42 protein-coding genes (1 of these 42 running past the window's edge) are annotated in these 57,671 nt (G+C 52.2%); 21 read left to right on the forward strand and 21 right to left on the reverse strand.

Translation table 11 applies throughout. The annotated features are described in order from the left end of the window. Positions 1-856 precede the first annotated feature (856 nt). The 4 genes from CFLAV_RS32340 (at position 857) to CFLAV_RS14600 (ending at position 6,625) form a co-directional block, all read left to right on the forward strand. Positions 857-3,775: an SEFIR domain-containing protein gene (locus CFLAV_RS32340; RefSeq protein ID WP_007415528.1), complete on the forward strand. Its 2,919-nt coding sequence runs from the start codon at positions 857-859 to the stop codon at positions 3,773-3,775. Between the two features lie 441 nt (positions 3,776-4,216). Continuing rightward, on the forward strand, positions 4,217-4,663 hold the full coding sequence (locus CFLAV_RS14590) for an SRPBCC family protein (RefSeq protein ID WP_007415530.1): 447 nt from the start codon (positions 4,217-4,219) through the stop codon (positions 4,661-4,663). 321 nt (positions 4,664-4,984) lie between these two features. Beyond that, positions 4,985-5,500, forward strand: a complete 516-nt coding sequence (locus tag CFLAV_RS14595; protein WP_150107430.1) for a hypothetical protein — start codon at positions 4,985-4,987, stop codon at positions 5,498-5,500. Between the two features lie 294 nt (positions 5,501-5,794). Beyond that, complete coding sequence (locus CFLAV_RS14600; RefSeq protein WP_160164584.1) at positions 5,795-6,625, forward strand: alpha/beta fold hydrolase; 831 nt, start codon at positions 5,795-5,797, stop codon at positions 6,623-6,625. Positions 6,626-7,081: 456 nt separating this feature from the next. Here the strand turns inward: CFLAV_RS14600 and CFLAV_RS32345 are convergent, their stop codons facing one another. Continuing rightward, a complete protein-coding gene (locus tag CFLAV_RS32345) occupies positions 7,082-7,876 on the reverse strand; it encodes a DUF1559 family PulG-like putative transporter (RefSeq protein ID WP_007415534.1) in 795 nt (264 codons plus the stop codon). Between the two features lie 607 nt (positions 7,877-8,483). Continuing rightward, positions 8,484-10,109 (reverse strand): hypothetical protein, encoded by a 1,626-nt coding sequence (locus CFLAV_RS14620; protein WP_007415535.1) that lies wholly within the window; start codon positions 10,107-10,109, stop codon positions 8,484-8,486. Between the two features lie 418 nt (positions 10,110-10,527). Between CFLAV_RS14620 and CFLAV_RS14630 the strand changes: the two genes are divergently transcribed. Then, entirely contained in the window at positions 10,528-12,087 is a 1,560-nt protein-coding gene (locus tag CFLAV_RS14630) for a serine hydrolase domain-containing protein (protein WP_007415536.1), read from the forward strand. 276 nt (positions 12,088-12,363) lie between these two features. Here the strand turns inward: CFLAV_RS14630 and CFLAV_RS14635 are convergent, their stop codons facing one another. From CFLAV_RS14635 to CFLAV_RS14645, 3 genes are all read right to left on the reverse strand, one after another. Beyond that, on the reverse strand, positions 12,364-14,787 hold the full coding sequence (locus CFLAV_RS14635; protein WP_150107432.1) for a beta propeller repeat protein: 2,424 nt from the start codon (positions 14,785-14,787) through the stop codon (positions 12,364-12,366). A 169-nt stretch (positions 14,788-14,956) separates the two neighbouring features. Next, the gene (locus CFLAV_RS14640) at positions 14,957-17,365 is read right to left on the reverse strand and encodes a D-alanyl-D-alanine carboxypeptidase (protein ID WP_007415538.1); all 2,409 of its coding nucleotides are present in this window, start codon (positions 17,363-17,365) and stop codon (positions 14,957-14,959) included. 119 nt (positions 17,366-17,484) lie between these two features. Next, entirely contained in the window at positions 17,485-18,498 is a 1,014-nt protein-coding gene (locus CFLAV_RS14645) for a PAS domain-containing response regulator (RefSeq protein ID WP_007415539.1), read from the reverse strand. Positions 18,499-18,730: 232 nt separating this feature from the next. Between CFLAV_RS14645 and CFLAV_RS14650 the strand changes: the two genes are divergently transcribed. The 7 genes from CFLAV_RS14650 to CFLAV_RS14680 all read left to right on the forward strand — a co-directional run bounded on the left by CFLAV_RS14650 (position 18,731) and on the right by CFLAV_RS14680 (position 27,216). Next, complete coding sequence (locus CFLAV_RS14650; protein ID WP_007415541.1) at positions 18,731-18,910, forward strand: zinc ribbon domain-containing protein; 180 nt, start codon at positions 18,731-18,733, stop codon at positions 18,908-18,910. A gap of 21 nt (positions 18,911-18,931) precedes the next feature. Further along, complete coding sequence (locus CFLAV_RS14655; RefSeq protein WP_007415542.1) at positions 18,932-19,249, forward strand: TMEM14 family protein; 318 nt, start codon at positions 18,932-18,934, stop codon at positions 19,247-19,249. A gap of 48 nt (positions 19,250-19,297) precedes the next feature. Then, the gene (gene hrpB, locus CFLAV_RS14660) at positions 19,298-21,868 is read left to right on the forward strand and encodes an ATP-dependent helicase HrpB (RefSeq protein ID WP_007415543.1); all 2,571 of its coding nucleotides are present in this window, start codon (positions 19,298-19,300) and stop codon (positions 21,866-21,868) included. Between the two features lie 122 nt (positions 21,869-21,990). Continuing rightward, a complete protein-coding gene (locus CFLAV_RS14665; RefSeq protein ID WP_007415544.1) occupies positions 21,991-23,598 on the forward strand; it encodes a DUF885 domain-containing protein in 1,608 nt (535 codons plus the stop codon). Between the two features lie 53 nt (positions 23,599-23,651). After that, positions 23,652-24,464, forward strand: a complete 813-nt coding sequence (locus CFLAV_RS14670) for a cysteine peptidase family C39 domain-containing protein (RefSeq protein WP_007415545.1) — start codon at positions 23,652-23,654, stop codon at positions 24,462-24,464. Positions 24,465-24,518: 54 nt separating this feature from the next. Then, positions 24,519-26,249: a M3 family oligoendopeptidase gene (locus CFLAV_RS14675; protein ID WP_007415546.1), complete on the forward strand. Its 1,731-nt coding sequence runs from the start codon at positions 24,519-24,521 to the stop codon at positions 26,247-26,249. Positions 26,250-26,301: 52 nt separating this feature from the next. Continuing rightward, the gene (locus tag CFLAV_RS14680) at positions 26,302-27,216 is read left to right on the forward strand and encodes a complex I NDUFA9 subunit family protein (protein ID WP_007415547.1); all 915 of its coding nucleotides are present in this window, start codon (positions 26,302-26,304) and stop codon (positions 27,214-27,216) included. A gap of 47 nt (positions 27,217-27,263) precedes the next feature. Here the strand turns inward: CFLAV_RS14680 and CFLAV_RS14685 are convergent, their stop codons facing one another. From CFLAV_RS14685 to ispF, 6 genes are read right to left on the reverse strand one after another with little or no spacing between them, the layout of a single operon-like run. Continuing rightward, positions 27,264-28,571: a sigma-54-dependent transcriptional regulator gene (locus CFLAV_RS14685; RefSeq protein ID WP_007415548.1), complete on the reverse strand. Its 1,308-nt coding sequence runs from the start codon at positions 28,569-28,571 to the stop codon at positions 27,264-27,266. After that, entirely contained in the window at positions 28,568-28,891 is a 324-nt protein-coding gene (locus CFLAV_RS14690) for a gamma-glutamyl-gamma-aminobutyrate hydrolase family protein (protein WP_007415549.1), read from the reverse strand. The genes CFLAV_RS14685 and CFLAV_RS14690 overlap by 4 nt, the downstream gene beginning before the upstream one ends. Next, the gene (locus CFLAV_RS14695; protein ID WP_007414217.1) at positions 28,891-30,036 is read right to left on the reverse strand and encodes an ISAs1-like element ISVer2 family transposase; all 1,146 of its coding nucleotides are present in this window, start codon (positions 30,034-30,036) and stop codon (positions 28,891-28,893) included. Before CFLAV_RS14695 ends, CFLAV_RS14690 begins: the two co-directional genes overlap by 1 nt. 6 nt (positions 30,037-30,042) lie before the next feature. Then, positions 30,043-30,606: a gamma-glutamyl-gamma-aminobutyrate hydrolase family protein gene (locus tag CFLAV_RS14700; RefSeq protein WP_007415550.1), complete on the reverse strand. Its 564-nt coding sequence runs from the start codon at positions 30,604-30,606 to the stop codon at positions 30,043-30,045. Next, a complete protein-coding gene (locus CFLAV_RS14705) occupies positions 30,572-30,850 on the reverse strand; it encodes a hypothetical protein (protein WP_007415551.1) in 279 nt (92 codons plus the stop codon). The genes CFLAV_RS14700 and CFLAV_RS14705 overlap by 35 nt, the downstream gene beginning before the upstream one ends. A 5-nt stretch (positions 30,851-30,855) precedes the next feature. Next, positions 30,856-31,335 (reverse strand): 2-C-methyl-D-erythritol 2,4-cyclodiphosphate synthase, encoded by a 480-nt coding sequence (gene ispF / locus CFLAV_RS14710; protein WP_007415552.1) that lies wholly within the window; start codon positions 31,333-31,335, stop codon positions 30,856-30,858. 136 nt (positions 31,336-31,471) lie between these two features. Between ispF and CFLAV_RS14715 the strand changes: the two genes are divergently transcribed. From CFLAV_RS14715 to CFLAV_RS14730, 4 genes are read left to right on the forward strand one after another with little or no spacing between them, the layout of a single operon-like run. Continuing rightward, positions 31,472-32,101, forward strand: coding sequence for a DUF47 domain-containing protein (locus tag CFLAV_RS14715; RefSeq protein ID WP_007415553.1), 630 nt, complete (start codon positions 31,472-31,474; stop codon positions 32,099-32,101). A 6-nt stretch (positions 32,102-32,107) separates the two neighbouring features. Continuing rightward, on the forward strand, positions 32,108-33,208 hold the full coding sequence (locus tag CFLAV_RS14720) for an inorganic phosphate transporter (protein ID WP_007415554.1): 1,101 nt from the start codon (positions 32,108-32,110) through the stop codon (positions 33,206-33,208). A 7-nt stretch (positions 33,209-33,215) separates the two neighbouring features. Beyond that, positions 33,216-33,599, forward strand: coding sequence for a hypothetical protein (locus CFLAV_RS14725; RefSeq protein WP_007415555.1), 384 nt, complete (start codon positions 33,216-33,218; stop codon positions 33,597-33,599). 49 nt (positions 33,600-33,648) lie between these two features. Then, entirely contained in the window at positions 33,649-34,242 is a 594-nt protein-coding gene (locus CFLAV_RS14730; RefSeq protein ID WP_007415556.1) for an NADPH-dependent FMN reductase, read from the forward strand. Here the strand turns inward: CFLAV_RS14730 and CFLAV_RS14735 are convergent. The 3 genes from CFLAV_RS14735 to CFLAV_RS14745 all read right to left on the reverse strand — a co-directional run bounded on the left by CFLAV_RS14735 (position 34,239) and on the right by CFLAV_RS14745 (position 39,543). Then, entirely contained in the window at positions 34,239-36,761 is a 2,523-nt protein-coding gene (locus CFLAV_RS14735) for a sensor histidine kinase, YfiR-like protein-associated (protein WP_160164585.1), read from the reverse strand. The two genes, CFLAV_RS14730 and CFLAV_RS14735, sit on opposite strands and share 4 nt — an antisense overlap. Positions 36,762-36,775: 14 nt before the next feature. Then, positions 36,776-37,363 (reverse strand): TOL_0243 family YfiR-like periplasmic protein, encoded by a 588-nt coding sequence (locus CFLAV_RS14740; RefSeq protein ID WP_007415558.1) that lies wholly within the window; start codon positions 37,361-37,363, stop codon positions 36,776-36,778. Positions 37,364-37,428: 65 nt separating this feature from the next. After that, positions 37,429-39,543 (reverse strand): TOL_0244 family TonB-dependent receptor, encoded by a 2,115-nt coding sequence (locus tag CFLAV_RS14745; RefSeq protein WP_007415559.1) that lies wholly within the window; start codon positions 39,541-39,543, stop codon positions 37,429-37,431. A gap of 363 nt (positions 39,544-39,906) precedes the next feature. Here CFLAV_RS14745 and nadA point away from each other — a divergent pair, with 363 nt between their 5' ends. Next, entirely contained in the window at positions 39,907-40,863 is a 957-nt protein-coding gene (gene nadA, locus CFLAV_RS14750) for a quinolinate synthase NadA (protein WP_040548913.1), read from the forward strand. Positions 40,864-40,873: 10 nt separating this feature from the next. Here the strand turns inward: nadA and CFLAV_RS14755 are convergent, their stop codons facing one another. The 4 genes from CFLAV_RS14755 to CFLAV_RS14770 all read right to left on the reverse strand — a co-directional run bounded on the left by CFLAV_RS14755 (position 40,874) and on the right by CFLAV_RS14770 (position 44,956). Next, positions 40,874-41,341, reverse strand: a complete 468-nt coding sequence (locus CFLAV_RS14755) for a nucleoside deaminase (protein ID WP_007415561.1) — start codon at positions 41,339-41,341, stop codon at positions 40,874-40,876. Continuing rightward, entirely contained in the window at positions 41,338-42,195 is an 858-nt protein-coding gene (locus CFLAV_RS14760) for a PIG-L deacetylase family protein (RefSeq protein ID WP_150107435.1), read from the reverse strand. The genes CFLAV_RS14755 and CFLAV_RS14760 overlap by 4 nt, the downstream gene beginning before the upstream one ends. Before the next feature lie 12 nt (positions 42,196-42,207). Further along, positions 42,208-43,611, reverse strand: coding sequence for an ROK family protein (locus CFLAV_RS14765; protein ID WP_007415563.1), 1,404 nt, complete (start codon positions 43,609-43,611; stop codon positions 42,208-42,210). Between the two features lie 295 nt (positions 43,612-43,906). After that, a complete protein-coding gene (locus CFLAV_RS14770; protein WP_150107433.1) occupies positions 43,907-44,956 on the reverse strand; it encodes a hypothetical protein in 1,050 nt (349 codons plus the stop codon). 267 nt (positions 44,957-45,223) lie between these two features. Between CFLAV_RS14770 and CFLAV_RS14775 the strand changes: the two genes are divergently transcribed. After that, a complete protein-coding gene (locus CFLAV_RS14775; protein ID WP_007415565.1) occupies positions 45,224-45,469 on the forward strand; it encodes a hypothetical protein in 246 nt (81 codons plus the stop codon). Between the two features lie 426 nt (positions 45,470-45,895). On the opposite strand, the gene CFLAV_RS14780 is transcribed toward CFLAV_RS14775, so the two are convergent. Beyond that, positions 45,896-47,209 carry a DEAD/DEAH box helicase gene (locus CFLAV_RS14780; RefSeq protein ID WP_007415566.1) on the reverse strand — a complete coding sequence of 438 codons (1,314 nt, stop codon included), beginning with the start codon at positions 47,207-47,209 and terminating at the stop codon, positions 45,896-45,898. Between the two features lie 211 nt (positions 47,210-47,420). After that, a complete protein-coding gene (locus tag CFLAV_RS32355; RefSeq protein WP_007415567.1) occupies positions 47,421-51,146 on the reverse strand; it encodes an immunoglobulin domain-containing protein in 3,726 nt (1,241 codons plus the stop codon). A gap of 209 nt (positions 51,147-51,355) precedes the next feature. On the opposite strand from CFLAV_RS32355, the gene CFLAV_RS14790 reads away from it, so the two are divergent. Further along, positions 51,356-51,694 (forward strand): hypothetical protein, encoded by a 339-nt coding sequence (locus CFLAV_RS14790; RefSeq protein WP_007415568.1) that lies wholly within the window; start codon positions 51,356-51,358, stop codon positions 51,692-51,694. Here the strand turns inward: CFLAV_RS14790 and CFLAV_RS14795 are convergent. Continuing rightward, on the reverse strand, positions 51,691-54,030 hold the full coding sequence (locus CFLAV_RS14795; RefSeq protein ID WP_050785784.1) for a heavy metal translocating P-type ATPase: 2,340 nt from the start codon (positions 54,028-54,030) through the stop codon (positions 51,691-51,693). The two genes, CFLAV_RS14790 and CFLAV_RS14795, sit on opposite strands and share 4 nt — an antisense overlap. Positions 54,031-54,276: 246 nt before the next feature. Here CFLAV_RS14795 and CFLAV_RS14800 point away from each other — a divergent pair, with 246 nt between their 5' ends. After that, positions 54,277-56,067, forward strand: coding sequence for a phosphoenolpyruvate carboxykinase (GTP) (locus CFLAV_RS14800; RefSeq protein WP_040548879.1), 1,791 nt, complete (start codon positions 54,277-54,279; stop codon positions 56,065-56,067). A gap of 758 nt (positions 56,068-56,825) precedes the next feature. Beyond that, positions 56,826-57,671, forward strand: the 5' portion of a protein-coding gene (locus tag CFLAV_RS32360; RefSeq protein WP_050785771.1) for a PAS domain S-box protein. Its footprint extends 2,325 nt past the window's final position; the window shows 846 of its 3,171 coding nt (coding positions 1-846); it begins with the start codon at positions 56,826-56,828; its stop codon lies off the right edge, out of view.

Genomic DNA, 57,671 nt, shown 5'->3' on the forward strand with positions numbered 1-57,671 from the left:
TTGTTTTGGTTGTTAGAATTAGAACTGGAACTCGATCCAAGGCCTCGAAATCCTCAGATTTCGTCTCCCACTCCTCGCAGGAATCACCCTAAATCATATTGTCGGAACCCATTTTGTCACATTAATACTCACTTTGGCAATACATATCTTGCTTTCTTTTTATATACAACCTAACTATTTTACACAAAACGCTCTAATTATTATCCAACATCATACAAACCCAACCATTCGCAAATGAGCAGGGTTCACGCATTTAATTCTCCAACTCTGGCTTTTACGCGATCATGCATCGAAAAATCGTAAATAAATCGGCCGGTTGACCCTGAATCTGCCGCCATATTAACCGTCATCATCCTCTCCGCTCAAAAATCAAACATCGTCACTCGCAAATTCCTCCCTTTCCGCAGCCCTCCGGAGCCCCAAGGGGGCGTCCCAAACCAGCCCTGGGTGGAACCTGGTGGAACCCAGGGTAACCGTTCCTCAATACATTCACATTCTGCCGACATAGTCGGCGCGAGCCCCGCGAGCATCATCCCTCCTGCACGTCACCATTCATTACCATTTCAGAAATCGAAGAAAATACTGCATCTACTCTGGGCCAATGAGCCGATAGCCTTGCCCACAAGAGAAAACTCTGATATCGCCTTACATACATGGAAACCCTGGGTGCAACGGAGCATAAATTCGACGTCTTCCTGTCTCACAGCAGCAAGGATAAACCGACAGTCCACCCACTTTTGCTTAATCGCTACGCCAGTTTTGTTATAAGAGTTTGGTTCGATGTAGAAGAATCGCTTGGCTCACTCCCCGCCATCTGGTAGTCCATAACGCGAACCATCCCAAGGACTCAAAGGGAATGACCATTAAAGCCTTTATCAGCTACAGTCACGATTCTCCCGCACACTGCCAGCGAGTGTTGGCACTCAGCACAGCACTGCGAAGAGACCACGGCATCGATGTGGAACTCGATCAATACCACAATGAGGAAATTGTGGATTGGCCTCGCTGGTGCAAAGAGCAAATGAGTCCCGAGCGTTCGGACTATGTCCTCTGTGTCTGTACTGCCGAGTATTATCGCCGCATCGAAGGTCATGAACGTCCTGAAAAAGGCAAAGGCGTTTATTGGGAAGGCAGTCTGATGGATGACGAGCTTTACGATGCCAAAGGCAACAGACGGTTTATTCCAGTCTTTTTTGATGACGAACCGGACTCAAGTGTTCCTAAAATTCTTCGCGGTTGGACACATTGCCGCCTCCGCAACTTTGCGCTGGAAGACTCCGGATTTGAGCATTTGTTTCGAATCATTACCCGCCAGCCAAGCGTTCCAAAACCACCGCTTGGCACTGTCCCTGTTCTACCACCCAAGCCTCCAGCTCAACCTCAACCCATCCCCCAGACCGCAGCACCAATTCAAATCTTTCCTACTCATCTCCGCCATGGTGCCGAGGAATTATTCGGCCGTGATGAGGAACTGAAACGTTTAGATGACACTTGGAACAATCCAAAAATCAACGTGGCCACTTTCGTCGCATTCGGCGGAGTGGGAAAAACCTCGCTTATCTTTGAATGGATGAACCGGCTCATTTCCGATGCCGGTCGCGGAGCAAAGCGTATTTTCGATTGGTCATTTTACAGCCAGGGAACACGAGAACAAGGTGTCTCCGGCGACGTATTCATTGCCAAGGCACTCGAAGCTTTTGGCGATCCCGAGATGGCTAGAAGCAACGCCTCACCTTGGGACAAAGGTGCACGACTCGCACACTTGGTAGCCCAGGAAAGAACTCTCTTGGTGCTCGACGGCTTGGAACCATTGCAATATCCGCCCGGCCCAATGGGCGGCAAGTTAAAAGACCCGGCAGTGGAGATGTTGCTCAAAGGACTGGCTCGAAATAGCCCCGGCCTCTGCATCGTCACCACTCGCGAAACAGTCACCGACCTGCTTCCCTTTCGAAGCACAACGGCCCCAGAATGGAAACTGGAACATCTCTCCAAGGATGCTGGTGACGCGTTATTGGAAAAGCTCGGCGTAAAAGGAACCACTGCGGAACGCCAACAACTCAGCTGCGATGTCAACGGCCACGCTCTTACCCTGAATATATTAGGCAACTACCTAGTGCGTGCGCACGGAGGTGACATTCGCAGACGCGCCCAGGTCAGGTTTGAGAAAGCAGATGCCAACATCCAAAACGGCCACGCTTTCAAAGCCATGGCCGCCTACGAAACATGGCTTTCGTCCGGTGGCGAAGTCGGCTTGCGCCAACTCGCAGTACTTCGTGCACTCAGTCTCTTCGACCGCCCAGCAGAAAATAGACTTTTGGAAGTGCTTCGCCAAAGGCCTGGCATTGCGCACTTGACCAAACCGCTAATCGATCTTGATGAAGAAGATTGGAATCTTACCCTTTCCTCACTCAAGGATGCTGGCCTAGTTTTTATTCAAAGCGACAAATCAACAGTCGATACCCACCCGTTAATTCGCGAATACTTCGCCGCAACAATTCGACAAAAGAATCTTGTGGGTTGGCGTGCTGCCCATCGGCTACTTTACGTGCATCTTCGCGACACAACGGAAGATAAATCGCAACCATCCGTGGAGGATCTTCAACCTCTCTATCAAGCTGTCGTTCACGGTTGCCAAGCAGGACAGGCCCGTGCAGCATGTGATGAGGTTTATGCGGCTCGGATCGCGAGAGGACGTGATCACTATAGCATGATGAAACTCGGAACAATTGGAGCTGATTTAGCAGTGGTCTCTTATTTTTTCGATAAGCTGTGGAGTCAACCTGCAGGAGATTTCACCGAAGTAGCCCAAGCTTGGTTGTACAGTCAGGCTTCTTTTCAACTTAGGGCATTGGGCCGTCTCACTGAAGCTCTTGATCCGATGCGCGCCGGCTTACAGATGCGAATAAAACAAGAGGATTGGGTGAACGCAGCGAGATGTGCCATTAACGTTAGCGAACTCGAGATGTGTTTCGGCGACATAATGGGTGCAATGAGAGATTCTAAGCAATCCGTCAACTTTGCGAATCGTAGTAAAAATTCATTTCAAATAATCCGTTCATCCACTTCATGGGCCAACGCCGTTCATCAATCTGGCAACCAAGCAACCGCCCTAACGCTCTTCAAAGAGGCCGAAGACATGCAAGCGAAGCGCCAACCTAAGTATCCACTCTTGTATTCGTTATCCAGTTTCGAATACTGCGATCTACTCCACGTTGATGCTGAAAGAGTTGCTTGGAAAATTATCACCAATGGGACACAAAAAACCACGCTCCAGCTAATTGGACGTTGCCGCGAGGTTGAGGAGAGAAGCCAAAGGATACTTACTTGGCGCGCCCCCAACGACTCACTTCTCGACATCGCTCTCGACCATCTCACTTTCGGGCGTGCCTCACTCTATCGTGCGGCTCTCGAGAATTCAGCAACTAGCAAACTGGAATCGGGATTTATCGTGCCTCACCAACACCTTTCCACTGCTGTTGACTGCCTCCGTCGTGCTGGCCAGCAACATCACCTTCCAAGCGGCCTTCTGTCCCGCTCCCTTCTGCGCTTTCTTGAAAATGATGCCGAAGGCGCGCGCGCCGATTTAGAAGAAGCCTGGGAAATCGCCGAACGCGGCCCCATGCGCCTCCACATGGCAGACATCCACCTCCATCGCGCCCGCCTCTTCCGTGACAAAACCTCTCTGATCGAAGCCCGCAAACTCATCGAACAATGCGGCTATTGGCGTCGCAAAGAAGAGTTGGAAGACGCCGAAGAAGCCGCGAAGAACTGGTAACGACACTACCACCTGGACTCCGCAACAATCCCGGATTCGGCCACACCATGATCTCTTTCGAACACGGCACTAACTACACAAGTCGAAAAACCGCATAGCGCCTGTTGATCTGCGAAAGACCTCCATTACTAAAACAACCCACGATGGGAATCACGCGACAAATCCAATCCAACCAGAAAATACCCGACGTTCTCCCCCTCTCCCCTTGCAATGGGAGAGGGCCGGGGTGAGGGAAAATGCGCCCAAACTTTCCATCGCTTTGGGAACCCCGATTACTCGACAAACGCAAACTCGACGTATCGTTCCCCATCTGCGTTCATCGGCGTCCATCTGCGGTCACGCCTCCAATTTCGAGCTTGGCTCTTATCCGTAGACGGCAATCAGAAATTGCCAGGCGTTTGTGGTTACCTCATAATAACACCATCGAGAGGAAACAAAATTATGGGAACAAACACTATCCGACTTCACCGAGTGCTCCGTGCGACTCCAGAGCGAATCTATCGGGCATTCTTGGATGCCGACGCATTGGCTAAATGGCTTCCACCTAACGGATTCACCTGCAAGGTTCACCACTTGGAAGCCAAGGTCGGTGGCTCCCACAAAATGTCGTTCACAAATTTTACCACCGGACACGGCCACTCCTTTGGCGGAACATATCTTGAACTGGTACCGCACGAACGCATTCGCTACTCGGACAAATTCGACGACGCGAACTTGCCAGGGGAAATGCAGGTGACAATCACCCTCAAAAAGGTATCCGTCGGGACTGAGCTGAACATCGTTCAAGACGGTGTGCCCGATGTCATTCCCCCTGAGGCTTGCTACCTCGGGTGGCAGGAATCACTCATCCTGCTTGCAAAACTTGTCGAGGCTGAGATTCCAGATTAGCGCGAAGTAGGACGAAAGGAATTCGGCTTGTTGTGTAGAATCAAAAGGTCGTAGGCTGAAGGCGAGGGCGAAGCCCGAATCCACTGAACCACCTATGAACTTCGCGAAGCGAAAAGAATCCACATCTCCCAACCCTCGCGCTCCAGCCACAGTCCACGCATTCCGTGGCCAGAATCCACTGAGCTTGACTCGTTCGACAAATAGGCCGCTATGATGTCACCGAGTTTATTAAGGATAGCCAAGCTCAGAACTAAGGACCTCTTAGCCCTCCTGATTTTTGGGTGCTTCCTGTGCCTTCTCGGACTGGCAGTCCTCTCAGTAATGCCGCCAAAAGGCGCTTATTTGATCGAGCAAATGGACAGCGGTATTGGAGTATTTGTTACGGGAGCATCATTGTTGTTGTCGCTACTAGGTCTCGGATTTCTGAAGTCAAAGCAGGCCGCTCATTCAGATCGGTTCGTAATCTTCTCCGGGTTCGTCGTCTCGCTTGTACCAGCAGCGTGCATACTCTGGACTTTTTTAAGTGCATGGTTTGCCCCGCTCCCTTACCACGTTTACGCAAGCGACGCAAAGCGCATCGCCGCAGGCATGACTAAGGCACAGGTTGTCCAGAAGATTGGATCGCCTAGAGGTTCGTCGGTGGGTGAGCACAAGATGCGGCTTACCTATGATTTGCAGATCGCGTGGGGAAGCTCCGGTCGGCAGTTCTTTGTGGATTTCATCGACGACAAGGTCGTCTCTGCGAAAATTGTGCGTTATGGGGGAGAAGTGGATGATGATTTTTTTGTAAGTGATGCTGTTAAAGATTTGATAAAAGGAAAGGCGCTGAACAGATGAAGCCGCTTCCAAATCGACAGTTGAAGCACTCAAAGTCGAACAAGTCGGGTGCACCGATCCTTATCCGCTAGTCACCGTAGCACCGTCACTCTGAACATGAACTTTCCAGCTTCAGTTTCTCTCCCCACCCGCACGCGGCATCAATCGCACCTATGCCTAACCATGCTCATCCCGCAACGGGTTCCAATTGGCACGAATGCACTTCCGCCCAACAACCACAAATGTAAGTCACCCCTAAACAAAATTCCCATGCGCCAATCAGTATTCAGAATTATTCTAACGGTGACATTTACTATGCTTATTTTCACCGCTGCCCTCGCTGAACCAATCACGAACCGAATCACCGTCACAGTACGTGGAACCGGCCCGGACATCGTGCTGATTCCCGGCCTCGCCTCCTCCAACGCCGTCTGGGACGCCATCGCCAAACACCTCGAAGGACGTTACCGCCTCCACATCATTCAAGTCGCAGGCTTCGCCGGTGCCCCTCCGAATGCGAACGCCCAAGGACCTGTCGTCCAGCCAACTGTCGATGCCATCAACACCTATATCAAAACCAACCAACTGACCGCCCCAAAAGTGATCAGTCATTCGCTCGGCGGATTGATGGCCTTAATGCTCGCCTCCCAACGTCCTGAAGACGCCAGCAAACTCTTGATTGTAGACTCACTTCCCTTCTTCAGCGTGTTGAACGGTGTCAACAATGTTGAGGACGCCAAGCCCCGTGCTGCTGCCATGCGCGACACCATCCTGGCCCAAACTCAAAAAGACTACGCGCAAAGCCAAACCAATGTACTGCGCTTCATGGTCAAGTCGCCGGAGGGTCTCAAGACCACTGCCGCCTGGGCTGTCGCTTCCGACAAATCCGTCGTGGCTCGCGCCTTATACGAACTCATGACCATCGACATGCGCCCCCAATTGCCTCAAATAAAGATCCCCGTAACCATTCTCTACCCTTGGGATTCCTCAACTGGCTTTCCACAAGCCATGGTGGACAACCTCTATCAAAAAAGCTTCGCCTCCCTCCCCAACAAAAAACTGATCCGCATCGACAACTCCCTACACTTCATCATGCTCGACCAACCCGACCAGTTTCTAAAACAAGTGGACGCATTCCTGAAGTAATGTTGTCGTGATTTTTTCCTAACCAGAATGTCATCAGAACCAGGAACCAACCCGCGACGTTGAACACGGTCAGGTTCATGGAAAGATGCATGCCTCCTTGTCCTGTTCCCCTCTTTGCCTGCAAAACCAACCATGCTCTCGAAACACTCCGCCGAGACTCAGGAACAAACTGCGATCTCCGAAGGTCCAGCGGACCGCAATGTTTATAGTTCCCGATCAAAAAATAAATCCGCTTCGGCCCGTGACTCCAAACAACTCAACGCATGCAATCGAAGCGGCACCGCCCGCACAATCTACATTTTCCTTATTTTGCCGACCGCCTTGCCGTCGCTGAACCGCGGGCAAATGTCCCTTGGAAATATTTCCGGCTACCCGCCACGCAATCTTGCAAACCGTCACCAGTCTCCTCAGAAAGCATGAACAATCAATCACCGCTGAAAACTGAAAACTTACCGCTCAGTTCGTCCACAACGAACAGCCACGATTAACATCACCTGTCCATCCCAATCCACCCCTGCTATCAGGATCACACCACAATAATGTTGGCGGGGATCCTGCCGTGTCGTTTTTAACCTCTTCCTGCTGGTACGTCTCAAATTTGATGAATTGCGACCGCCCATCATAACCAAGCACAATACAGCCTTTAACATGTCGGCGACTCGGCCCATTCGACTGGTCGGGTTGATTGGCACCATCGTTATACACACCCGCATCCTCGTCGTTGGGCTCCCACATCATATACGAAGCAGGCGCCATGGAACCCATTTTATGAACCGTCGGAAGCGGTGGGGTTTTATGATATCCCATGCTCGCCCCATTCATCACATAGGTGGACAACTTGTCGAGACGCGCAGCAAAAGTTGTGGTATTGGTCTTTTCAGTCGGACAGCGATAAACCCGCCAGTTCTTCCCCACATAGGCCCAAAGTAAACCGCCCTGATAAGCATTTTCCGGCGGATTCGAAAGCGCAGGTGGGTTTCCTCCCACGGGGGCATAGAGCCAGCCGGCATTCAGGCCGCCCCAGTTTGGAAACACAGCGAAATCATTATTATCCAGGGAATACATGTGGGCGGCCAGGCCAATTTGCTTTTGTTGACTCAAGCATTGGGTGCGCAAAGCCGCCATTTTGGCATTGCTCAACGCCGGCAATAAAAGGCCGGCCAGAATGGCAATGATTGCAATAACGACCAGGAGTTCAATCAAGGTAAAACCTGTGCGGTGGGTATGGAGCTTCTGCTTCTGCTTTTTCATAACATGGCTATCAATGTGTTGCTATACGACTCCACGGCACATGACACTACATGCTGGGGCGTAGCCAGTATCTGGGGTTCATGGCTATAAAGATGGATGTGTTAGTACTTCGGGTCAATAAAAATTACCGTTCTTAATCTTACAAAAGTTGATTAAAATGCCTCAGTTTCCGAACTGTGGTTTTATTTCTTAAGCACAGTGTCAAGATGCGCCCGATGTCGAATTGACTCATCCCGTTACCTCCGCTGGCATCATCGACCAACTTGGATTTCGCATCGGCCAGATGAGGTCTGCATTCTTTGGAGCGCGGCAGGATGATGCGGACAGGAAGGAAGTCTCACTCAAGAGGCAAATTGCAACGCATCCAATGTTGGCAAAAAAATTCGGGCAAATCACAAAATTTTATCTTTTCTTCTCGACGTTAAATTTGGATCTCCCGTGGACGGGTTGATTACGAGAACACTATTAATTTAAATCTCCATAATGTCAATAGATTTAGTTATGTTATTTTACGTAGCTGTGGATTAACTGTTTACATCACCGACATTCGTTGACTTCCCTCCTTATCCGCGTCCATCCGCATCCATCTGCGGTTACCTCCTCTTAATCATCTCAACCTAAAAAACTGCCTCCCCAAGGCCGCGTTATTCGTATACGGACTAACCGCCCCCGACACATCCACAAACGGGCCCGCAACATCCGACGCCGATTGCAGCGTATAAGTCCCACTCCACGAAATCACCAACTTGTCCCCTGCTTGCGTTGCAATCATCGTCGGCCGCACAAACGTCCAAACCACCTTGTTCACCGCATCCCACGTCATATAGCCCCGCGAGAAATCCTGCCTCGTACCACTGCCCGAAGTGAACTCGTTGTTCAACCAATAACCATAATTCACCGCCCCATTGTTCGTCTTAAAAAAACTCCACAACCCATGCTGATCATTCAGCTCAATCGTCCCATTTGTCGACGTCATCAACGTTGCTGTCTTATGCGAACCTCCATCGAAGTCCTGTGCGTAGCCATTAAAGAAACCGTAAACATACGCCCCATGCCCATTATCGAATGGATTCCCCAACGCAGCCTGGCCATGGCTGTAGTAATAGCTCTGGATATTTTGATTCGTTGTCCCGTTGGAATTAATCCCTTCAAACTGCTCAGAGTGCTGATAATCCACATACGACAGCTTCGGACTCCCCGAAGAATCCTTCACCCCGTAATAAATATTCCCCGCCGGATTGTCCTGCCAATAAAACCAGATCGCCATTTTCACGTAAGGAATCACCTTGATCGCGCTGAACGTGGAAATCAAATTCGTCTCCTGGATTTCCTGCGAAACACCGCTCGTATGGATGCTGTTGGTGGTCTGCCAGCCCACTTCGGTAATGAACGTCTTTTTCAGGGTGCTGGCTCCTTCATATTTGGTATAAGCCTGCCGCACCCAATCCACATATTGCCTAAACTCCAGCGACGATGCCACCCCGCCCTGATCGATATAGACATGCTCACCAACCCCATCCAACGGATACACATTGTAATTGGATTTGGCATAAGCAAAAGCTCCACCCTTCGTCGTGTTCGTCCCGGTACTATAGGTATCGTCCACGTATTGCGCCCCGGCATTGCCGTAGCTGTAAATTCCGCCAATGCTATGACCAAACACCCCGCCCGAAAATAAAGTCACATCATTGATCTGATGCGTGATATGCACCGACTCCCAGCTCCTTGCCAGCAACCAACCATAATTCGACGGATAAAGATACGTGCCGCCCACGCCAACACTCGTCGTCCAGGCATTCGGCTCATTCCACAACTCGTAATATTTCACGCGATCCCGAAAATGCAGCACGATCGGCACCACCGCATTCGTGGCATAACCTTCCACGTAAATATTATCGCCATTTGAACCCGGATTCTTCTCCGAACTGTTCGCCTCCCAATCCGTCTGACTTCCCGGCCACGAGCCTCCATCAATCAACAACAACACCTGCAACCCCGCATTCCGCGCATTGTTCACCGCGTTATCATAATAACCCAGCATCGCCGCATCCCAATTCGTGTGCCCCGGTATCAACCGCATCTCGATCCGTATCCACCCCGTCTCCCCCTGCACCATCTTCGACGCCACACCCGCCGTCAGCAAAGCAGTCCCAGTATTATCAATCGCCCACCCATTATCCGTCCCATATGGCCCCGCCCCCTTCACCGCAGAAGAAAACAGAACTGCTACCATGCAAATGAATACACAGATTTCTCGCGCAATATGTGACCGAATTTTCAAGCAGGCTTGGTGAATCAAATTGTACCCGCGTGCCACAAATGCACAAGGAACCATCTGTTTTGTGTTTAATCAGTGACTAAAACGCTCCTTTATTCGTGTGCCTTCGTGTCCATCCGTGGTTAAGTTGTTAAAACCATTGCAAACACAGGGTTTCTTGAAGGGATGGACGGCCACTGTCAGCGAAACTGTCAGTCATGGGGCGGATGGTAAAAAAATTCGCCAAAACTGGCTGGAACTTGCTGAGACTTCGCCACCACTGGCGTTCAAAAGCGCCGTGGATAGCCGGGGCGCTTCTTCAAATTCATTGAGGGATCGCCTCTTTTTATTCTTTTACTCGACATTATTCGAACGCTATGCTTTCCAGTAACACATGCAACGAGGGAAGAACGCCTGGCATTTAGTCGGTTTGAAATGGATCGCCGCTCTCGTCTCAGCTTTGGTCGTCGGCATCTCATCATCTGGTCGGGCCGATTCAAGCGATCGGTTTGCCGCAGCACTGAACGCACAGATGCCTGAGTTGTTAGAGAAATACCGCGTGCCAGGAGCCGTGATATCTTGCATCAGAAACGGCGACGTGGTTTGGACGAAGGCATTCGGGCGTGCTAATCTTTCGACGGACGGGCTTATGCGACCAGACTTGGTATTCAATCACGGTTCCAACGGAAAGGTTCTGACGGCATGGGGCATCATGCGTCTTGTTGAAGAAGGAAAAGTGGATCTGGATGCGCCGGCAAACCGTTATTTAAAACGCTGGCAGCTTCGTTCATCACAGTTCGACCCCAACGCCGTGACCATTCGCCGCCTGCTCAGCCACACCGCCGGCCTCACGGTCCACGGTTTCATGGATTACAACCAGCGCCGTCGATTGCCCAACTTGGTAGAAATGCTGGAAGGCAGGAATCAGGTTCCCATGTTCAACGGTGAAGTGAACGGCGCTGTCCTCATCAAATGGCAGCCCGGGTCGCGGGGGGAGTATTCCGGCGGCGGATTTGTGATTCTGCAAATGATCATTGAAGACGTCTCGGGTGAGTCATTCGCGTCCTTCATGCACCGCGAAGTGACCGCGCCGCTGAAGCTCGATACCCTGCAGTGGACATGGACGCCGGAGCTTGAAGTCGCTGCGCCGATGCCCTATGGAGAATTGCAGGAACCGGTCGGTTATCGACAACTCGCTTGTCAGTCGATCGGCAGTGAGGTTTGCAGTGTTGCCGATTTTGCCCGCTTCCTCGCGGCCGCCGTGCCGAGTGCCCACGCAGAACCTGTGGGACGCGGAGTTCTAACGCCGGAAAGCGTGGCGCAAATGCTGGAGATCCAAACCAATTCGGATGGTTCGGGTCTCGGTTATGGTGTGGCGTGGATCGATGGACACAAGATACTCGGGCATTCGGGAGCCAATCCAGGCTGGAACGCTCAATTCCTCCTCGACGCCACCCAGCGGGAGGGTTTTGTCATCGCCAACAATTCGGCGCTCGGCGGGCCGTTCAATGGCGCCGTGAATGCCCTTTGGTGGCGGACGATGAGGAGCCAAACCGTGACCGATCCTCCGCCTGCAAGTGGCTTCACGATTGGGCTGAACCGGTTAGTGCTAAGAATCACTCTGGTCTTCGGAACGATTCTAACCGTCATCACCGGCAGGCGGGTATATCAGGTCGCGTGCGGCAAGTTGCGTTGGAGCCGGCGTCCTTCCAAGCGATGGCTGCTGGTCACTTCCTTTTTTGCTGTGGTGACGTTGATTTGGTGGTATTTGTTCTATGCGCCGCCGTCTCTGCCATTGCCCATCAGTCCGGCAATTCCGGACATCTGGGTGTTGCCTTTGGTTAATTACTTTGCGGAGGCGCTATTGGGCTGCGTTGGCATTAGTCTTTTCTTTGCGTTTCTTCGTGGAAATAATGCCGAGTTGAAAGATGAAAAAAGGGCGATCCCTCAATGAATTTAGGGAACCGCCCCGTGCACTCGGCATAATCACCAGCTAGCAAAAACAACCATTATACGATCTTTAAAGTAGTTTTTTTTTATACTATTAACATGCACCTGTCAGTAAAAGTGTCAGTAAAAGTGTCAGTGAAAGCAGTCAAAAGTTGCCGAAAATAGTGACGAGTTAGGGCGAATTTGCATCGATTTATCAATGGTTTTCGCTATTTTATTGCAGTTCTGATTTGGATATACAGACCGTGTCCATTAGTGGTTACTTCCCTATTACCCCGCCCTACAACCCCTGACTCCGATAGAACCTCCGCCCGAACCCTCCCGCATTCGTGTCACTGAACTGCACCGCCCCATTCACTCCCACGTTGTTCGTCCCAATTGAAGTCCAGTTCGTCATGTTCGTTGACGCCCAAACCGCATACGCCGCTCCCGGCGTCCCCTGTTGCAAAACCAAACTCACACTCCCATTCAGCTTCAAACTCGAAGCATCCACTTTCAAAGTCCCAGGCAACGAACTCCCGGCCGAAACCGTGCTTGCTACCTTGATCCCATTTCCAAAACTCGTCACCCACATCTCCGAAAGCTTGTAAGGATTGAAGAAAATCCTCTCCGGCTGCCGGAATGGATAGCTCGTCACCTGGAAGAACGAAGGACTTCCCGCTGTAATATTGGTCGAACCCCAAAGCCCCTGCGTCTCCGTCGTCAAATAAAGCTCATTCGCATTCAGCGGATTGATTGTGCATGACGTCACCCGATCCAAACTGTTCAACCGCGTCCAGCTCACCCCGCGATTCGTCGTCCGATACAATCCGCCCAGCCCATTCGGTGCCCCACCCCAGCCGCTGAACACCCCCACATACCACGTGTTCTGCGTCGCATCATTCGGATCAATCACCAAATCCTTCGTCCAATAACTCATGTTGGTATGGCTGCGATCAATCCACGACGTCCCGGCATTGGTGCTGACAAACACACCCGAACTCGCGGTAAACGCCGTCGTCGTCCTGCGTCCTGAGTAAGTGCAAACCAAAATGCCATCGTTCAGCACATGCATATTAAATGGATGCCCCTCCGTCCGTGGCGGATTAGCCAGTTTGCTCCACGTCGATGCTGCCCCGTTCTGAATATTGCTCGAAACATAAATCCCACCGGCGGTGCTATGAATCACACTCGCATAAAGGCGGTTCGCATTATTCGGGTCCGTCGCCACCCAGATCACCGGATGCCCAGCATTGTACAACGTCTGCCACGTCACACCTTGATTGCTGGAGAACAGAACCAACCCCGCCCCGCCATCAATGGTCGCGTCGGTCAGATGCGTGCTTTGATACATATCATGAATTGACGACGTCCCTGCATACAACACGCCCGTTACCGGATGCTTCACGCACCGGTACATCGAATTCTGATTGTGCCCCGTATATCCAAAACCCCACGTATTCCCTCCATCCGCACTGATGATCCCTTTAATATCCGAATATCCAGCGACGATATGATTGCTATCCGACCACGTCACTCCCCAGCACGAAGTATTCTCCAGTCCAATGCTGTGATAAAACTTTCCCTTCGGCGTCACCGCATTCGTTGCGTTCTGGTCCGCCACATTCACATAAACCTGCTTCCAAAACGCACCGCCATTCGTGCTCACATGCGCGAAGCCCAAATCTGTATAAGCCACCTTGCTCGAATCATTCGGCGCCACTGCCAATCCCAACGCTCCCGCCCCATACGACCAATCCCTGTCCCCACTCGCTCCCGCCCAACCGGTAAACACATTCAGATTATTCGTAATCAATAACGAGTTTTGCCAGTTCGTCCCGCCATTGATCGTCTTGTAAAGTATCGGATAATCAATCGTGCTCTGCTGCCCCGCCACGTAAGCCGTCGAAATATCATTCTGCGCCATCGCCACAAATGCCGGATTATAGCCCGCCGGAATACCACTATTCCTCAATGTCCAGTTCCCCTGTCCCCAATCCAACGAATACGTCCCTGCATAACTAGTATACGAACTCTCAACGTACAATCCTGGAAAAACATCCGCCGAACTCCAAATCACACAAAAGAACCTTTTCGCTGTGCCCTGCTTCGCCCCGGCAAACGAAACCATCACCTGCCCTGCTGGAATGCCTCCCACACTCGACAGGGCAAAAGTATTTCCATTGTCCGTCGATACCAACAACCCCGCACTCGTCCCCACATAAATATTCGTTCCATCGAAGAAAGCTCCCGCCACATACAATCCCGCCGCCGCACTGTATTTCGATGCAAAGCTCGATCCCCCATTGGTCGACCAATACAAATTGCTATAATCCGAAACAATAATCCTATTCGTCGAACCAGAGTCCGCAAACAATGCATACGCTCCTCCCCCCGTAGGATCGCCAGCGAGCTGGTGCCACGTCGCACCACCATCCACACTCTTCGTCGGTGTTATCAGGTCGCCTGAGTAATCAACGCAATAAATTACCTTGGGATCACTCGTAAATTGCATGATCGCATTCCGACCTCCTTGTATCTGCCCAAAATCGCTCGTGATCCAACCCGCCCCAAAATTGGTCGAACGAAACACCTCGCTCATATCACAAGCCACATAAAGCTCGCCCGCGTTGAACGGATTGAAGCTCGGCGCAAACAATGCGCCTCCCCCTCCCGCACCCTTTGGACCCCATTGAGTCGGCTGCGCCGCCTGTCCTCGCGACAAAAGAAGAATTGCTAATACACATTCAAACGCCGCTAAGGAACGTAAACATCTTTTCATGGCCATGCAAAAATCCGGTCGCCTCTTGCAATCTGCAATCGACACGACACGTCCCAAAAAATGAGCAATTAAAAGGCCAAACCCTCCGATGTAAGGGGAAAATCCCGACCGTCTAATTCACCATCAAAACACGGTAAAACTTTTGTGGTGAAGCAGAAATTCCATTATCCACAATCGAACTAACCGTATTCGTCGCCACCACGTCCACTCCAATCTGCCCCCAATTAACGTCCGTCAGGCTGTTCTTGTATTGCACCCGATATTTCAAACCCGAACTGGAACTCCAACTCAAGGAAATGGAGTTGCTCACCGGGTTGAACTTGGCGCTGGCAATGTTCGGCGGTGAAATGAGCCCAAAAAATTTGAGCACATCCGACATATAAGCATCCCGCACGCTCGCGCTCGTAATCGTTTCAAAAGGAAATCCCCAATTCACCACCTTGCCGCCTCCAAGCGAACCATCATACTGCACTGCCGCCGCGCCGCCCGTTCCTCCTGAATACAAAATTGTCGCCGCGCTCCCGTTCGTGGCCAGCAAGACATCTGGATATGCGACGTTATAGGTTCCCTGCGTTCCATTGTCAAAACCACCACTGGCGTTGCCGGTAAAAATACCTGCGGCCAGCGGCACAAATGCATAGGTATTGGCATCGTCCGCGCTAAACACTGCCCTCAACTGGTTATGATAAAAGTTCCTGTCCGCTGTGGCAGCTCCACTCGTACGATCCAAATCCCACCCAACCTCTGCTCCACTCACGAACAGATTTCCCCCGGAATTCAAGTATGACGTAACCAGCGCCTGCTCTATCGCATCAAATGTCCGGTCTTGCGTCGATTCCTCTCCCAGCATCCAGATCACCGCCTGGTAATTCGTAATCGGCACCGTTCCATTGGTCACCGACATATGGTTCGCGGTGTCAAACGCCGGACCGCTGATGCTCCGACCAGCAATTGCCGAGAAACTGTGATTCGTTGCCTTGGGATTATCCGAAGGTTGGAATTGCCAACGATCATAACCGTCGACAATCAAAATCTTTGAAGGTGTCGCGCCCACCTGCGCTCCATAGACGCGGGAGAACGGACTTTCTCCATTCGTCCCCACCACCGACACCCGATAAAACCGCTTCGTCCCCGCCGCGAGCCCCGCATCGGCGTAAGTCTGAACATTCGCTGCCACATTGATCGGGGCTCCGAAAGTGACTCCATCGGCACTCGTGTAAACGCGATAGCCTGTGCGGATAAATTTTTCATTCGACCATGACAGCAGGATGGTGTTGTTGCTGCCGCTGTTCGCCGCGTAGAAGAGTTGTGGACTAAGCGCCACCCCTCGTGCCCCGAGCAAAACAACCGCATCGTCAATTGCCTGTCGCGTGTCTGCCTGATCAATCGCATTTGTATTTGCAATAAAGGAAAAAAGATACCGCCTGCCATCATATTTGTTATCAATATAACCGCTCAGAGCAATCGATATGCTCAGCGATCCTGTCTTGGCATGCACCTGCCCTGATCCATCCGTGCTGCAAAAACGACTTCCCAAAGTCCCATCCACGCACCCGATTGGCAGTGTGGAAGCATAACTGGAAAATGTGCCGAGCATATACCTCAACAATGTTACCGTCTGGCGGCCGCTGAATTTATTATTATGTGACAGACCGGAACCATCATTCATCGCGATTCCGTTTGTGCTTACCCCCGCCACATTTTTGAGCCAGGGCAAAACCTGCGCCGCCCCTGCGGCAAATGAATCGTTCCCATTGATTTTGTAACTGATATGCCTTAACAGCGCATCCGCCATCACGTTGTGACTGACCTTGAGCATCGGCGTGCACGCAACATCCATTCGCAGCGGCAGGCTGTTATAGGTGAGATCGGTGGATAAATGCGTGTACATCAAAGTTCCAGGCACGGTAAACCCGGTCTTGCCAACCGGAATGCCGGATACCGTGATACCCTGCGCCAGCAAGGCGGCCACGAAATTTGTCGCTGCGCTCGCGTTGTAAGGCTGCTGAAAAGCGGCATCGTGGTTGCTGGGATCAGTGTCAGCCAGATTATAGAAGCAAGCTCCGTAACACTGCACGTTTCCCGTCACGCTCGTTAGTCCCTGTGCCTTCAGTTGCGTGGCTATCCGATCCAGCGCGGCTCTGGGATTGCTGAAGACGCTCGTGTTCCAGGTAATGTCATGCTCACTCACCAGGTTCAAATCACCCGTAAGCACGCCGCCACTAAGGGTCCCATTCCGATAAACTCTCGTCTCAAAAGCCGCATTGGTCCCCAACAATCCCCACGCTGCTGATGAGGTATAAAGCTTGGTATTGGAAGCAGGCGCCAATCCAGTATCAGGATTCCTTTGATAGTCGGTGGTCGTCCCATCCGCGCTTTGTATGAAAACACTCCAGATATTCGTCGCTACGGCGGCACGAGCTAGAATGGCATCTATCCTGTCAGGTATGGGTTGAGCGGTGGATCTGGCGGAAAAACTGGCCAGCGTAAGAAGGACGAATAAGGTAGCAACCTTTTTCATTTCAATCAGGCCATAAAAGCTCCACAGACTTCTCCCGCTTTAGATGGTCTGAAAGGTATAACTTGGTTCCTGCCGCTCGTCACTAAAATTGCGGCCTCACAAATTCTGCCTGAGGAATCTCATCCCGCCCCGGTGTTCCCTTTGCGAATAGTATATTCGGGATAGAGTCGCTCACGACAATCCGGACAGATCCCATGGGTAAATTCAGCCTGGGTATGCTTGGAAATATAAGTCTCCACCCTTTCCCAATACCCACGATCATCGCGAATCATCTTGCATGATGCACAAATCGGCAAAAGTCCTTTCAAGGTCTTGATATTCGTCAGCGCTTCTTTCAACTCCTCAATCAACCTCAACCGCTCCTTCTCCTCCCGCTTCCGCCGGGTAATGTCCCGCTCTATCGCCGAAACCCCAACCACCTCCCCTTTTCCGTTCTTGATGGCTGAAAGCGTCAGTGAAACATCGATTATGGCCCCATCCTTTCGCAGCCGTTGGGTTTGATAACGATCGATGTGCTCCCCATTTTTGATTCGCTGATAAAATTCCTTTAATTCTTCCGGGCGCTCCGGCGGAATCAACCGGGAGACCGAATGTCCCTTTACCTCATCCGCTGTATAGCCATAAATATGCTCGGCACCTGTATTCCAACTGGTGATGATTCCTTCAAGAGTTTTCCCGATGATCGCATCTTCTGACGACTCCACGATGGCGGCCATATACGCCAGCATCTCCTCGGCTTTATGCCGTTCCTTGCGGTTTAACGCTTCACGGACTTCACGCTCAATGGCCGGCACCAGGCGAAAAAGCTTGTGTTTCAACACATAATCCTGCGCCCCCGCTTTCATCGCTTCAACCGCTGTCTCCTCCCCAATGGCTCCCGAAACAATGATCAGCGGAATATCCAGTCCCTTCTCCGAAATTAATCGCAACGCTTCAATGCTGCCAAAGCCCGGAATGACATGGTCACAAAGAACCACATCCCATTCCTGCAGGCTCAGCGCTGACCTCATCTCCACCACATTGTCAACGCGGTGAAATTGTGGCTCGAACCCTCCTCGTCTGAGCTCGAAAACCAATAACAGGGTATCGTCTTCGGAATCCTCAACGATCAATGCCCTCAACGGCTTTTTCATACGTCTTTATTCAGACAAACAATGGTAATTGTTCAATGGGCAGAATACCCTAGTCTCAATGGTCTCAAATGACAAAAAATTGTTGTCCTACAAACCGCTCGTTCAAGCCAAGCTTAATCCGGGCCATTGTTCCGGCTTCAATTTCAAAAAAATTAATCCGCCGACAAACCCGAACAATTGTTATATTTGACCAGTTGTCAGAAGTTTAATTCATTACTTAAAAAGAAAATCGATGCAAATATCCGAGTCCATTCAGTGTCCATTTTGTGGGCAGACTTTCGACCTCGTCATCGATACGAGCATCCCATCGCAACAATTCACCACGGATTGCGAAGTCTGCTGTCGGCCATTTGAAGTGGTCGTGGAATGTGAACCCGGCGAAATTCTAAGCTTGGATGTGCTGGGGAATTAAGGGAAGGTTTCCTTCGATTTTATGCAAATAACCACTCATCCTTCGAATATCGCTTATAACGTACTCTGGATTTATATCATCCTGCTTTTTGCCGGCGGCCTGGTTGGCTTCTTTAAAGCCGGCAGCAAGATGTCGCTGATTATGTCAGCTTCCTTTGCGGTGATTTTGATGCTCTGCCAGTTTGACTTGATCTTCAAAGCCAACGTCGCAGATATGGTCCTCCTGTTCCTCCTGGTCTTTTTTACCGTGCGTCTCGCCAAATCCAAAAAGTTCATGCCTAACGGTCTCATGACGGTGCTCACCTTCGCCGCCCTGATTCTCCGGCACATCCACTTTTGATTCCGTTCCAAAGCCGAACTAGGTTTGGTTACTTAGGGGTATTTAGCCGTGCACTCATCCCTGCCAATTTGGGAAATTCATTCCGCCATTGTCGATCAGCTCAGGACCGGCAACCGGCTCGTTTTGGTCGCGCCAACTGGCTCCGGCAAAACCACCCAGGTGCCACAAATGGTTCTGGACGCAGGCTTGGCCGGCGACAAGAAGATCATTGTCCTGCAACCACGGCGCGTCGCCGCCCGCACCGTCGCTGCCCGCGTCGCCTGGGAACGCAAAGGCAAACTCGGCGATGAAGTCGGCTACCAAATCCGTTTTGACGATCACACCAGCCTCGGCACCCGCATCTGCTTTGTAACTGAAGGTATTCTCCTGCGCTGGCTCCAGGAAAACCGCAACCTGCCCGACATCGGGATGATTCTTTTCGATGAATTTCACGAAAGAAATTTGCTTAGTGACGTCGCCCTTGCCTTGGTGAAGCACCTGCAGGGTACCCAACGTCCCGATTTGAAAATGGTGGTCATGTCTGCCACTTTGGATGCCGAACCGGTTGCCGACTACCTCTCAACGGACAAACAGCCCTGCCCGATTCTCATTTCTGAAGGCCAAAGCTTCCCCGTCGAAGTTCGCTACCTGATCAGCCACGACGAACGCCCCATAACTGACCAGGCTGCCGAGGCCGTCGAAGCCATCGTAAATTCCGGCGAACCGGGAGACATCCTCGTTTTCATGCCTGGTGTGGGTGAAATCCATTCGACGATCAACGCCTCTCGCTCGGTGCGCACCAATGAACGTCTTGCATTCATTCCCTTGCACGGCGAACTCCAACCGGAGGAACAAGACCTGGCGTTTGCTCCTAATCCTCTGCGTAAGGTGGTGGTCTCCACCAATGTTGCTGAGACCTCGGTAACCATTGATGGCATTCGTCACGTCGTCGATAGCGGCATAGCCCGCATCGCACGCTATGATTCTGAACGTGGCATTGGGACTCTCGGCATCGAGGAAATCAGCCGCGCCTCAGCCGATCAACGCAAAGGTCGCGCTGGTCGCACCGCCCCCGGCACTTGCCATCGGCTCTGGACTGAAAGCGGCCACCTCAATCGTCCCGAGCGCAACACGCCTGAAATTCAACGCAGCGACCTCGCCGAAGTGGTTCTGCTTCTCCATTCCTTGCACATCCGCAAGGCTGCGGCGTTCGATTGGCTCGATAAACCAGACGCCCAGGCAGTGGAGCGCGCTGAAAACCTCCTCCGCATGCTCGGAGCCCTCGATGAGTCCACCGGTGAATTAACCGATATCGGCCATCGCATGCGTCGACTTCCCATGCATCCGCGCTACTCCCGCATGCTCGTGGAAGCCGCCAAACTCGGCTCTGTCCGATCAGCAGGCTTATGCGCGGCTTTGGTGAGTGGCCGGGATCTGCTGCAACGCTTGCGGCGTGAAGACAAACATATTTCCGAAGCCCGCGAACTGTTTGAGGCCAGCCAGGAATCCGATTTCTTCACCCTGATGCGCGCCTACCAATTTGCGAAGAAGAATAATTTCGGCATCGAAACCTGTCGTCGCTACGGCATCAACGCCCAATCCGCCCGCCAGGTGGAACAGACATACGACCAGATTCTGCAGATTGCCGAACAACAGAAGCTGTTAAAACCTGATGAGCAGTCTGACGACACCGCCCTGCTCCGCTGTATTATGGCCGGGTTTATTGATCAACTGTGCATCCGTCGTGATTCAGGCTCTTTGGAGTGCGATCTGACCGAAGGCCGCCACGGCACGTTGATGCGCGAAAGTGTGGTGCAAAATGCACCGCTCTTTGTGACAGCTTCCATTCGCGAAGTCCCGTCGCGCGGCTCAGAAAACCTCACTCTGCTCGGCCTGGCCAGCGCTGTAAAACGCGAGTGGATCGAACAAATGTTTCCCCAGCACATCAAGGTCCAAGTGGAACATCTCTTCGATCGCACGCACAAGCGGGTCGCAGCGGTGAAACTGATTCGCTTTTGCGATTTGGTGATGGCGCATGAACATCAACGCGATCTCGACCCAACTGCTTCGGGCCGCAGTCTCGCCGATGCTTATCGCAAGGATTACTTCGAACTTCCCTTGTTTAATCACGAACTGAAACAGTTCATCGCGCGTGTGAACCTGGTGTGTGCCGTCCTGCCCGAACTCGAATTTCCGCCCTTCGATGAAAAAGCCATCACCGATTGCTTGAGTCGAGCCTTCGCGGGAATGTCATTGGTGAAGGAAGCTCAGGCCACCCATCTCAAGGAAGAGTTTTCAAGGCACTTGGCCAGGGAACAACTCGGTTGGCTTGATGAACTGGCTCCGCTGACCATTTCCTGGCCCGACGATCGTAAGCTCAAGTTGCAATATCCTGAGGAAGCCACCACCAAAGGCGGCGATCCAATCGCTCCCGAACTGCAGGTAAAACTGCACGAATGCTTTGCGCTGAAGGAACAGCCTCTTATCTGCGAAGGCAAACTGCCGGTCCGGCTTTGGCTCTGTGCACCGGATGGCAAACGCATCGAATCGACCTTGAATTGGCCGACGTTCAAGACCACCAGTTATCCAAAACTGAAATCGACGCTTCAGCAGAAATATCCGCGCGTAAACTGGCTTTAACGGGGAAATCGGTTTACATCGTTAGGTTTCAATCACCGTTTATCAATTTGACTTCCATCACGGGCACACCAACACGTTCGTTTTAAGTTGGCAGTAAGGGTTTCCTATGGCTACTTCTTCATATGAGCAAAGCATCGTCACAATTCGAGGGGCTTCTGGATGGATATTTTGAGAGGGTCTTGGAAGAGAACCCAACCTTTGCCGCCTACAGTGGCATTCAATCCAGCCGTGGCCGCCTGGGACGCGCCACTTTGGAGTTCGAAACCAGGCAGCAAAAGCACCGCCAAAAAGCTCTCCTCCAACTCAACACGCTCTCTCCCCGTGAATTGAGCAACGAACAACAACTGGATCGCTTGGCTCTCCGAAGCCAGTTGTTGCGTGAAACTGAAGATTTCGACCGCAAACGTCACACGCTCGATCCCAACGCGCTCGATCACGTGCTCAATCTTCTGCTCCACGAATTGCAGCGCGGAGAGGACGAGCCCAAACGTGTCGCTCAAAATCTCCGTTCCATTCTCAAACAAACCCCTCGCTTTCTCAACGAATCCGCCAGTCTGATCGACCGCCCCGAACGAGTCTGGCGCAAGATCATGGAGCAAACCGTTGCGGGTTCACATTCGCTTTTCGAAGCCGTGGCTACGTTTCTCAAACGTGTCGAACCTCAGTCCAGCGACGGCCAACAAATTAAGGATGCCCAACGGGCTTTCTCAAAATATCACAAAAAGGTGATGTCGCGTCCGTTGGCCCCGGAAAGCTCGTTCTCCGTCGGAGCCCCCATCGTCCAACGCCGCATCCGCGACCAACTCGGTCTGGATTATTCCCTCGGCGAAATCGAAGCCCTGGCTCTCTCGGAAGTAAATCGTATCGGCACCCTGCTCAAGCAGGCAGCAAGTAAATTTGGCAAAGGTAAAAGTCCGGAGCAGATTATCGAGAAAGCACGAGCCGAATGGAATCCTGGCGCAGACTTGCTCGGCTTCTACCGCAAGGAAACAAGCCGTGTCGCCAGCGCCTTCAAGTCCGCCAAAGCTGTCACCTTCCCCCAAGGTGATGAATTGCAGGTGCGCCCCGTGCCTGAGTTCATGCGTCATTTGTTTCCCACCGCCGCCTACTCTTCTCCGGGTGCTTTCGAAAGGCGGCAACGTGGTATCTTCTGGGTGAACGATCTCAGCGTCACCAAGACAACCGAAGCCGAAAAGAAGGCTGAACGCCAACAACACTTCGGTCTCAGCCTCACCTGTGCTCACGAAGCTTATCCCGGCCATCATTTGCAATTCGTCATCGCCAATCAACATCCGCGCAAATGGCGTCGCTTGTTTGCACATGCCGTCTTCTATGAGGGCTGGACCCTCTGGTGCGAGCAAATGATGGTGGATTTGAAGATTGATCGCTCTCCCTGGCTTCAAGTTCAGCAATTGCACGATGCTCTCTGGCGCTGCCATCGTATTTTGGTGGACTTGCGTTTGCAAACCGGCCGTTACACCTACGAGAAGGCAGTCGCGCACATGATGAAAAATCTGGGCTTTACCCGCGCCCGTGCCGAAGCGGATGTGAACTGGTATACTGCCTCTCCCACGGTTCCCATGAGTTATTGGCTCGGTCGTCTCGAGAACGAACGACTGCGCCAACGTCTGATGGTTGGCCGTGGCTGGAAGCTTCAAAAATTTAACGATTGGCTCATCAGCTTCGGCACCATTCCCCAAGCCTGGATTGAGAAATACGGGCTGGATTAAACCGTTGCATCATTTTTAAAACTGGCACGATCCAAGCTCAAAATGGTCTCAGTATGAGTCCATGGCTTGAATCAAGCGGTGTAGCTCTACTGGCTGCGGGAGGAGTGCTCCTTGGCGCGTGGTTTTCACGCCTAAGAAAACCCTATTGGCTGTTCGGCTACTTCATTCCAATTTCTCTGATTTTTCTATATGCCCTTGCCATCCGACACCCGGACCTCTCTTTCACGCCGCCCGTTTCGTGGATGATGCTTGGGCGAACCAAATTTGCCATGATCGGTTTTCTGGGTTCGATGGTGCTCACCACCCCTTTGCTCAAACTTCCGAATTTAAGAGACAGAATCGCAGTGAGCCTCTTGATGGTTGGTGTGGTTGCGGGAACATCCGTCTGGCCCTTTCTTGCTCCCGCATTTAACCGTGAAGAATTGGCGAGTTTAAAAACACGCATTGATTCTGACGGCATCTGTCTGCAAACCACTAGCTATACGTGCGGACCAGCCTCGGCAGTCACCGCACTGCGCAGACTCGGCATTCAAGCAGAGGAAGGACAGCTTGCCCTGCTTGCGCATACCACCTCTGCAACCGGAACACCACCTGACGTCCTGGCTTTGGAATTGGAAAAGCAATACGCCTCCTCGGGATTGATATGCAAGTATGGCAGTTTCAAAAGTATCGCGGAATTGAAAGGGTGCGACCCGGCCATTGCGGTGGTCAAATTCAACATCGTGACCGATCATTACGTCACGGTTCTGGAGGTGAATGATAGGGAAGTTGTTGTGGGCGATCCTCTCAGTGGCATGGAAAAGCTCTCATACGAGGAATTCAAAGATAAGTGGCGTTTTGTCGGAATAATCTTGAAACGAAGGTAAACCGGGACGCGAAAAAGCAGTTTTCATTCGCCGAACTTGGTCTATCTTCCCGGTATGAACTTGTTGCCATTTGAGAATTTGCCTGCTTACAAGCCGAGAAAATTCGTCCCTGCCAACGTTGACTGGAACGAATGGTCACAACTATCTCCTCTTTTCGATAAACTCGAAACCCGCGCCGCTGAAGCCAAGTCGCCTGCGGATTTGGAAAAATGGCTGCTCGATTGGAGTGAATTAAATGCCGCCATTGATGAGGAAGGTTCCCGTCGTTATATTGCCATGACGTGCCACACGGACAATCCGGATGCGGAAAAGGCCTACCTCCATTTCGTCGAAAAGATCGAACCTGAGTTGAAGCCACGACAATTTAAACTCTCACAACTTTTCATCGCTCATCCCAACCGGAAACAACTGCCCAAGGATCGCTACGAAGTCCTTGACCGCGACACCAATCTGCACGTCGAACTCTTCCGTCAGGAAAATGTGCCACTCGAAACCGAAGAAGCACGCCTTGGCCAACAATATCAAAAACTCATCGGCTCGCTCACCGTCCAGTTCAAAGGTGAAGAAAAAACGCTCACCCAGATGGGCCGTTACCTGGAGGAGACAGATCGTCCGCTGCGTCAGGAGGTATGGGAAATGGTGGCCAACCGCCGCCTTGAGGAAGCTGAAAAAATTGAGGACATCTTCGACCAACTCGTCAAGCTCCGCGAACAAATCGCCAAAAATGCCGGCTTCAAAAATTATCTTGAATACGCTTTCCGCGCTCGTGGCCGTTTCGATTACACCCCTGCCGACTGCGTGCAGTTCCATGATGCCATTGAGAAGGAAATCATGCCCGCCCTGCGCGAATTACAATCGGAGCGCAAAACTCAACTAGGCTTGAAATCGCTCCGGCCTTGGGATTTAGCGGTTGATCCGTTGAACCGCCCGCCTTTGCGACCATTCGAACAAGTCGATGGCATGGTTTCCAAAACCCAGGACATCTTCAACCAACTCGATAAAGGCCTGGCCAGCGAATTCAAGGAAATGCGCGATTTGCGCCTGCTCGACCTGGCCAATCGCAAAGGCAAGGCTCCCGGTGGCTACCAATCCACTCTTTCAGAGGCGCGACTTCCCTTTATTTTCATGAACGCCGTGGGTGTGCAACGCGATGTTGAAACGTTATTGCACGAAGCCGGTCATGCCTTTCATGCGCTCGCCACTCGTAAGGAAGATCTGCAGGCCTATCGTGGCGCGCCCATTGAGTTCTGTGAGGTCGCCTCCATGAGCATGGAGTTGTTGGGCAATGAGTTCATTGAGAACTTTTATGCTGCCCCGGAAGCAAAACGCGCCCGCAAGGATCACCTTGCTGGAATTATTAATATCTTTCCGTGGATTGCCACCGTCGATGCTTTCCAACACTGGATTTATTCGCACCCCGGCCACACCCGCCAGGAGCGTACGGCCGCTTGGCTCAAACTAATGGACCGTTTCGGTGGCGATGTGGACTGGACTGGCTACGAAAAAGCGCGCGCCAACTTGTGGCATCGCCAATTGCACATCTTTCTCCATCCATTCTACTACGTGGAATACGGCATCGCTCAACTTGGAGCGCTTCAGGTTTGGGCTAATTCGAAGCGCGAAAAAACCAAGGCTCTCGCTGACTATAAGAAAGGGCTTTCGTTGGGAGGATCACGACCGCTTCCTGAACTGTTCGCGGCGGCAGGTTGCCGTTTCGAGTTCACCCGTACCACCATGAAACCATTGGTGGAGTTGGTGCGAACCGAGCTTGCCAAATTGAACTAAACCGCTTCGTGGGATAAGGGGCGGGAGCTTATCACTCCCGTCCAGAGGTATTATGAAAGTGCTCGTAACCGGTGCGTCAGGATTCGTGGGGCAGGAAGTTTTGGAAAAGCTGCATGCCGCTGGCCACCAATCCCGTATCCTCGCCCGGCATCCCACTTCCATGCGCACCCGGACTCAAGCGTCAGAATTCGGAGCCGAAGTGCATGCTGGGGATATCCTCGACGTCGCCTCCCTGGCGCGCGGATTAAAGGGAATTGATGCCGTTATCCATCTGGTCGGCATTATCAGTGAGCTGGGCGAAAGCACATTCGAGAACATTCATATTCGTGGGGCCGAAAATGTTGTAGATGCTGCCAGGATTGCCGGCGTCCGAAGATTCGTGCACATGAGCGCGATGGGAACGCGTGCGAATGCCTCTTCCCGTTATCATAAAACCAAGTGGGCCGCTGAGGAATACGTTCGGAAAAGTGGACTGGATTACACCATCTTTCGCCCTTCGATTATTTACGGCCCGAAAGATCTCTTCGTAAACCTGTTCGCAAAAATATCCCAACTCTCGCCGATCATGCCCGTAATGGGCAACGGACAGTCCAAACTCCAACCGATTCCTGTCTCCGACGTGGCCACCTGTTTTGTCAAAGCTCTGACTGAACCCGCCTCCCTTGGGCAGACTTATGAATTGGGCGGCCGGGACGTGCTCACGCTCGAACAGGTGATCGATGAAATTCTCCTCGCAACAAACCGCAGACGTTTGAAAGTCCACATCCCGTTGTCCATCGCACGATCTCAAGCAAGCCTGCTCGAATTTGCATATCCCAGGCTCCTGGGAAAAGCTCCACCCCTGAACCATGATCAATTGATAATGCTCCAGGAAGACAATATCGGCGATTCCGAACCGGCGAACAAACTGTTCAGATTGCAGCCGATTTCCTTCCGGCAGGGAATTTCAGCTTATCTAAAAAAATAAAACCCCGCCTCTGGTGGCGGGGCTCTGAAGATTCAACAGCTAAAAATCTAGGTCTCGATGCCGTAAGCCTTGATTTTATTATAAAGCGTCTGGCGTCCAATCCCGAGGCGCTTGGCCGTCTCAAGTTTGTTGCCACCGGTTTCCTTGAGCATCTGGACAATGGTATTACGCTCCACACCTTCCAACAGCGTGTAACTCGTATCACCAGTGGATTCATTGGCTGGCGCGGTGATGGACAGGTCCGGTGCATCCACCAACTTGCCTTCACAAAGCAGAACCGCACGCTGCACTTCGTTCTGCAACTGGCGAACATTGCCCGGCCAGTCGAATGAACGCAGGCGTTCAGCCGCCTCCGGTGTGAAACCGGCGATATCACGATTTGCCTGGGCGGAAAACCGCTTCAGAAAAGCCGTGGCCAAAGGCAGAATGTCTTCGCGACGTTCGCGCAATGGCGGCAGATGAACTGAAACCGCGCTGATACGGTAAAATAAATCTTCGCGCATCTTGCCATCGCGAATCGCTTCTTCAGGTTTGCGATTGGTGGCAGCAATGATTCGACAATCCGTCTTGTAACTGGTACGACCACCCACCGGACGGACTTCTTTTTCCTGCAACACACGCAACAACTTGCTCTGCGTATCGATTGGCATTTCCGATAATTCGTCCAGCAGCAAGGTGCCGCCTTCAGCCTGACGGAACAGACCTTCGCGATCGCTATGAGCGCCGGTAAAAGCGCCCTTCACAGACCCAAACAATTCGCTTTCGATCAGTTCACGAGGCAAAGCTGCGCAATTGATTTTGATTAACGGCCCGGATGCGCGATGACTGGAGCTGTGAATCAGGTCAGCAATGACTTCCTTACCCGTTCCACTCTCACCGGTGATCAGGATGGATACATCGCTCGGCGCTACACGGCGCACAGTGCGAACGACGTTCTTCATCACGTCACATTGGAAAATTGCATTGCCGGTCGAAACCGCCTCACGCAAGGAGCGAATCTCCAGAGCCCGCTTGATCAGATTCAACAAACTTTCCGGATCAAATGGCTTTTCCTGAAAATGAAAGGCTCCGCGCTTGATCGCTTCCACCGCCACATCATAGGTCGCATGACCAGTCAGCATGATGACCTCTGATTCCGGCCATTCTTTTTTGATGAAAGGCAGCAAATCAAGGCCGGTGGCGTCCGGCAGTTTAAAATCCAACAAAACGATTTCAGGTTGCAGCCGGTTTATGGCTTCCTTCAATCCAGCACCATCTTTGACCTGGGATACCTGATAACTGCTGCGTTGAAGAATTTGAACCAACAATTCGCGGATTTCCGCATCGTCATCAATGACCAGGATATTTGCTCTCATAGTGCTTTGTCGCGATTCGTCACACAGGCCCGGGTAAAACTGTTAAAAATTTCCTGATGTTCCCGATACCGGGGGGCCAGACGTTCAGGATGAAATTGGACTGTTATCAAATATGGCAGCAAATGCGCTTCTTCCGGCTTCAGTTCCATTGCCTCCACAATCCCGTCGGCACTGGTTCCGGTAACGCGCAAAGGAGCCGCCACACGATCAACCGCTTGATGATGCGTGCTGTTAACACCCAACTTCTGCGTTCGAGTTATCTTTGCAAGCAATGAATCCCGTGTCAATCGTGCTTCATGCACTATGCAGGGCAAACGCATCAAAATGATAAAAGGCGTAGGAGGTAATCATGGTCCCAGGAAGCATTGAGTTGTTTGCCTTTGATGCCGCGTTTTTTGGTGGATTCTCGTTTTAAGAGGTTTAAAGCCAGTCGACGCAAGGTGGCGAGGTTTTCAGCGGCGTGGCCAGAGCGGGCCCGGTTGCGGTCCTCGCCGCATTGCACGTCCAGCACCCAGTGCAGGGAGTTTTCCACACTCCAGTGTCCGCGCACGGCACGAGCAAACTTTTCAACGTCCACGTTCAAGCTGCTCAAATAATAGCGCCGTTCCACCGTGGGCGCTTGCTGGCCCACCTGCCGCACGCTCTCCACCACGCCCACGCTGCGCAGTCCTGCCCATTGCTGGCGATCAGCAAGCCAGCTGACATCGCCGCTTTGCCAGTAGCGTCGTGTTTCCAGGCGTCCGTGATCTTTTTCGGTGGTTTCCTTGTAAGCCAGCGCCACGGCATTCTTTTCCACAGGCCGCTCCTGGTCGTGCCGCGCCACGGCGTCCTCCAGATAGGCTTTGATTTCCTGATGGCACTGGCCCTGGTTGCCTTTGAGCGCCAGCACGTAGTTGGCGTCGGCTTCCACAATCTCCCTGGCTATCTCCTTTTGGCACCCCATGGCATCGAGGGTGACAATGCATCCGCTCAACTCCAACACTCGCAACAGTTGCGGCACAGCGGTGATTTCATTGGTCTTGTCAGGCACCTGGATTTGGCCCAGCACCAGCGAGTTGCCCGCCGCCCAGGCGCTGACAATCACCCGCGGGGATTGTCCTTGCTCCAGCGCCCGACGCAGGGCCTTGCCATCCAACGCCACGATTTCATCAGCCACCGTCGCGCGCACCGATTGCGTCCAGCGCATGAAACAGTCCAGAAAGGCTTCCGGCTTGAGCGCCGCAAACACTCGGTTGAACGTGTCGTGTTTGGGTATCCCATGGCGCAAACGCAGAAACGTCTTGAACCATTTGCGTTTGGCTTTGCCAAAGTCCTCCATGTCGTTGAAGGTTTCCCCGCCGCACAGCAGGCAGCACAAACCAATCATCAGCACGTCCACCAGTTCGTGGTCGCACCGGCCTTTGACTCGCGGGTCCCTTATCTCTTTGAAATGTTCGATCAAGTTTTGACGGTGATGCTTTTGCATCCCATCTCATGTACGCATTGTATTTACAAAGTACATACTTTTCTTCAAAAAAATTTTGATGCGTCTGCCCTGATGCACTATGTCACTCTTCTTATCCGGCCGGCGATGCGTGATTGCTCCCGGCTTCTGGCTGGGAATGTCGACTATCAAAGTCCCGCCCAATGCCACATTCATGATCTGATGCCCACGGCAAATGCCGAGCACCGGCTTCTTCTGCCGAAAAATTTCATCGATGAGAATCAGTTCGCGCAAGTCCCGTTCCCCCGGCTCGATGGTCACAGTTTTGCGCAACTCCGGCGAGAGCCGCTTGGTGTAAAGGTTGGGATTAATATCATCACCGCCGGTCAACAAGACGCCATCAGCATGGCTGACGCATTCGGCAATGACCTCCTTCGAAGCCATATAAGGCAAAACCAGCGGAATGCCGCCCGCCTTCATGATGGCCTTCTGGTACGTTTCAGAGAGACTGATGGAAGTATCTCCAAACTCGTCTCCTTTCACCTCAGTGTTGGGTGAAATCAGAATTAATGGCTTCTTAGCCTTCAAGGTTTTCTTCGGGGAACCGTTCATGGATGAGTTTTTTAATGCGATCTTCTTCTTCAGGTCTTAATAATCTGCGATTGATACGACGGCGGACGGAGTCAAGCAGTTCCAACCAGTCCTCCACAGGCGGTTCCTCCACTGGCTGCCATTGGTCATATCGGGCCCCGCGCATAAAAAACTTCCATTTGCCACCAACATGGCGGGCATAGACCTGAATCTTCTCGCCCCCTTCGGTGGTTCGCTTCCAACTGATTTCTGCTTTTGCCGACATAATTATTATTCGGGTAAGTCAACACTCGCCACGGCCATGGCCGCCATGCCTTCTTCCCGTCCCAAAAATCCCATGTGCTCATTGGTGGTGGCTTTGATGCCAACCTTGTGAACGGTCATTTCCAGTGCCGCCCCAATATTTACCTTCATCTGGCCGATATGCGGAAATATCTTTGGCTGCTGCGCGATGAGGGTGGCATCAATGTTTATAATCCTGGCCCCGCGAAGTCGCACCTGGCGCGCCGCCTCATTCAAAAATACGTTGCTTGGTGCCCCGCGCCAACGGGGATCGGTGTTGGGGAAAAAATGCCCGATATCCACCTCGCCGATCGCTCCCAGGATGGCGTCGCATATCGCATGCATCAACACGTCCGCGTCTGAATGCCCTTCCAAACCTTTAGTATGGGGAATTTCCACTCCGCCAAGGATGAGCTTGCGGCCTTCCACCAATTGATGGACGTCATAACCTATTCCAACATGAACCATTCACAGCAATATATCGCGCTGCCTAAGGGGCACCAAGTCATTTATTGGCCCACCTCCTTATCGTATTCATAAGGATTTTGCTAATAAAATTGTGCGTGCGCTTTTCCAACGCTTATGCAACATATGGCCCGACGCTATGTTTTCGCTCCAAAAATTACTGGGTAAAGAAGATAAATTTTTTGACCTCCTGGAAGCCAGTGCTGAAGAAGCACGCACCAGCGTCCAGGCTCTGGTGAAGCTTACCAAAACCCCGGATCAAACCGCGTTGTTGTATGAATTCATTCAGTCACGGCGTAAAGAGAAGCAAATAAGCGCCGAAATTCGCGAAGCCGTTTACAATACCTTTGTCACGGCCCTGGAGCGGGAAGATATCGAAAATCTTTCCAACGCCCTCTATCGCATCCCCAAAACCGTCGAGAAATTGGGGGAACGCATCATTCTCACCCCGCAGTTTTTGAAGGATTTGGACTTCTCCAAGCAAATCGGCTTTTTGGAGCAAGCCACCGATCTCGTTCCCGCCATGGTCAAGGTCCTGCGCAAGGGCACCAATCTCGAACAACTCAAAAGCCTGAACGACAAGCTGCAATACCTCGAAGGCGAAGCGGACAAGGCCATGATGGATCACTACAAGGACCTGTTCAGTGGCAAGCACGATACCCTCAAAGTGATTGTGATGAAGGATCTCTACGAGTTATTGGAAAAGGTGGTGGATCGTTGTCGTGACGTGGGCAATATCATCTCGCACATTGTATTGAAAAACTCCTGATCCACCATGACGCTCGTTTTTACCGTCCTCGCGGTGGCGTTGATTTTTGAATACATCAATGGCTTTCACGACACGGCCAACTCCATTGCGACTGTCGTTTCCACGAAGGTTTTAACTCCCAAACAGGCAGTCGCGCTGGCTGCCTTCACCAATCTGGTGGGTGCCATGATCGGCACTGCCGTCGCGAAAACAATCACTTCCGGTCTCATTGATGCGAAGTTGATTCCCATGACTTCCAACATCATCATCTGTGCTTTGTTGGGGGCGATTTTTTGGAATCTCCTCACCTGGTGGCTTGGTCTCCCTTCCAGTTCCAGCCATGCCTTGATCGGTGGCCTTTGTGGTTCTGCATTGGCCGCCTCGCATAATAATTGGCATGTGATTATTTGGGCGCAACCGGGCAAGGAACACTGGTATCTAGGCAAGGGCGTGTGGTGGAAGGTGGTCTTTCCCATGTTCACCTCGCCAATTCTGGGTTTTGTCCTCGGCTTCATTATCATGGCGGTGCTTTACATTTCCTTGCGCAACCAGCGGCCTTCGAAAGTGAATTCATTTTTCAACAAGGCTCAGATTTTTAGTGCTGGCGCCATGGGCTTCATGCATGGCACCAATGACGCCCAGAAAACAATGGGCATCATTGCCTTGACACTCCTGGGAGCGACCAGTGCCGGTCATTTTAACAATCTTCCCGCCTGGCTCTCCTTTCTGCATACCCCTGCGCCAGCCGAAGGCAAGGATTTGGAAATTGCACTTTGGATCAAAGTTACTTGTGCGCTCGTCATGGCGGCAGGAACTGCAGCCGGGGGTTGGCGCATCATCAAAACGCTCGGCCATAAAATGGTGAAACTTCACCCGATTAATGGCTTCGCCGCCGAAGCCAGCTCAGCGACCGTCATTGCACTCGCTTCACACCTCGGCATTCCGGTTTCAACCACCCATAACATTTCAGCATCGATCATGGGTGTTGGCGCGGCCAAACGTTTTAGTGCGATCAAATGGTCTGTGGTTGAACGCATGGTGTGGGCCTGGGTGTTGACCATTCCAGTTGCAGCCGGCATTGCTTACGGTTTGGTGCGTCTGTTTCAGTTATTTGGATGGGTTTCCTGATGCTGCTATGAAGGCTCCTGCATTTAACTCAGGCAGCATTCTTACCAGCTTGATTTTGCTTTTGCTGTTTTGCCTTCAAGGTTGCTCCTCCTGCCCGATGGAGGAAACCAACTGGAATAGTCAAATAGGAAAATGCTCCTTCGATGATATGGTCGGCGATTACGGCCAGCCCTGGAGGGATCAAATTCAACCGGATGGCTCCAGAATCGCGGTCTGGCCAGCCGTCCGGGAACAGAAATGGGAATGGAGAGCACACACACATCACAAGGAACTTGAGATTGAGCCAGTTCATCTTGATAAACCCAAGGTTAATTATGATGCTTATTATCACCTGACATTCGATTCCCATGGACTGCTCAAACGATGGGAAAAGCATTATTCCTATCCCTGATTTCACACTGCACATTGCACTCGAACTGAATTTGCGCTAGCCTTGCCGCATGTCTGACACCCCTCTCAACATTCTGGCTGTCGTCGGCAGCATGAACCGCAAATCGGTCACACGTGTCGTGATGAATCACGCGGCCCAAAAGCTCGTCGACGTTGGTTGTGCCGTGGACATATTGGATTTTGAAAAGGAACCCCTGGCATTATTCAATCCGGACACAGCATATGATAGTCAGGTTTTTTCCACCCTGAAACCGCGCGTGGAAAAAGCAGATGTCATCTTGTTGGGGACGCCTGATTATCACGGCAGCATCAGCAGTGCGACCAAGAATTTCCTGGATCACTTCTGGAAGGAATTTGCCGGCAAATTATTTGTGACCATCGTAGCCTCCCACGAAAAGGGCCTCACGGTGACTGATCAACTTCGAACCGTCGCCAGGCAATGCTATGCCTGGACTTTACCGTACGGACTTTCCTTTCAGGACAACCATGATGTGAAGGATGGAGTAATTGTCAGTGATTCTTTTAAGGCTCGGTTGGAGATGATGATCCGCGACACGCGCGTTTACGGACAGCTTTTGGCAAAGCAGCGTCAAGCTGATCTGCGCGGAACAGAACCGGGTTTCCTCGCCAAACATCGCGGCTAATTTACCTGCCGTTTGGTCAGGCGCGCCAGAGTTTCACGCAGTTCGCTGGAACGGGGTGGCTTGCTCAAAATGCCATCAATGTGCGCTGGCACATCGCCATCGCTTTTCATAAACGCTCCCCATCCGGTCAGCAGGATGATGGGTGTTGCTGGAGATTCTGCTTTTAGCCGCTTGGCCACTTCCCGACCGTCCAGATAAGGCATTCCCAAATCGGTAATCACGATGTCAAACGGACGTCCTCGTTCCACCGCCTTTTGAAAGGCGTCCAGACCGGTTTGACCTCCGTCCGCGACTTGGACCCGATGTCCATCGCTTTCGAGAATTTCTTTTACCAACTCGCGCAAGAGGGGTTCATCGTCGATGCATAGAATCTGCAGCGGTGAGGAAGCCGGGCTTTCCTTGGTTGGCGAAGGATTAATCGATGCCTGTTCACGTAAGGGGAAAATCAGTCGGACAGTTGTTCCTTTTCCTACTTCGCTTTCGATTTCAATTCTGCCGTCGTGACGTTCCATAACGCCGTAAACCATGGGAAGCCCCATTCCTGTCCCACGATTTCCTTTGGTCGAAAAGAAAGGCTCCAGGCACCGGCGTTGCGTTTCTTCATTCATGCCCGACCCGGTATCCGTTACCTCCAGCACGGCATGGGTGGGAGTGTTGTCAGGACTGAAATTCTGTCCGCTTAATCGGGTTCGCAGAGTCAGCTTCCCACCCTTCGGCATGGCATCCACGGCATTTAGAATAAGATTGGTCAACGCTTCCCGCAGTTCACTTTCAATCCCAATCACCGTGGGAATCCCTTCGGCAAGGATCACATTCATCTCCACCATGATTCCCCTGCCCTGGGATATGTCCCGCCAGCGCGGACGCGTGAGATCCACGACCTGCTCAATCATGCGATTAAGATCCAGCGGGTTGAGCGGTTCGCGCTCTTCGCGCCGTCGATAGAATTCTCGTAGCCGGGCTACCAGGTGCGCAACATCTTCCCCCGCGGTTTTGATGTAATTCAGATGCTTCCTGGCACTCTGACTCAGGTTCGGCTCATAGCTCAGTAGCAGGCCTGCAAAACCCACCACTGGTGAAAGTGCGTTATTGATATCATGCGCGATGCCGCTGGCCATCTGACCCAAAGCCCGCAAACGATCCTGCTGCATTACCGCCTGCTGCGTTTGGCGCAGATCGTTGTAAGCCGTTTGCAGTTCCATGTGCAACCGTGCCTGATGAGCCGCCAGGGCTACGTGTCCACTCAACATTCTCAGGAATTCGCACTCGCCGCTGCTGAAACTGTTCACGCCACGCCGAGCTACAATCAATATGCCAAAAAGCTTCTCTTCCACCATCAGTGGAACGGCTGCTGCGGAGCGCAGACCAGCTTCCGCGAGCGCGCGGGGCAAGTCCGAGAGTATCTGCTTTGTATCCGCGAGGTAAATGGTCTTGCCATCCTTGCATTGGGAAAGACCGGTTTGCTCCAGGGTAATCGCGCTGCCTTTATGCCAATCCAGTTTTCCTGCCAGCTCAGGATCGCTCTGCTGCACGGCGCCTTGAATCAAGGTTTCGCTCTCCGGATTGAACAAATACACACTGCCCATATCCACAGTCAGATGGTCCTCCAACTGTCTTAACGCCACATGCAAAATGCTGGCGAGGTCCTGGCGTTCTGAAATGGCCTCGGTGATCTGGTGCAGCAGGCTTATCCGTGTCAACTGCTGCTGAAGCGCCTCCTGGGTCTTCCGGCGCTCCACGATTTCGGCCTGCAAATCCTTGGTTCTCTCTTCCACCCGTTTCTCCAGCTTGTCATGCGCGTGTTGCAGTGCGGCATCGCGTTCCTGAATGCCCGTCAACATTTCATTGAACACGTCTATTAATTGGCCGAGCTCATCCTGCCCCTGTTTCACCGCCCGGACTGAGTAATTTTTTTCAGCGGAAACCGCTCTGGCAGTTTCTGCAAGGTGGGAAAGTGGTGCCGACACAAGCCCGCGCAGAAAGGACGAGAGCAGGAAGGCAACGGCGGAGGAAGCAAGCATGAAAAGCAGGATGATGCCGGCGTACTTCACTTCACGATCTTGCATTTCCTGAAGGTCTGACTCCAAATACACGGTGCCAATCTTTGCGCTTCCATCGCTGATGCTTTGAAAAAGAATCAAATGGTTCTTTTCAAAACGAGCCCCGTCTGCCCCAGGTTTTTGGGGAAACAATTCCCGGGCAATATTTTTTGGATACCTTGCGAATAGTTCCTTCCCATTGTAAATACCAGCCGCCACAATATGAGGATTTGCCTTCAGGGCGCTCAGGGTATTGTCTTCGACTTCCTTTTCATACCCGGCTCCAAAACTCAATGGGATGACACTTTGGCTGCCGAGGATCGAGGCAGTCGTCTTTACATTCTGCACCATCGCCTTTTTATAGGTAATCAGCTCATAGGTGACGAAAGCCGCGGAGATCAGCAGCAGAGCCACGGTGCTGGCCGCCATGATGATCAGGGTAAGCTTCCATTTGATGGAAAGATTCCTGAGCCAAATCATAAACCTGAGTGTGTTCATGGAACAACGCCCCGATTTTTAGCCAAATTCAAGAGCTTGGAGCTGATCTTCAAGCTTAGTTTTTGCGCCTTGCTTTTATCAATATCAAAACGAACCTTTCCTTCCTCGACAATAAAATTGATCACTCCCCCGTTATGGAGGAACCAGTCGGTCTCTCCAACGGTGAGCACGCTTTGCTTTTCCAATAACCTGAGAAATTTAATCTGCCGCCCCTTTTCGAAATCCCCAAACGCCTTCTTTTCCAGGCGACAAAAAAAGATAATCTGACAATTTCCCACATCTTCCGGTGAGTTCACATGACGCTTTTCCAGATGCCTTCCGTTGATTGTCTTCCCTCGTATTGTCTGCTCCAGCGCTTCCTCAAAGCCATTCCCCGTTTCACCCACCACGCCAATGGTAATTGAATCGGCCGGGCCACGGAATGCGCTGACTGGCCATTCAACAAATTTTGCAAAGTTATACACAAAAGCTGCTTTCACTTGATACTCCGAGGGCCGCTCCTCATCGGCCCGCGCTCCCCCACTGATGATGCCAATCACCATCAGCAGGTAAAGCGTCAGTAATTTTGCTCTCTTATAATACATGGTGTCCCGCACTGCATCTGCTCCCCGCCAGGGCCGAAGCCCTTTCAATGAACCAAAATTGGACTTTAAAAGCGCACCGTGACCTTTCCATATACCCCGTGTTGAACCTCCGCTCTTGGCGTCTGGATGAAGGTTGGAGCGAACTCCGCATGTTGCGCCGACAAAAGATTCTGCCCGACGATTGCCATTTCCAGATTCTTGGTCGCGCGCCAGCCCAGGCGAACATCAAGGGCCACGTAGCTGCTGATATTTAAAGTGGGCAACTGATCCACGTACCGGAATGCACAATCCAGTGAAAGCCCGTGTGGAAAATCCATCGCTGAGGTAACTGAGAATTGCTGCTCCGGGCTTTTCCCCATGTCCCCTATCGAACTGATGTCTGTGCTCCCGGCACGTTGCTTGAGTTGCATTTCCAGAAAAGTATACGATGGCTTTAACCGCCACCAATCAGCCAATTGGATCGTGGAAGCCAGCTCAAACCCATACGTATCGCCATATAATTCGTTGGCCACAAAGGTGGGTATGAAGAAACCCGGCGGAGGAGGCGGAGGTATGACGGGTTGAGTGGGTGAAAATCCAAACTCCACACTACGCAATTGATCATAGACATTGTAGAACATAGCCAGATCAAATGAAACTCTGCTGCTGGGCTGGACCCTATAACCAAACTCGTAGGCAAGCAAATCTTCGGCAAGGAAGTGGTTGTTACCGTAAATCGTATTTACCACTCCCGGAGCAATCACACTGCTTAGCCTTACATCCTCTTCTGCTCGTGATGGGGTTCGAACGGCTCTGGAGATGGAAGCCCAGAAAGTGTGCTTCTCATGAGGAGTCCACAGCAACCTTCCGCTGGGCTGATACTCAAATCCGGTAAAATCATTGTGCTCAAGCTTGGTGCCGAGGGTAAGCCGCAAGCGTTTTTCCACCAGGGTGATTTCATCCTGCACAAACGTGCTAAACAGGTGGGTTGTTTCACTGCTGGGGAACAAGGAAACGCTCGGAGTGTTTCCAATTCGATCCATATCAAGCCGGTAGCCGGCTCCCCATACAAAATCATTCCGATCTCCCAGGGTAAAGTGGTGTTGAAGGTCGAGATCAAAGGTGTCCCGACTCTCTCTGAATATCGCGGTGTCCCGCTCGGTGCGATCGTAATAGGTCTGGATCTTCAGATCAGACGAATCTGAGAATTGGTGTGACCATCGGCCCAGAAGATTTCCTCCGCTCACTCTCTCCTCGTCTTGAACCAGACTGCTGTAAGTAGGCGGGTTGAAAGGATTGAAGGTTCCAAACTCCTGATCGAGCCAGCCTTCGTAGATGTCCCCTTGCACGGTAAGCAGGTTGCCCGTCTTTTCCCATTTGTCCCAATCCATCCGAAACCCGCCCCGTCCCATCTGCCAGGAATCTGGAATATCCGAGCCATTCGGCCGAACTGATTCATCCCGGTCGAAATACTTTCCATACACTCGCAGATATAGGTCTTCGCCCACCTTATCCCCGTAACGAAAGCCGCCAAAAGCATGTTCATACGTTCCTCCACCACCGGTGATCAATACACCCTGGGTATCCTTCGCGCTCTTCGTGATGATGTTAATGACGCCATTGACGGCGTTGGCGCCCCAAAGCGTCCCGCCGGGACCACGAACTACTTCGATGCGGTCGATATCCTCCAGTATCGTATCCTGCACGTCCCAAAAAACGCCCGAGAAAAGCGGAGTATAGACACTGCGACCGTCCTGCAGCACCAGCAGTTTGTTTGCAAAAACGTCGTTAAATCCACGCGCGCTGATGGCCCATTGCTGGGAATCCACCTGCGCCACATCCAAACCCGGAACCAGTCGCAAAACCTCAGGAATACTCGTCGCACCCGACCGGCGAATATCATCCTGGGTCAAAACGTAAATGGCAGCCGGAGATTTTGAAAATTCCTCAGCCTTTCGGGAGACCGTGGTAACCGGAATTTTCATTAATTCATCAATCGACATCTCAGTTAGATCGAGCTTGGCGGGCTTGACTTCCTCTGCCTGAACATGTGTTGCCGTTACCATCAGCAACAGGGCAGCCGTGGTGCTGACGCAGGCTGCGCGCAGACAGGATATACAAATCGTCCTGCCTAAAAAACCAACCTGCCAGGCAAATAAAATCCGCCTGGCATTCTTGCGGGATGCCTCTAAGCCCTTCATAGTTCGCCTGACCACAAGCAACTTGCATGCCTATAGGCGGTTTTTAGCGGTTTGTCTGAAGCCAGGCTTGTTGGCCTCGAAGGTTTGAAAAAAGCTGCTGTTTTCGCTCAAGTTTCCAATCTCATTAACAAGAAAAGCCCGGTAAAAGCCTCTCGACTTGTACCAGCATTAGACAAACTGTCTTTACTGTTTTCACTAAAAATTAGGATTTGTAATAGCTTGCGCTTGTCCCCGTAATGCATCTGCACCGTGCCGTTACATTCAAGGATTGCGGCAACACTGCTTCGAAGTTAAGATTTCGTCATGATTGACGTGACAGAGATTCAACCTCGAGGGCTGGACCAGTTTGGTGTGCGTAAGCCCATGCCGCCGGCTGAGTTCGATGCCCTCTCACGCGATATTCTGGCTCTGAAGAAGAAGCTCAACGCTGTCATTCTTGCCCATAACTATCAGTATCCCGAAATCCAGGAAGTTGCCGACTTTGTTGGCGATTCTCTGGGACTCTCTCAACAGGCAGCGAAGACCAGCGCGGAAGTAATTGTTTTTTGCGGCGTCCACTTCATGGCTGAAACCGCCAAGATTCTCAATCCAAACAAGATCGTAGTGCTGCCGGATAAGGATGCCGGATGTTCCCTCGAAGCCAGTTGCCCCGCTCCCAAGCTGGCACAATTGCAAGCCACCAATCCCAATTTCTACACGGTCACCTACATCAACTGCAGCGCCGAGGTGAAGGCCCTCAGTGATGTCATTTGCACCAGCGGCAACGCGGTTAAAATCGTCAATGCCTCTCCAAAGGATCGCGACCTGCTCTTCGTTCCCGACGAGAATCTCGGTTCCTGGGTCATGGAGCAAACAGGACGCCCCATGACTCTCTGGCGCGGCAATTGTTACGCCCATGTCGAGTTCACTCATGCCAGCATCATGAAAATTCGCCACGAGTTCCCCGATGCTCCAATTGTCGCGCATCCTGAATGCACCACCGCCGTCCGCATGCTGGCCGATGAAGTCTGCTCCACCGAAAAAATGGTCACCTTCTGTAAGAATAGCAAGGCCAGGCAAATCATCATCGCCACGGAAGCCGGCATGCTCCATCGCCTCAAAAAGGAATGTCCGGATAAAACTTTTATCCCTGCTCCCACAGACAGCTGCCGCTGCAACGAGTGCAAATTCATGAAAATGAATACGCTCGAAAAAGTTTACGATTGCATGGTGAACCTCTCTCCCCGTGTGGAACTCAGCGAAGACATCATCCGTCGCGCACGTCTTCCCATCGAGCGGATGCTGGAGATTTCTGCCAGGCCGGTCGAAAATGCCGGGTAAAACAGGGCTCTCAATAACGAATTTTATCAGCCTTGCTCTGCCACTCCTTGAAGGCAAGCAGCGCTTCCTTCCGCAACAACTGCTTCATGGGAATGGATCGTTCAGTAATTGGCAGCGCAACTTCCGTGTAAATGAAGTCATCGTCAAACTCAATTTCAGCCGCGTCCTTGCGGGTGTTGCCGTAATAAACTTTTTTCAACCGCGCCCAGTAAATCGCTGATAGGCACATGGGACATGGCTCGCAACTCGTGTAGAGTTCGCAATCATCCAGCTGAAATGTTTTCAGCCGCTTGCAGGCATCTCGAATCGCCACTACTTCAGCGTGGGCAGTCGGATCATTCGTGGACGTCACCTGATTGCAACCGCGCCCCACGATCTTCCCGTTCTTGACGACCACCGCACCAAAGGGACCGCCAATCCCGCGACGCATCATCCGGATGGAAATGCGCACCGCTTCCTGCATGTACTTCTTGTTCATTGAAACAGTTCCATCGGATTGCGGTTGCTCGAAATCTGTTTTCCCCCGTCATAAAGTTTTACCAAATGCCCCTGACTCCACTTGCGCAACCGATACAACGTCGCGAACGTGAACTCCGGTGCCGCTTCCCCCTGCCCGCCAACCAACTCTCCACCCCGGCGCACATTATCCTGCAACCACGCCGGTAACAGCAGATGATACGGATTCCTGCGTACCTCGCCCACATGGAACGAAGTCGCCGTAACCAAATCCGCCACATCCTTCACACTCGATTCTACCATCAGGTTTGGCGTGTCCATCGCTCCCCAAAACTCGGTTTCCACGAAGTAACACTCAAACTCCATGGGCAACGTCTTCAACGCATCCATCACCAGATGATGAACGCCAATGTGAGTTCCGTTCCAATCGCGGTCATGCGGCACAAAAATTACGCGCGGCTTGTTGGTCGCAAGAATATTGGCAACCACCCGCACCGACTTTTCCCAATGCCCGGGATCTTTTTCCCGCGTCTGGACCGTGACTTTTTCCAAACCATTTGGCACCGTCTGAATCAGGCCAAAACCAAGATAATGGCACGCCTCTTCCAATTCCTTGTAGCGTTCCGCCTGTCGCTCCTTTTTACTGCCCTGAGTCACGGCCACGTTGATCACCTTTATCCCGCCCTCACGCATCAGGCGTAATGCCAGCCCCCCAATGATGCATTCATCATCAGGATGAGGCGAAAAAATCAAAGCCTTGGGAGCATTCTCCGCCAGCTTTGGTTGTGGCGCGACTGGAAAGCCACCCAGCGGATACGATTTTCCCTCTTTCAAAAACCGGGCAAATTCGGAAACAAAATTCAAATAAGGATTCATATCAGGCATTTATTATTTAATTTTTGGCAAACTCGCGGCCGCCACGGCTTGACCGTGCCGTTTATCTTTTTCGTTGGGGATGTGGAACGCAATGCGCGCGGCCAGTTCTGGAAATTCCAGGTTCAAAACCTCTTTCGCGCCACTGATGATTAATTCTCCTCCCGGACCGGAAGTAACGCGCCCGAGGATCAGCACATTCTTCAAGTCATAAAAATCCGCATAATGCGCAATCGCATAACCCAGATATGTCCCAATCGTCTGATAAATTTTGCTCGCCCGATAATCCTCTTTGTACATCAACGATTGCACCACCTTCAACTTCTCGGGCAAGGGCAATCCCTGCTCGGCTTCGATACCCGCCACAGCCATCAACCTGCCCACTGCCTGCTGCGAAAAATACTGCACGCCACAACCATAATCGCCCGACCACTCATCCGTCGGAGCGGCTGGATTATAATCAATCGGCATGAACGCCAATTCATTCAGCCATGAAGTGATGTTTCCCTCCATCGTCACATAACCGCCCGCCGTGCTCGTCCCCAGGGAAATGCCCAACACACCATTCTGCTTCAGCGAAATGGAACCCGCCAACGCCGTCACTTCTCCATCGTTGACCACTTCCAACGGAATGCCGTTCCATTCCTTCTGAATCCGAAGGAACATATCCTTCACTTCCTTGTCAAAAACATCCGCCGCAATTCCGCGGAATAACGAAGCCACCTTCACGCGATTATTCACGTAAACACCGGCGGCGCTGCCGCCAATCGCATCCACCCGCGGCAAATGTTTCGCCGCGCTCTTCAGCGAATCCATGATTCCCTGGTAATGATATTGCGGATCTTTTTGGAAATAAGGATCCCAAACCACCTCTTCGCTATACACGGCCTGACCGTTCACAATCGCCGCCACTTTCCGGTCGCTTCCGCCGAGGTCGAACCCAATCCGGCAACCATCCAGATGCCTGCCCAAGGGCGTCGTATTCGTCCGCGCCGCAGGAATATCCTTGGTGATCACAACCTCAATCGGCCGGTCATAAATCTTCGAACCAATAATCTCCGAATCAAATTTTCCGTTCGGCACCTCGCGATAATATTTTTGCAACGCCTCACCCACCGCCTTCGATCCATCGATGTAAATGCGAAACCCACCGCGCGACCACAGCAAAAATTTCACCATCCGTTCGATGTAAATGAAATTCCCCGCCGCCTCCGGATGCTCCTCCGCAAATATCTCCGTCTGAAAATGGAACACCGAACCATCCGCCTGTTCCAGCGCCAATCTCACCGGAACCGGATTGCTCGTCGTCCGCACCTGGTCACGAAAAACGCGATTCGCCAGCACCGCCGGTCGAAAAAATGGATCCAACACCGGAGTAATCCGGGGGGTTATCAATGCCAAACCGTTGTTATTGTTCATGCAAACCGTGCCGTTTTAGTTTACCTGACACCCAAGTGCAAGCGCGCAGTGTCCTTACACCTCCATCACCCAATAAAAAACATATCGGCAGCAACCGCCGTTGCCCACCGCCTGCCGGCTATTCCATGTGAAAGTTTCCATTCTCTCACTCATTTTTGGCATAACGCAAGCCTCAACATCCTGTGCCAGACACTATTCAACTCCTTCTCAGAGTTCACAAGCAAGGAAATCCCGAGGACCGCGCCACATTAACGCTCCAGATGAACTGCCGCTGAGTCATTCAAATTGCCAGGACTCATTTATCACTACCTGCTTTGGTCTCTTTTTCAGCTCCCAGGCTGATTGAATTCGAGTCCACTTCAATTATCTTCAAATGATTCAATCTGAACGTCGTCTCCATCGCATAAATCAGTTCCTCCTTCGTGGGCGGAGTCCGCACTTCAAATAATATCGGATTCCCGCCCAGCTTCGAAGGGACATAAGTCTTATCCACCAATTTGGCATAAAACCGGGCCAACCTATCGGCGACAGGGAGCGGCTGCGCATCCGGAGGATCCCCAAACAATTTTGTATATGCTTGCGCGGAGAAATTGGTGATCTCCTGTGACAACGTTTGTGGCGGCCTCTTGGGCCTCGAAATTAAGGGCCTTGTTGTAAGCAACGGGACCTTCCCGGGCTCGATCACCGACTTGGACGAATTCGGTTTCGGAGCCTTTGCCAGAATGTGCGACACCTGATTCAAAGGAACCACCTGCACCAACTTTTCACCATCCTCCACCGGCACCAGGCCATTCAGGACCATCAGCGTATCCAGTGCATAAACGGTTTCTGCCCGGGACAAAGGCTTTTGACTTCTGACATGAAACCTTGCTCCCACCAACCAGGCCGGGCGTAGAACAGTGCATTGCTTCAACTCAGCGTATAAGCCAAGAAACATGTTCTCATCTGCCGAGCCAAGGTTAAATTCCCCCATGGGATTTTTGCCGTCAGTCGAAACTTGCGGCAACTGAATCTTGGACAACTGCGTCATTGCCGGTGAATTGCTCCATTTCGTCGGTGTCACCCGAACAAAATTGTCGCCGATTCGGGTTATCTGAAACCCGTTTTCGGCCATCACGCCCTCGATTCTCATCGCCGCCTTCTTCGTGTCCGCCAGGATATCCACATTGGTGGAAACCATCACCTCCGGCATGGCTCCAGGCATTAAAACTGTTCTGCCGGTCGATTCGCCATAAATCGTCATCAACTGCGATGTTAATTTCCTTTCGACTGTGGCGGCCGGCTTCGGGGACGGTTCCTGCGCCAGAGTCGGCAAAATCAGTGACGTGATAAGGAAAACCAACATCAGGCGAGGAATGCAAATTGAGGATGAAGCGGAATAATAAATGAATTTCCTTCTCACACCCTGTTTTGTAACCATTTTCTCCTCATCTGCAAGTAATTATCCTTCGAATGAGGTCATACGAATTGCGAAGGGATGCCCAGCCGGCCGGAGGATTATGGCTTGCCGGACCTGCGAAGAAAATTTCATCGACTCTCCAAAACAAATTAACTGCGAAACATTTTGCCAATTGCACCTTCCACACGTACGGTGTCTGGAAAGGAGATCGATATGCGCGTAATTCTTCAAAACACAAAAACTCTGCTTTATTATCAAGCCACGGAAGCGTGGACACCCGATCCTGCTTTGGCCAAGGATTTTGTGAACATGAAAATCGCTTCCTATTTTGTTCAGGGGATGAAAGCGGGAACGGTGGACATCATCATGGACTTGGGCGCATACACTTACAACGCCCGCCTTCTTTCGACCATGAAAAAGTCGGTCCAGACAGGAAGCACTAACCGCCTTCAATCATGAATTCCCGCAAATTTCATCGCTGACTGGGGCGAACACCCCATTACAACCAAAGCCCGCTATCGATACAAATTACCCCGCACCCTAAATTTTTTCCCGGGAACCAAGGAGTCCCGGGTTTTTTATTTTCAAAATAGGTTCACTCCCGATCGGACCGGCCCGTATCTTTGTTCGCTGAGTCTATAACATCTTGGAAGTATGTGTGCTTACGTCGCTTTTTGGCGTGCTCTCAAGCGACGAACAGCTTTCAGTTGGTTTCCTGCTGTTTCGTCGGGGTTATACCGGCAGGAGGGATTTTGGTTTGAGGCAAGGCGGAGGCCGCAGGCGCGATCCTTAGATAGCGACCAAGCCGACAACGCCGCCTCAAAGAAGTGTGTCAGAGGTTGGCTGAACGTAATTGCACCAGACCTCTTTCTTTGGCCTTGCCTCTCAGCGCCGCCAACGATTATTTCCTCCTCCACCACGGCGAGACGCAGACGCGCCTTGTCGGCCACTTCCATTTCCGCGCGGATGACTGCCGCCCGAGTGCCTCGCTGGCTGACTTGGACGCGCATTTCCCTGCATCGGAGGACGCTCCCGGTCGCCCGCCTGGACCGCTGGTGCCGCCGCATTATAGTCAAAACCCTCCGCTTTTTTGCGCACGATGCCACGCCCAATAAATCGCTCCAACGATCGCAATGTGCCGTGATCTTCAGACGTCACGAAACTGATCGCATCACCCACCGCGTGCGCCCGTCCAGTGCGTCCGATACGATGAACATAATCCTCGGCGTGCATCGGGAAATCATAATTAACCACGTGCGAAATTCCATCCACGTCGATTCCGCGCGCCGCAATGTCCGTCGCCACCAACACCCGCACCGCTCCGGACTTGAAATCCTTCAAGGCCCGCAAGCGCTGGTTTTGCGAACGATTGGAATGCAGCGTCGCCGTCTTTATCCCCTTGTTTTCCAAGTTACGCGCAATGCGATCAGCACTGTGTTTCATGCGCGAGAAAACGAGTACCATGTCCATGCTCGGATCACGCAATAAATGCACCAGCAACGCTGGCTTTAAATGCTTGGGCACCTCATAAACCAGTTGTGTAACGGTCTCGGCTGGATTTGACCGACGCCCAATTTGAACCGTCTTCGGCGCATGCTGAAACTCATGCGTGAGCCCTTCAATCTCCCTGGAGAGCGTGGCCGAGAAGAGCAACGTCTGTCGCTTCCGTGGCAGCGCCTTCACAATCTGGCGTATGGAAGGAAGAAAGCCCATGTCCAGCATCCGGTCTGCTTCATCCAGCACGAGGAAGTTTATACCTGAAAAATCTCCATGCCGCCGGTCCATCAGGTCGAGCAGCCGGCCAGGCGTCGCAATCACCATATCCACCCCCGAACGCAATGCCTGTATCTGGGGATGTTCCCCCACCCCGCCAAACACCGTCGCCACCTTCAGCGGCAGATGCTTCGAGTAGGCCCGCACATTCTCCTCGATTTGCACCACCAACTCCCGCGTCGGCGCCACCACCAACGCACGAATCCCCCGCTGGTTTGCTTCCCGTTTCATCCCAGCCAACTTCGCCAGGATGGGCAGCACAAACGCCGCCGTTTTACCGGTGCCAGTTTGTGCAATGCCAATCAAATCGTGGCCTGCAATAATTTGCGGAATCGCCGCAGCTTGAATGGGTGTCGGTTCCGTGTAACCAGCTTCCTGGACGGCTTTAAGAATATTGGCATCGAGGCCAAGGGTGCGAAATGACATATAACTCAATCAGTATGAGGCTATGTCACACAATAGCACGCTTTTAAATGTCGCGCCTGCCTCGTCTTCTCTGTCTTCACCATCCTCCCGAACAGTTTTCCGTCCCTTCTCCGCTTTGTGGTCTTTGCGGTTGCTCCACTTCCGTTTGGACGTTCAATATTCAGTGTTGAAAGTTCGATGTTTTGTATTTTCACCATCCTCCACCCTCGCTTCAATGTTTCTCCACCACCCGATAAAACCTCCTCGCATAGTTGCTGCCATTCGTATCCACAAACCTTAACTCACCGTTCGTAATTACCGGGCTGTTCGTTAAGCCAATCCAGGTGACAAGATCACTGCTCGCCTGCAGCTCGAATGCACCTAAAGCATTCGATCCCGGCGGTCCTCCATTGATGTAATGAGAGGTGAAAGAAAAGGAACGATCTGGCATGCTTGCCGCGCTGCCCAAAACCTGGGGTAACAAAAAGCCCAGCACTGCATCGCTGCTGAAAGCAATGATCGCCCCGTTTGACACCCTGACAGCATAAGTGCCGGCATCAGCTTGCGTCACATTGGTGAGGGTCAAACTTGTTTGTGTCGCACCCGACAGATTCTGTCCGTTCTTCAGCCATTGATAAGCCAAAGCCGCCGTGTTGGTGGCCTGCACGCTGAACGTCACATTGGTCCCCAGCACCACACTTTGACTCACCGGCTGTTGAGTAATGACTATTGGATCGGGTGTAAACAACACCTGATCCACCCAGCCGGCATCCTGCCCATCGCTTACGCTCGCGTCTTTGGAATAAATCCAGTAAAGTGTGTGCGATCCGGCCGGGATGCTGAAGGTTTCCAACTCCCAATCCACCTCGCCTGAAATCGCTGCAAAATTCGTTCGGCCATCCGGGTCTAACGTGAACTTCAACAAATCAAATCCTTCCTCCGAGGAAACTTTCCACCAAAAGGTCACCTTTCCTGGCCCGACTACCGTGGTCTGTAGCATGGATTGCTGGTTGTTCGTGATCGCCCCGCTTTGTGCCGCACCATCCCCATCGTGCGAAACGCGAACCTGAGGAAACCAGATTCCGCTAAGCGCATTGGATGGGCCGAAGGTGGTAAAAGAGTTTGTGGAATTCATCGCAATGGCCACAGTTCTCGGATTGGCCGTGCTCAACACTGCCGTGGCGCTGTTCGCCTGTCCTACTACGTTGGAAACCAGCAACCGATATCCTCCCATGTCCTGTCCCTGAACATTCGTCAGCCTGAGAGTCGTATTGGTTGCACCAGGGACAATGATTCCATCATGCTGCCACTGGTAGGTCATTGGTTGTATTCCCCCCGCGAGGTTCTTCGGTTGCGCCCCAACTGCGAAAGCCGTCAGTTGCACATTGGTGCCTCTGGTCAGGAACTGGCTGAAGGGCTGCACTTTTATAACCGGTCGCCCATCGCCAGTCAGCGCAACATAAAAAGTTCCTTCATACCCGCCCACCGCCATCGCAAACACGTTGACCAGCCCATCCGGAACTGAGTTCACCTTTTGTCCCCAGGGCACAACTGTTCCATCTTTTCTTAGCGCGATCCCCATGAACCCCGTATTGGCAATGGCTACCACATTGCTCAGTCCAGTTGGAAAATTTTGCACGGCTTGCCCCCATTGCATTAACCTGCCATCCGCGTTCACAGCCACGCACAGGCCCTGCCCTCCGGCAATGGCTACAATATTCGTCACATTGTTTGGCACCGTGCGCTCCAACGAACTTCCTCCCCAAACGACGACTCTGCCATCCACCATCAAGGCCATGCTGCTATATCGGCCAGCCGCAATGCTCACTACGTTGGATAAGCCCGCCGGCACACTCGTCTGTCCGAATCCGTTATATCCCCACGCTACCACCGTCCCGTTGGAGCGCAATGCCATGCAATGCTGCGAACCTGCCGCAATCGCCACCGCATTGGTCAGGCTGGCTGGAACACTCGTTTGATCGTATGCGTTGTCTCCCCACACCACCACCCTGCCATCGGTTCTTAACGCCATGCTCTTCAGGCCCCCGGCGCTTATGGCAATCACATTCGTTGCATTGGTCGGAGTATTGGTCAATGAACCTAGCTGTGAGTATTGGGCAAACCAGGAAACGGTCGTGCCATCAGCTTTCAAAGCCAGCACGTGGTAGTCCCCCGCTGCGACTGCCACCAAATTGGATAATCCCGCCGGCACGTTGGTGGGAATGGTCGCGTTCAGATTACCACCCCATAAGGCCATCTCCGATACAGACAACAATGCTTTCGCACTGACCGCCTCTCCAAATGCATTGGTCACCGCCACATTGTAGTAACCACCCTGCCCATAACTAACTGAATCCAATGTGAGTATCGAATTCGTTGCGCCTGGCAGGTCTATTCCGTTAAATCGCCATTGATAACTCAAAGGCAGCGATCCCAGAGCCTTGATCGCCATGCTCAAACTTCCGCCTGGCGTCGCATTCTTGTTGGTCAATTGTTGCACGATATACGGCGCGCTGTCGGTCACCAAAAGTGAAATCGGCGCGCTTTGTGCCACACCATAGGCATTGCTGATCACCAGCACGTAATCGCCGGACATCGACGGCTGCATATTGAACAGCGTCAGACTGTTTAGGTTGGCTCCAGCGATGTTCGTCCCGCCAAAAAGCCATTGGTAACTCAACGTAGGCGTGCCAAGCACATTTGCGGACAGCGTCACAGAAGCTCCCGCCTTCAATGTCTGATTGGATGACTGCTGCAACACCAGGGGCGGGCTGATAACGAATAATGTCGCGTCCAAACTCTGCACTGATCCCAGCGCATTACTCACCACAACTGAATAATTCCCCGCATCAGAAAACTGCAGGCTGTTTATCGTCAATGTTGAATTGGTGCTGCCACTCACATGCGCATCATCCATCACGTTGGAACCTCTTAATTTCCATTGAAAGCTGATCGACTGGTAGCCTGCGACACTCACCGAGAACGTGAGATTGGAACTGTATGTCCCCACGTTACTCTGCGGATTTTGTATAATTTGAACCGGACCTTCTGACACTAACGCCAGATTATGATAGGCACCTCCGGCTATCGCCGTTGCCAATAATCCCGCCGGCACACTTCTCTCGCCATGGAGATTCCCTCCCCAGATCACTACCGTTCCATCCGACTTCATTGCCAGGCTTCGATCGGAGCCCGCCGCAATGGCAACGACATTGGAAAGTCCTGCCGGAACAGCGCTCTGTCCGTAGCCGTTGCTTCCCCATGCGAATACAACCCCGTCACCCCTCAACGCCAAGGAATGATAATCCCCTGCCGCCACGGCTACGATATTGGACAAACCCGCGGAAAGATTGGTTTGACCATTACTGTTGTCCCCCCAGGCGACCAGGGTGCCATCGACCTTGAGTGCCACGTTATGTACAAGGCCTCCTGCCATGGCAATGACATTGGTCAAATCCGGTGGAATGTTTGTCAGTGCTGGATCTCTGTTTCCCCATCCAATCAATGTGCCATCTGCCTTAAGCGCGAGATTATGGTCTGCACAGGCTGCTATCGCTATCACGTTTGACAATCCTCCGGGTATGGACGTCTGACCTAAAGTATTGTCTCCCCAGGCAAAGACTGTTCCATCTGCTCGCAAAGCAAGCATGTGAAACATGCCGGCAGAAATGGCTTTTACATTGCTCAGACCGGCAGGAACATCGGGAATTACGTCGTAAGATGGATTCCTCCCCCAAACCACGACCGTTCCATCCACCTTAAGCGCCGCACTGAACGAGCTTCCCGCAGTTATTTCTTTAACTCTTCCCAAACCCAGTGGCACCGTTGTCTGCCCATACTGATTATCACCCCACGCCGCCACCAACCCCGCTCCACTGGCGCTGGACGTCATCCAAAACCCCATCAACACAAGAATAAATTGTGCTCCGCTCGAGAGTTGCTTCCGCCAAAGTTTCATAGTTCCTTAGGTTTCACTTCTGATGATTCAAACTGGCATGCGCATACGCGATTGCACTGCTCGTAGGTCCGACCAGCTTGTCCTCCTGTGTTACCTCTGTGATGATTTGTTGTCGATGTGCGTTCCTCAGCACATCCTGTGCGTCTCGCTGCACACTTCTTTGGCAAACCGTGCTGGATTTTTATCCACCAATCAGGATACTTGCCTCCATGATTTTACAAAAAGGCGAGAAGGTTCACATGATTCACCGTCGGCTGCTGGACAAAGACCCGCATCGTCATTTCGTCGGCATTGTGGATGCTTACGAGAATGGTGTCGCCCGCGTCACCGGCCACATGTACACCGTTGATCCAACAAAATTTTCCTTCTTCAAACGTCCGGAAAAGCGAACCCGCATCGTCTCGCTCATTTCAGGGGATGTGTTTGTCAATATCCTCCCTGAGGCTGTTGATTTGGAGGACATCACCTACAAACAGGAAAAGAAATCGGTCCGCGTCACCGACTGTAAGGACTGGCATATGGATATTAGCGAGTTCGCCTGGCGTTAGGCAGCTTTGGCGCTCGGAGTGGTTTGCTTCGCCTTCCCACCCAATAGCAAGCGCAGGCTGTTCATCACCACGATCACCGTGCTGCCTTCGTGTCCCACCACGCCAAGGGTGAGCGGAATTTTGCCAAGCATCGCGAACGTCACCAGCACCACGACTGTCCCAAGCGAAATCACCAGGTTCTGCCGGATTACCCTTCGTGCGCGCTGACTCAGTCGGAATGCCGCCAAAAAGTTCTCCAATCGGTCATGCATCAATACCACCTCCGCCTGCTCCAAAGCCGCGTCTGCCCCCCGCGCTCCCATTGCCACCCCCACATCAGCTACCGCCAAACTGGGTGCATCATTCACGCCATCGCCGATCATTGCTACTTTTTGTCCCTGTTCCACCAACTCCCGAATCGCCGCCACCTTTTGCTCGGGTTTCAATTCCGCACGCACATCGTCCAAATCCAGTTCATCCTTCAAATGTTCCGCCGCCGCTTTGCGGTCGCCGGTAAGGACAATGGATTTTAATCCTTGTTCGCGGAGCTCTTCAATCACCTGCCGCGCCTGCGGGCGTATATCGTCTCGCAACACTATGCGCCCCACCAAATCACCTTCGGTAAGCCATACCTCGCTAAAGCCAGCCTCAGTCGGTGGCACTTTTTCAATGACAGTTAAACATTCCCCGTCCGCAAGCCAATCCCGTTTTCCCAACCGGCAAATCCTGCCCGCGCGCCGCGTCTCCAATCCTGCGCCCGTAACGGATTCAAAATGCTCGAACTCGATCACCTCGAGCTGTCGCTGTTTTCCATGCCGCGTGATCGCCCGCGCCAGTGGATGCGTCGAGAGTCGTTCCAGCGAGTAGGCGAGTTGCGCAATCTCCCGCTCGCGTCCCGGCGGAAAGCTCTCCACTTTTTCCACGCGCAGTTCTCCCGTCGTCAGCGTCCCTGTTTTGTCCAAGGCAACCGTGTTCACTCCCGCCAGTTTCTCCACCGCTGCACCGCCGCGGAACAAGATTCCATGCCGCGCTCCCCAGGCAATCGCCGCCAGCACCGCTGAAGGAATGGACAACACCAGCGCACATGGTGACGCCACCACCAGCAACGTCATCGCATGATAAAACGCGCTCTTCACATTCCCCTGCGAAGTAAAAGGTGCCTCTTTGAGAACCAGCCACCAAACGAAGAACATGCCGAACGACAAGCCCAGGACCACATAAGTATAAATGGTGCTGAACCTGTCCGTAAACCGTTGGGATGGTGCTTTCTGTTGCTGGGCCTCCTTGATGAGATGAATAATTTTCTGCAACGCACTCTCCTTGGCTGCCCGCAACACTATCACTTCTACTGCTCCCCAAAGATTAATCGTTCCCGCCAGCACGGTATCACCAACCGTCTTATCCACCGGCGTTGCCTCACCGGTCAAATTAGACTCATCGCTCGCGGTCTGCCCCTTCACAATTTCGGCATCAGCTGGAAATTGCGCTCCCGGCTTCACCAATAATCGCATTCCCGTACGCAGCCGTTCCACCGCCACTTCACTCTCCTGTCCGTTTGCACCCAGAACTATCGCCACCTTCGGTGCTTCCTTGAACAAGGAGTTGATCTCACGGTGAGTTCTCCCGAGGGCAAAATGTTCCAGCCCACCGGAAAGCGAAAACAGGAATAGCAAGGTCGTCCCTTCCTCCCACGCCCCAATGGATGCGGCCCCGATCGCCACCGCGATCATGAGGAAATGCACATCAATCTCCCGATCCCGCAACTTCTCCCAGACCTCCTGGGTCGTGTACCACCCTCCGGCCAAATACGCTAAAACAAAACTCCACGTCGCCAATTGGCTTGTCCCAAGAAAATACCCCGCCAATCCAAACACACCACACAAACCCGCCGCCACCAACTGCCCCTTCCATTCATCGAGATGCTCCTCATGCTCGATAAATTCCACGTCCCGCTGCACCACCCGTGGCCAGGGTATACTCTTCCATCTCCAGAATCTGGGCGCAGTTGGACAGGTTATTCGAGCAATGGTGGTTAAAGGGCCTTCCTGTTTAATGCTGACAGCCTGCTTCTCTCGGGCATCGAGTGGGACACTGCAGCCCGTGCAATCTCCGTCACCGGAAATCAGGCCACAGGCGATTCGTTCCGCCTCTGCTTCTGCCTGCTCGATGGTCTCCGAAATCTTCTGCGTCAGCCGCGGCACATCAGCCTTACCCAGTGTTGCGACGGAAATTGTCCTTTCCACCCGGTTCACCGTGACCGCTTCCAAGGCCGGCTCGTCCGCCAAAACCCGGCTTACAGCTCGGGCCAAACATTTACTCTCTTCAGTCTCTGTGCTGCTGGATGGCAACAAACTCATGTCTTTTATTTCCCCAGAATTTAACATAACTCTTCATTGCATGGACAATGATAAGATTTTTCCCGCATGTGCCTCTCTCCCAAAGCCTAGGCCTTGTCCAACACGTGTTCCAGCATTACTTTCTGCCTGAGGCCATGCCAAACATGTTCGATGCCGGAATAGTAAACTTAAAATAAATCGGTGGAACTCTGAGCCTGTTTTTGGTTATTTTGAAATCAGAAGAGGATGTTACTTACGCCAAACGAAATGGGAAATATAATGGAAGCCAATGAGAAGATGGGAAAATGCAACACGAGTAATCGCACTATTATCGCGTGGGTCGAAGAACAGGCCAAACTCTGCCAGCCCGACGAAATCTTTTGGTGCGATGGTTCTGAATCGGAAAAGGTATTGCTGACCGCCGAAGCCGTCGACAAAGGCATACTAATCAAACTCAACCAGGAAAAGCTTCCCGGTTGTTATTATCATCGCTCCAACCCCAATGACGTGGCGCGCGTCGAACAATGCACTTACATCTGCACCGAAACCCGGGATGAAGCTGGCCCCACAAACAACTGGGCAGCTCCGAAGGAAATGTATCAAAAGCTGCTCGGCCTGGCCCGTGGCAGCATGCATGGCCGCACCATGTATGTCGTTCCCTATCTCATGGGGCCACTCGGCTCACCCCTGACCAAGGTAGGCATTGAACTGACGGATTCCATCTACGTTGTGCTCAGCATGCGCATCATGGCCCGCATGGGTGATGTGGCCTACAAACACCTTGGCAATCGCGATGATTTCAATCGAGGCCTCCACTGCATGCTGGACGTTAATCCCGAGCGGCGCTACATCTGCCATTTCCCACAGGACAACACCATTATCTCCGTCGGCTCGGCCTATGGCGGCAATGCGCTGCTGGGAAAGAAATGTCTCGCCCTCCGTATCGGCTCTTATTTGGGTCGCAAGGAAGGCTGGATGGCCGAACACATGCTCATACTGGGCGTCGAATCCCCAACCGGCGAAAAAACCTACGTTGCCGCCGCTTTCCCCAGCGCTTGTGGCAAGACTAACTTCGCCATGATGATTCCTCCAGCTCACTTCAAAGGTTGGAAAATCTGGACGGTTGGCGATGACATTGCCTGGATGAAACCCGGTCCCGATGGCCGCCTTTACGCCATCAATCCGGAAGCCGGTTATTTTGGCGTGATGCCTGGCACCAATTACAAGTCCAACCTCAACGCCATGAAAAGCATCCAAAAGGATACCATCTACACCAACGTGGCGCTCACCCCCGACCTCGACGTCTGGTGGGAAGGCAAGGATGGGCCGCCGCCAAAGGAGTGTCTCGACTGGCGGGGCAATAAATGGACTCCTGAATCAAAGGAGAAAGCCGCTCATCCCAATAGCCGCTTCGCTGCTCCCATGATCAACAACCCCATGCTTGCACCCGAAGCCAACGATCCCTCTGGCGTCCCCATCAGCGCCATCATCTTTGGTGGCCGCCGGGCCGACACGATGCCGCTCGTCTTCCAAGCATTCAATTGGATTCACGGCGTCTACGTCGGTGCCACCATGGGTTCAGAAATGACGGCGGCCGCTGCCGGAACTCTCGGGCAGGTCCGTCGTGACCCCATGGCTATGCTCCCGTTCTGTGGCTACAACATGGGCTATTACTTCCACCATTGGATTATCATGCGGAAGCTCATCAAATACCCGCCTCGAATCTTCCACGTGAACTGGTTCCGCAAAGACGCAAATGGAGAATTCCTCTGGCCCGGCTTTGGCGAGAACATGCGTGTGCTGAAATGGATTGTGGATCGCTGCAAAGGCCGCGCCAATGCCAATGAAACTCCGCTGGGCTGGGTGCCGGGCCCTGAAAGTTTCGATTTGGGAGGTCTGGAAGGCTATACTCCCGAGAAGCTATCCCAAGCCCAAACCATCAATTATGAAGATTGGCGCCGCGAACTCCTCCAGCAGGACGAACTCTTCATGAAACTTTACTCAAATCTGCCGAAGGAAATGATTTTCCAGCGTGAACTGCTGGTTTCCCGGCTGTAACCCTTCTCATACGGAAACAAAAAACCCCGAGCTTTTTAAGTCGGGGTTTTAGCTATTGCAAACCGATTACTTGCCTGCCGCGGCAGCAGCCTTCGGAGACATCAAAACGCTCTTCGAAACTGCCTTGCTGCATGAGGACTTATTGCTGCAGCAGTCTTTTTTGTCAGCGCTGCAAGCCACTTTGTCCTTGCCCGTGCAAGGCTTGGCGTCACCAGCGTAACTGGAAGGAGCCAAAGCAAGAGCGGAGATTGCGATACAAAATATAAACTTTTTCATAAAATTCAGATGGAAAATCATTAGTTGCCTGTCCTCAACTTTATTGCTGCCAGGCGCTTAAGCCGTCTTTGTTTTGTGGTGATGTTTCTTGTGATGCTTATGATGCTTTTTATGGTGCTTGTTGTGATGTTTCGCTCCAGCAATGGTAGTGGGAGCTGCTGAAACTTCAGTCGTAAGCAGCGGAGAACATGCAAATGCTGCCAGAACCAACATTAGGATAAGTTTTTTCATGGGTAAACCAATAGGATAATGAAACGATTTCTTTGTCAATCCCGCGTTTTTCACACTGTCTGACCTATAGGACATCAATTCGTTCAATTTGGTTACAGTGTTTATTCAAAAAGAACCGAACTTGCCGGCTTTGGCGGTTTCTTAGCCTTGACGACTAACCTTGGCTTTATTTGGTGATATGGTATATAAGGGTTGGTAACTTCGTTCGATTGTTTCCGTACCCCGGTTCACCCGCTTATGGGGTGTCGCCTATGCCAATGACCAATTCGACGAGCGAAACTGATCATGCTGCCGCTTCGGCAGCGGAAACCGCGCGTACGGAACAATCATCGCAAGCGCGTGACCAGCAATATCGTCTGCTGGCGGAAAATACCGTCGTGGGAATTTGGCAGATAAATCCGGCTGGTGAAACTCTTTACATTAATCCCGCCATGCTGCGAATGTTGGAGCTGGAAAAACCTGAAGACCTTGCTGGTCGCACGCATCATTCCTTCTTCACACCCGAATCCTTGGTTTTGATGGCCAATGAGCACGATACGCGCAAAGTTGGTACCAGTTCTAATTACGAGGCAGAACTTCTCAGCCGCAACGGACGTAAACTACCTGTCCATGTATGTGGTTCACCCGTCTTAAACCCTGATGGAACTCTGCAAAGCCTTATTGGCACCTTCCTTGATAACACCGCCCGCAAGCAGGCGGAAGAATCCGCACGGAAGAGTGAGGAGTTATTCCGCGCCATCGTCGAGGACCAAAATGAATTTATCGTGCGCTGGAAACCTGACGGCACTCTGACCTTCGTCAATCAAGCCTATTCCCGTTTCTTCAACCAATCGAAAGAAGGATTGATTGGCAAAAGCTTCTATCCTTTCATCCCGGAGGAAGACCGCGAGATGATTCGTCAGAAAGTCCGTTCTCTCACTCCGGACCATCCTGTAGCCTCGGATACTCATCGTGCCATCTTACCCACCGGCCAGGTCTTCTGGCAGCAATGGTCAGATAGAGGGTTGTTCGACAAAGATGGAAATCTGGTGGAACTCCAATCGGTTGGCCGTGACATCACAGCTCGCATCGAAACTGAAGAGGAGCTCCGTCGGAGC

It is taken from the genome of Pedosphaera parvula Ellin514 (genome assembly GCF_000172555.1).
Classification (GTDB): domain Bacteria; phylum Verrucomicrobiota; class Verrucomicrobiia; order Limisphaerales; family Pedosphaeraceae; genus Pedosphaera.

Bases quoted from the DNA above. Each gene is read 5' to 3' on its own strand.
- CFLAV_RS14760 (WP_150107435.1), bottom strand. From the start codon at position 42,195: ATGAATCCTTATTTGAATTTTGTTTCCGAATTTGCCCGGTTTTTGAAA.
- CFLAV_RS14675 (WP_007415546.1), top strand. From the start codon at position 24,519: ATGAACTTGTTGCCATTTGAGAATTTGCCTGCTTACAAGCCGAGAAAA.
- nadA (WP_040548913.1), top strand. From the start codon at position 39,907: ATGCCGCCGGCTGAGTTCGATGCCCTCTCACGCGATATTCTGGCTCTG.
- CFLAV_RS14665 (WP_007415544.1), top strand. From the start codon at position 21,991: ATGAGCAAAGCATCGTCACAATTCGAGGGGCTTCTGGATGGATATTTT.
- CFLAV_RS32345 (WP_007415534.1), bottom strand. From the start codon at position 7,876: ATGAAAAAGCAGAAGCAGAAGCTCCATACCCACCGCACAGGTTTTACC.
- CFLAV_RS14790 (WP_007415568.1), top strand. From the start codon at position 51,356: ATGATTTTACAAAAAGGCGAGAAGGTTCACATGATTCACCGTCGGCTG.
- ispF (WP_007415552.1), bottom strand. From the start codon at position 31,335: ATGGTTCATGTTGGAATAGGTTATGACGTCCATCAATTGGTGGAAGGC.
- CFLAV_RS14620 (WP_007415535.1), bottom strand. From the start codon at position 10,109: ATGGTAGCAGTTCTGTTTTCTTCTGCGGTGAAGGGGGCGGGGCCATAT.
- CFLAV_RS14695 (WP_007414217.1), bottom strand. From the start codon at position 30,036: ATGCAAAAGCATCACCGTCAAAACTTGATCGAACATTTCAAAGAGATA.
- CFLAV_RS14700 (WP_007415550.1), bottom strand. From the start codon at position 30,606: ATGAACGGTTCCCCGAAGAAAACCTTGAAGGCTAAGAAGCCATTAATT.
- CFLAV_RS14795 (WP_050785784.1), bottom strand. From the start codon at position 54,030: ATGAGTTTGTTGCCATCCAGCAGCACAGAGACTGAAGAGAGTAAATGT.
- CFLAV_RS14645 (WP_007415539.1), bottom strand. From the start codon at position 18,498: ATGAAAAAGCCGTTGAGGGCATTGATCGTTGAGGATTCCGAAGACGAT.
- CFLAV_RS14775 (WP_007415565.1), top strand. From the start codon at position 45,224: ATGCGCGTAATTCTTCAAAACACAAAAACTCTGCTTTATTATCAAGCC.
- CFLAV_RS14770 (WP_150107433.1), bottom strand. From the start codon at position 44,956: ATGTTGGTTTTCCTTATCACGTCACTGATTTTGCCGACTCTGGCGCAG.
- CFLAV_RS14780 (WP_007415566.1), bottom strand. From the start codon at position 47,209: ATGTCATTTCGCACCCTTGGCCTCGATGCCAATATTCTTAAAGCCGTC.
- CFLAV_RS14755 (WP_007415561.1), bottom strand. From the start codon at position 41,341: ATGAACAAGAAGTACATGCAGGAAGCGGTGCGCATTTCCATCCGGATG.
- CFLAV_RS14730 (WP_007415556.1), top strand. From the start codon at position 33,649: ATGTCTGACACCCCTCTCAACATTCTGGCTGTCGTCGGCAGCATGAAC.
- CFLAV_RS14800 (WP_040548879.1), top strand. From the start codon at position 54,277: ATGGGAAATATAATGGAAGCCAATGAGAAGATGGGAAAATGCAACACG.
- CFLAV_RS32340 (WP_007415528.1), top strand. From the start codon at position 857: ATGACCATTAAAGCCTTTATCAGCTACAGTCACGATTCTCCCGCACAC.
- CFLAV_RS14640 (WP_007415538.1), bottom strand. From the start codon at position 17,365: ATGAAAAAGGTTGCTACCTTATTCGTCCTTCTTACGCTGGCCAGTTTT.
- CFLAV_RS14590 (WP_007415530.1), top strand. From the start codon at position 4,217: ATGGGAACAAACACTATCCGACTTCACCGAGTGCTCCGTGCGACTCCA.
- CFLAV_RS14655 (WP_007415542.1), top strand. From the start codon at position 18,932: ATGCAAATAACCACTCATCCTTCGAATATCGCTTATAACGTACTCTGG.
- CFLAV_RS14630 (WP_007415536.1), top strand. From the start codon at position 10,528: ATGCAACGAGGGAAGAACGCCTGGCATTTAGTCGGTTTGAAATGGATC.
- CFLAV_RS14725 (WP_007415555.1), top strand. From the start codon at position 33,216: ATGAAGGCTCCTGCATTTAACTCAGGCAGCATTCTTACCAGCTTGATT.
- CFLAV_RS14680 (WP_007415547.1), top strand. From the start codon at position 26,302: ATGAAAGTGCTCGTAACCGGTGCGTCAGGATTCGTGGGGCAGGAAGTT.
- CFLAV_RS14685 (WP_007415548.1), bottom strand. From the start codon at position 28,571: ATGAGAGCAAATATCCTGGTCATTGATGACGATGCGGAAATCCGCGAA.
- CFLAV_RS14595 (WP_150107430.1), top strand. From the start codon at position 4,985: ATGCCGCCAAAAGGCGCTTATTTGATCGAGCAAATGGACAGCGGTATT.
- CFLAV_RS14670 (WP_007415545.1), top strand. From the start codon at position 23,652: ATGAGTCCATGGCTTGAATCAAGCGGTGTAGCTCTACTGGCTGCGGGA.
- CFLAV_RS14715 (WP_007415553.1), top strand. From the start codon at position 31,472: ATGTTTTCGCTCCAAAAATTACTGGGTAAAGAAGATAAATTTTTTGAC.
- CFLAV_RS14765 (WP_007415563.1), bottom strand. From the start codon at position 43,611: ATGAACAATAACAACGGTTTGGCATTGATAACCCCCCGGATTACTCCG.
- CFLAV_RS14740 (WP_007415558.1), bottom strand. From the start codon at position 37,363: ATGTATTATAAGAGAGCAAAATTACTGACGCTTTACCTGCTGATGGTG.
- CFLAV_RS14650 (WP_007415541.1), top strand. From the start codon at position 18,731: ATGCAAATATCCGAGTCCATTCAGTGTCCATTTTGTGGGCAGACTTTC.
- CFLAV_RS14690 (WP_007415549.1), bottom strand. From the start codon at position 28,891: ATGCGTTTGCCCTGCATAGTGCATGAAGCACGATTGACACGGGATTCA.
- CFLAV_RS14745 (WP_007415559.1), bottom strand. From the start codon at position 39,543: ATGAAGGGCTTAGAGGCATCCCGCAAGAATGCCAGGCGGATTTTATTT.
- CFLAV_RS14735 (WP_160164585.1), bottom strand. From the start codon at position 36,761: ATGATTTGGCTCAGGAATCTTTCCATCAAATGGAAGCTTACCCTGATC.
- CFLAV_RS14705 (WP_007415551.1), bottom strand. From the start codon at position 30,850: ATGTCGGCAAAAGCAGAAATCAGTTGGAAGCGAACCACCGAAGGGGGC.
- CFLAV_RS14600 (WP_160164584.1), top strand. From the start codon at position 5,795: ATGCTTATTTTCACCGCTGCCCTCGCTGAACCAATCACGAACCGAATC.
- CFLAV_RS14720 (WP_007415554.1), top strand. From the start codon at position 32,108: ATGACGCTCGTTTTTACCGTCCTCGCGGTGGCGTTGATTTTTGAATAC.
- CFLAV_RS32355 (WP_007415567.1), bottom strand. From the start codon at position 51,146: ATGAAACTTTGGCGGAAGCAACTCTCGAGCGGAGCACAATTTATTCTT.